Annotated in this window: 53 protein-coding genes and 1 other annotated feature (2 of these 54 cut by a window edge); of the genes, 4 read left to right on the forward strand and 49 right to left on the reverse strand. The window is 40.6% G+C overall.

The genetic code is table 11. From position 1 onward, the window contains the following. Positions 1-271, reverse strand: the 5' portion of a protein-coding gene (locus FWJ32_RS05855; RefSeq protein WP_203227592.1) for a rubredoxin-like domain-containing protein. Its footprint begins 59 nt before the window's first position; 271 of the gene's 330 nt are visible here — the first part of the coding sequence; it begins with the start codon at positions 269-271; its stop codon lies off the left edge, out of view. Between the two features lie 171 nt (positions 272-442). On the opposite strand from FWJ32_RS05855, the gene FWJ32_RS05860 reads away from it, so the two are divergent. Continuing rightward, positions 443-2,947, forward strand: a complete 2,505-nt coding sequence (locus FWJ32_RS05860; RefSeq protein WP_149545038.1) for a transglycosylase domain-containing protein — start codon at positions 443-445, stop codon at positions 2,945-2,947. Positions 2,948-2,974: 27 nt separating this feature from the next. Here FWJ32_RS05860 and FWJ32_RS05865 read toward each other — a convergent pair whose 3' ends face one another. The 30 genes from FWJ32_RS05865 to yqeC all read right to left on the reverse strand — a co-directional run bounded on the left by FWJ32_RS05865 (position 2,975) and on the right by yqeC (position 35,516). Next, a complete protein-coding gene (locus FWJ32_RS05865; protein WP_149545039.1) occupies positions 2,975-3,415 on the reverse strand; it encodes a 2-thiouracil desulfurase family protein in 441 nt (146 codons plus the stop codon). Next, on the reverse strand, positions 3,415-5,769 hold the full coding sequence (locus tag FWJ32_RS05870) for an endonuclease MutS2 (RefSeq protein WP_149545095.1): 2,355 nt from the start codon (positions 5,767-5,769) through the stop codon (positions 3,415-3,417). The genes FWJ32_RS05865 and FWJ32_RS05870 overlap by 1 nt, the downstream gene beginning before the upstream one ends. Positions 5,770-5,786: 17 nt before the next feature. Continuing rightward, entirely contained in the window at positions 5,787-6,137 is a 351-nt protein-coding gene (locus FWJ32_RS05875) for a cell division protein ZapA (protein ID WP_162523531.1), read from the reverse strand. Positions 6,138-6,335: 198 nt separating this feature from the next. Further along, a complete protein-coding gene (pheT, locus tag FWJ32_RS05880; protein ID WP_149545041.1) occupies positions 6,336-8,729 on the reverse strand; it encodes a phenylalanine--tRNA ligase subunit beta in 2,394 nt (797 codons plus the stop codon). Positions 8,730-8,741: 12 nt separating this feature from the next. After that, positions 8,742-9,755: a phenylalanine--tRNA ligase subunit alpha gene (pheS, locus tag FWJ32_RS05885; protein ID WP_149545042.1), complete on the reverse strand. Its 1,014-nt coding sequence runs from the start codon at positions 9,753-9,755 to the stop codon at positions 8,742-8,744. 193 nt (positions 9,756-9,948) lie between these two features. Then, positions 9,949-10,156: a binding site (T-box leader), on the reverse strand. 68 nt (positions 10,157-10,224) lie between these two features. Then, on the reverse strand, positions 10,225-10,467 hold the full coding sequence (locus FWJ32_RS05890; protein ID WP_149545043.1) for a thioredoxin family protein: 243 nt from the start codon (positions 10,465-10,467) through the stop codon (positions 10,225-10,227). 17 nt (positions 10,468-10,484) lie between these two features. After that, complete coding sequence (locus FWJ32_RS05895; RefSeq protein ID WP_238988807.1) at positions 10,485-11,651, reverse strand: permease; 1,167 nt, start codon at positions 11,649-11,651, stop codon at positions 10,485-10,487. Positions 11,652-11,656: 5 nt separating this feature from the next. Beyond that, a complete protein-coding gene (locus tag FWJ32_RS05900) occupies positions 11,657-11,971 on the reverse strand; it encodes an ArsR/SmtB family transcription factor (protein WP_149545044.1) in 315 nt (104 codons plus the stop codon). Between the two features lie 207 nt (positions 11,972-12,178). Further along, positions 12,179-12,868 (reverse strand): anaerobic ribonucleoside-triphosphate reductase activating protein, encoded by a 690-nt coding sequence (locus FWJ32_RS05905; RefSeq protein WP_149545045.1) that lies wholly within the window; start codon positions 12,866-12,868, stop codon positions 12,179-12,181. After that, positions 12,865-14,940, reverse strand: a complete 2,076-nt coding sequence (locus FWJ32_RS05910) for a ribonucleoside triphosphate reductase (RefSeq protein ID WP_149545046.1) — start codon at positions 14,938-14,940, stop codon at positions 12,865-12,867. The genes FWJ32_RS05905 and FWJ32_RS05910 overlap by 4 nt, the downstream gene beginning before the upstream one ends. A gap of 142 nt (positions 14,941-15,082) precedes the next feature. After that, positions 15,083-15,898, reverse strand: coding sequence for an undecaprenyl-diphosphatase UppP (gene uppP, locus FWJ32_RS05915; RefSeq protein ID WP_149545047.1), 816 nt, complete (start codon positions 15,896-15,898; stop codon positions 15,083-15,085). A gap of 60 nt (positions 15,899-15,958) precedes the next feature. Beyond that, positions 15,959-16,522, reverse strand: coding sequence for a 5-formyltetrahydrofolate cyclo-ligase (locus tag FWJ32_RS05920; RefSeq protein ID WP_162523532.1), 564 nt, complete (start codon positions 16,520-16,522; stop codon positions 15,959-15,961). Between the two features lie 29 nt (positions 16,523-16,551). Then, complete coding sequence (locus tag FWJ32_RS05925) at positions 16,552-17,379, reverse strand: RMD1 family protein (RefSeq protein WP_149545049.1); 828 nt, start codon at positions 17,377-17,379, stop codon at positions 16,552-16,554. 28 nt (positions 17,380-17,407) lie between these two features. Further along, entirely contained in the window at positions 17,408-18,646 is a 1,239-nt protein-coding gene (locus FWJ32_RS05930) for a Zn-dependent hydrolase (RefSeq protein WP_203227594.1), read from the reverse strand. Between the two features lie 124 nt (positions 18,647-18,770). Beyond that, positions 18,771-19,046, reverse strand: a complete 276-nt coding sequence (locus tag FWJ32_RS05935) for a DUF6092 family protein (protein WP_149545051.1) — start codon at positions 19,044-19,046, stop codon at positions 18,771-18,773. Further along, positions 19,033-19,542: a nitroreductase family protein gene (locus FWJ32_RS05940; protein WP_203227595.1), complete on the reverse strand. Its 510-nt coding sequence runs from the start codon at positions 19,540-19,542 to the stop codon at positions 19,033-19,035. The genes FWJ32_RS05935 and FWJ32_RS05940 overlap by 14 nt, the downstream gene beginning before the upstream one ends. Positions 19,543-19,554: 12 nt before the next feature. Continuing rightward, positions 19,555-20,217 carry an AroM family protein gene (locus tag FWJ32_RS05945; RefSeq protein ID WP_149545053.1) on the reverse strand — a complete coding sequence of 221 codons (663 nt, stop codon included), beginning with the start codon at positions 20,215-20,217 and terminating at the stop codon, positions 19,555-19,557. Further along, complete coding sequence (locus tag FWJ32_RS05950; RefSeq protein ID WP_149545054.1) at positions 20,210-21,151, reverse strand: DUF1177 domain-containing protein; 942 nt, start codon at positions 21,149-21,151, stop codon at positions 20,210-20,212. Before FWJ32_RS05950 ends, FWJ32_RS05945 begins: the two co-directional genes overlap by 8 nt. 14 nt (positions 21,152-21,165) lie before the next feature. Further along, positions 21,166-22,236: a DUF917 domain-containing protein gene (locus tag FWJ32_RS05955; RefSeq protein ID WP_149545055.1), complete on the reverse strand. Its 1,071-nt coding sequence runs from the start codon at positions 22,234-22,236 to the stop codon at positions 21,166-21,168. Then, complete coding sequence (locus FWJ32_RS05960) at positions 22,230-22,907, reverse strand: aspartate/glutamate racemase family protein (protein ID WP_149545056.1); 678 nt, start codon at positions 22,905-22,907, stop codon at positions 22,230-22,232. Before FWJ32_RS05960 ends, FWJ32_RS05955 begins: the two co-directional genes overlap by 7 nt. 73 nt (positions 22,908-22,980) lie before the next feature. Further along, positions 22,981-24,639 carry an OPT/YSL family transporter gene (locus tag FWJ32_RS05965; RefSeq protein WP_149545057.1) on the reverse strand — a complete coding sequence of 553 codons (1,659 nt, stop codon included), beginning with the start codon at positions 24,637-24,639 and terminating at the stop codon, positions 22,981-22,983. A gap of 21 nt (positions 24,640-24,660) precedes the next feature. After that, the gene (locus tag FWJ32_RS05970; RefSeq protein ID WP_149545058.1) at positions 24,661-25,725 is read right to left on the reverse strand and encodes a 2,5-dihydroxypyridine 5,6-dioxygenase NicX family protein; all 1,065 of its coding nucleotides are present in this window, start codon (positions 25,723-25,725) and stop codon (positions 24,661-24,663) included. Positions 25,726-25,745: 20 nt separating this feature from the next. Further along, positions 25,746-26,462, reverse strand: a complete 717-nt coding sequence (locus FWJ32_RS05975) for an aspartate/glutamate racemase family protein (protein WP_149545059.1) — start codon at positions 26,460-26,462, stop codon at positions 25,746-25,748. A gap of 220 nt (positions 26,463-26,682) precedes the next feature. Beyond that, positions 26,683-28,284: a PucR family transcriptional regulator gene (locus FWJ32_RS05980; protein ID WP_149545060.1), complete on the reverse strand. Its 1,602-nt coding sequence runs from the start codon at positions 28,282-28,284 to the stop codon at positions 26,683-26,685. Between the two features lie 391 nt (positions 28,285-28,675). Further along, positions 28,676-30,397 carry an adenine deaminase gene (gene ade, locus FWJ32_RS05985; protein ID WP_149545061.1) on the reverse strand — a complete coding sequence of 574 codons (1,722 nt, stop codon included), beginning with the start codon at positions 30,395-30,397 and terminating at the stop codon, positions 28,676-28,678. Between the two features lie 448 nt (positions 30,398-30,845). Further along, on the reverse strand, positions 30,846-32,222 hold the full coding sequence (locus tag FWJ32_RS05990) for an NCS2 family permease (RefSeq protein ID WP_203227596.1): 1,377 nt from the start codon (positions 32,220-32,222) through the stop codon (positions 30,846-30,848). A gap of 20 nt (positions 32,223-32,242) precedes the next feature. Next, positions 32,243-32,542 (reverse strand): hypothetical protein, encoded by a 300-nt coding sequence (locus FWJ32_RS05995; RefSeq protein ID WP_149545062.1) that lies wholly within the window; start codon positions 32,540-32,542, stop codon positions 32,243-32,245. Between the two features lie 547 nt (positions 32,543-33,089). Beyond that, positions 33,090-33,239: a hypothetical protein gene (locus FWJ32_RS06000; RefSeq protein ID WP_203227597.1), complete on the reverse strand. Its 150-nt coding sequence runs from the start codon at positions 33,237-33,239 to the stop codon at positions 33,090-33,092. A gap of 106 nt (positions 33,240-33,345) precedes the next feature. Continuing rightward, on the reverse strand, positions 33,346-34,584 hold the full coding sequence (glyA, locus tag FWJ32_RS06005) for a serine hydroxymethyltransferase (protein WP_149545064.1): 1,239 nt from the start codon (positions 34,582-34,584) through the stop codon (positions 33,346-33,348). A gap of 245 nt (positions 34,585-34,829) precedes the next feature. Beyond that, on the reverse strand, positions 34,830-35,516 hold the full coding sequence (yqeC, locus tag FWJ32_RS06010) for a selenium cofactor biosynthesis protein YqeC (RefSeq protein ID WP_149545065.1): 687 nt from the start codon (positions 35,514-35,516) through the stop codon (positions 34,830-34,832). A 75-nt stretch (positions 35,517-35,591) separates the two neighbouring features. Here yqeC and FWJ32_RS06015 point away from each other — a divergent pair, with 75 nt between their 5' ends. After that, positions 35,592-35,876 carry a hypothetical protein gene (locus FWJ32_RS06015; RefSeq protein ID WP_149545098.1) on the forward strand — a complete coding sequence of 95 codons (285 nt, stop codon included), beginning with the start codon at positions 35,592-35,594 and terminating at the stop codon, positions 35,874-35,876. A gap of 62 nt (positions 35,877-35,938) precedes the next feature. Here the strand turns inward: FWJ32_RS06015 and FWJ32_RS06020 are convergent, their stop codons facing one another. After that, entirely contained in the window at positions 35,939-37,945 is a 2,007-nt protein-coding gene (locus tag FWJ32_RS06020; protein WP_149545066.1) for an oxidoreductase, read from the reverse strand. 202 nt (positions 37,946-38,147) lie between these two features. On the opposite strand from FWJ32_RS06020, the gene FWJ32_RS06025 reads away from it, so the two are divergent. Further along, the gene (locus FWJ32_RS06025) at positions 38,148-38,756 is read left to right on the forward strand and encodes a TetR/AcrR family transcriptional regulator (RefSeq protein ID WP_162523533.1); all 609 of its coding nucleotides are present in this window, start codon (positions 38,148-38,150) and stop codon (positions 38,754-38,756) included. Positions 38,757-39,297: 541 nt separating this feature from the next. Here the strand turns inward: FWJ32_RS06025 and FWJ32_RS06030 are convergent. From FWJ32_RS06030 to FWJ32_RS06075, 11 genes are all read right to left on the reverse strand, one after another. Then, positions 39,298-40,134, reverse strand: coding sequence for a carbohydrate ABC transporter permease (locus FWJ32_RS06030; RefSeq protein ID WP_149545068.1), 837 nt, complete (start codon positions 40,132-40,134; stop codon positions 39,298-39,300). Between the two features lie 24 nt (positions 40,135-40,158). Next, complete coding sequence (locus tag FWJ32_RS06035) at positions 40,159-41,067, reverse strand: carbohydrate ABC transporter permease (RefSeq protein ID WP_238988809.1); 909 nt, start codon at positions 41,065-41,067, stop codon at positions 40,159-40,161. Between the two features lie 90 nt (positions 41,068-41,157). Then, the gene (locus tag FWJ32_RS06040; protein WP_149545070.1) at positions 41,158-42,462 is read right to left on the reverse strand and encodes an ABC transporter substrate-binding protein; all 1,305 of its coding nucleotides are present in this window, start codon (positions 42,460-42,462) and stop codon (positions 41,158-41,160) included. 87 nt (positions 42,463-42,549) lie between these two features. After that, positions 42,550-44,145: a response regulator gene (locus FWJ32_RS06045; protein WP_203227598.1), complete on the reverse strand. Its 1,596-nt coding sequence runs from the start codon at positions 44,143-44,145 to the stop codon at positions 42,550-42,552. Beyond that, positions 44,145-45,860 (reverse strand): sensor histidine kinase, encoded by a 1,716-nt coding sequence (locus tag FWJ32_RS06050; protein WP_162523534.1) that lies wholly within the window; start codon positions 45,858-45,860, stop codon positions 44,145-44,147. The genes FWJ32_RS06045 and FWJ32_RS06050 overlap by 1 nt, the downstream gene beginning before the upstream one ends. A gap of 39 nt (positions 45,861-45,899) precedes the next feature. After that, complete coding sequence (gene pgmB / locus FWJ32_RS06055) at positions 45,900-46,553, reverse strand: beta-phosphoglucomutase (RefSeq protein ID WP_149545073.1); 654 nt, start codon at positions 46,551-46,553, stop codon at positions 45,900-45,902. Then, positions 46,540-48,858, reverse strand: coding sequence for a glycoside hydrolase family 65 protein (locus FWJ32_RS06060; RefSeq protein WP_149545074.1), 2,319 nt, complete (start codon positions 48,856-48,858; stop codon positions 46,540-46,542). Before FWJ32_RS06060 ends, pgmB begins: the two co-directional genes overlap by 14 nt. Positions 48,859-49,550: 692 nt before the next feature. Next, a complete protein-coding gene (locus FWJ32_RS13750) occupies positions 49,551-49,805 on the reverse strand; it encodes a hypothetical protein (RefSeq protein WP_203227599.1) in 255 nt (84 codons plus the stop codon). Next, a complete protein-coding gene (locus tag FWJ32_RS13455) occupies positions 49,786-50,121 on the reverse strand; it encodes a hypothetical protein (RefSeq protein ID WP_203227600.1) in 336 nt (111 codons plus the stop codon). The genes FWJ32_RS13750 and FWJ32_RS13455 overlap by 20 nt, the downstream gene beginning before the upstream one ends. A gap of 266 nt (positions 50,122-50,387) precedes the next feature. Then, positions 50,388-51,080, reverse strand: a complete 693-nt coding sequence (locus FWJ32_RS06070) for a SurA N-terminal domain-containing protein (protein ID WP_149545075.1) — start codon at positions 51,078-51,080, stop codon at positions 50,388-50,390. A gap of 128 nt (positions 51,081-51,208) precedes the next feature. Continuing rightward, complete coding sequence (locus FWJ32_RS06075) at positions 51,209-51,400, reverse strand: hypothetical protein (protein WP_149545076.1); 192 nt, start codon at positions 51,398-51,400, stop codon at positions 51,209-51,211. A gap of 94 nt (positions 51,401-51,494) precedes the next feature. On the opposite strand from FWJ32_RS06075, the gene FWJ32_RS06080 reads away from it, so the two are divergent. Further along, entirely contained in the window at positions 51,495-51,803 is a 309-nt protein-coding gene (locus FWJ32_RS06080) for a hypothetical protein (protein WP_162523535.1), read from the forward strand. A gap of 110 nt (positions 51,804-51,913) precedes the next feature. Here the strand turns inward: FWJ32_RS06080 and FWJ32_RS06085 are convergent, their stop codons facing one another. From FWJ32_RS06085 to FWJ32_RS06105, 6 genes are all read right to left on the reverse strand, one after another. Next, the gene (locus tag FWJ32_RS06085) at positions 51,914-52,462 is read right to left on the reverse strand and encodes a hypothetical protein (RefSeq protein WP_149545078.1); all 549 of its coding nucleotides are present in this window, start codon (positions 52,460-52,462) and stop codon (positions 51,914-51,916) included. 382 nt (positions 52,463-52,844) lie between these two features. Next, positions 52,845-53,579, reverse strand: coding sequence for a copper amine oxidase N-terminal domain-containing protein (locus FWJ32_RS06090; protein WP_149545079.1), 735 nt, complete (start codon positions 53,577-53,579; stop codon positions 52,845-52,847). A 15-nt stretch (positions 53,580-53,594) separates the two neighbouring features. Then, entirely contained in the window at positions 53,595-54,275 is a 681-nt protein-coding gene (locus FWJ32_RS06095) for a hypothetical protein (RefSeq protein ID WP_162523536.1), read from the reverse strand. Positions 54,276-54,345: 70 nt separating this feature from the next. Continuing rightward, positions 54,346-54,606, reverse strand: a complete 261-nt coding sequence (locus tag FWJ32_RS13305) for a hypothetical protein (protein ID WP_162523537.1) — start codon at positions 54,604-54,606, stop codon at positions 54,346-54,348. 819 nt (positions 54,607-55,425) lie between these two features. Next, entirely contained in the window at positions 55,426-56,703 is a 1,278-nt protein-coding gene (locus FWJ32_RS06100; protein WP_149545081.1) for an NAD(P)/FAD-dependent oxidoreductase, read from the reverse strand. After that, positions 56,700-57,671 carry the 3' portion of an FAD-dependent oxidoreductase gene (locus tag FWJ32_RS06105; protein WP_149545082.1) on the reverse strand. It continues 837 nt past the right edge of the window, so the window shows 972 of its 1,809 coding nt (coding positions 838-1,809); its start codon lies off the right edge, out of view; the stop codon is at positions 56,700-56,702. The genes FWJ32_RS06100 and FWJ32_RS06105 overlap by 4 nt, the downstream gene beginning before the upstream one ends.

A 57,671-nucleotide genomic window follows, 5' to 3' on the forward strand; every position in this document is an offset into this window, starting at 1 on the left:
ACATCAGAGCTGCTTCTTTCTCTTCATTAAATATCTTCACACACGCTGGATCGAGATTATCATCAATCCCTTTCTGAGCCAACTCCACGATCTTTGTCATCATACCATAAAGCTCCATATGGAGGCCATTTGAAAACCTGGACCTGTTTATCAAAGTCTCCTTATCTTCAGCAACCTTTTCAAACTTGTCCTTACCGGCGCCGCATTTAGGGCATACATCTGGTGCTTCTTCACCCTCATAGATCAAACCGCATACTGAACATCTCCACATAGAAATACCTCCTTCATAATTATTATTTTATAAATATTATTTTCTACATAAATCTAAAAAATCCTCCTTGATTTTGTAGTTTATGTAAAAAAGCTTTGTTTATTATTATAGCCACATTATGTTATAATTAAAACAACAAGGTGCTTTCCAAACAAGGAGGGAATCAAATTAATGAATGACGGCAATGAAAAAAGCCACAGGCAGAGAGGGAAGAGTAAAAAACGCTTTAATATATTTCATATAGTCTTAATAAGTATCCTACTTATTATTGTAATAGCAGTAGGAGCCGTAGGGGGATATGTGCTGGCAGCAATACGCAGTGCTCCTCCATTAAATCCTGATGAATTCTTAACACAGAGTCAATCATCCATAGTTTACGCACCTGATCCAAAAAACAGTGGCTCGTACATTCAGGTAGCTAACCTGCACGGAGATCAGAACAGACTCTGGGTTAGCATAAATAAAATCCCTGATAACTTAAAAAACGCATTTATAGCCACAGAAGACGCCAGGTTTTATAAACATCATGGAATAGATTTTATCAGAATAATGGGCGCTTTTGTTGCAAATATTAAAGCCGGTGACATTACACAAGGCGGAAGCACCATTACACAGCAGTTAATTAAGACAGTCATGTTAAGCCCGGAAAAAACACTAAAGCGCAAAATCCAGGAGGCATATCTTGCATACCAGTTGGAGAACGTATATTCAAAAGACCAAATACTGGAGGCATATTTAAATACCATATTTCTGGGCTCACCAAATATTAACGTCAATGGTGTTGAAGCAGCTTCACTTATATATTTTGGAAAGCATGTAGACCAGCTTGACCTGGCAGAATGTGCAGTTATTGCCGGTATAACTAAAAATCCTTCAAGGTATTCTCCTTATGCCAATGAGAAAAACGCCAAAGAAAGGCAGGAACTGGTTTTGAAACTGATGCTTGAGCAGGGATACATTACACAAGATGAATATGAAAAGGCAATAAATGAAAAGCTGGAGTATAAAACTGCTCAATGGGTAACTGATTATGATCACGCATACTTTGTTGATCAGGTTATCAACGACGTTATAAACGACCTACAAAAAAAATACAACTATTCAAGAGATGATGCTGTAAAAAAAGTATATAACGGCGGCTTAAAAATATACAGCACCATGGATATATCAGTTCAAGAAAATATCGAAAAATCCTTTGAAAACAATGATCTTTTTCCACAGACCAAAAAAGATACAAATGGTGCACTTCAGCCACAGGGGGCAATGATTATTATCGATTATCATACCGGGGAGATTAAAGGTATAGTTGGCGGGAGAGGCCATGAAGGGAAAAGATTATTAAACAGAGCCACTCAGTCTAAAAGACAACCTGGTTCTTCAATTAAGCCCCTTACGGTATATACACCTGCCATAGATAATGGTTACACTACCCGTTCACCCATAGACGACACACCGTTTGTTGTACATCAGAAAGGCGGAGACTGGCAGGTACACAATTATGAAAATAACTACTGGGGGCGTATTAGCCTTAGAGAAGCAATACAATATTCCAGAAACATACCGGCCGCCAAGCTGGTTATGGCTCTGGGGGTGGATACATCCGTAAAGTATGCTGAAAGTTTTGGCCTCGATATAGACCCTGAGGATAGATATCCTGCCCCCATGGCATTAGGCGGTCTTACACATGGTGTATCTCCGCTGCAGATGGCCGCTGCTTATGGAGCCTTAGCTAATGGCGGAGTCTATATAACGCCTCATACCTATACAAAGGTGGTTGATAAAGACGGGTCTGTACTTCTGGAAAATAAACCCGACAAACATGTGGTGGTCAGCAAACAGGTGGCATACATCATGACAAGTCTTATGCGCAGTGTTGTATCTGGCGGTACAGGTACAGGTGCTCAAATACCCAATATGCCTGTAGCAGGCAAAACTGGTACAACCAGCAATTACAAAGACGCCTGGTTTGTAGGTTACACACCTTATTACTCTGCTGCGGTATGGATGGGATATGACCAAAACGAGGTATTAAAGGCACCCAACGGCAGATACGTAACAGGCGGCAGTTACCCGGCCAGGCTGTGGAAGGATGTAATGACAAAGGTGCATGAGGGGCTTACATCAAAAGAATTTGATGTGCCTGACGGACTCACGTGGGTTGATGTATGCAAAGATTCCGGAGAATTACCTACTGATCTGTGTGCCAGAGACCCGAGGGGCTCAAGGGTTGTAAGGGATATATTCATAAAAGGAACAGAGCCAAAGGGATACTGCACTGTCCATCAGGTTGCAACCGTTGATGTAACAACAGGCAAACTCGCAACAGAATACTGTCCGCCAGAAGATGTTCAAACGAAAGTGTTTATGAACATACCAGACAGGGATCCTTCATTGAACACAAGGGACAAGGCATATATACTGCCAGAGGAATACTGCGATATCCATGGGCCAGCAACACAGTCGCCATGGCCTGGCCAGTCTGAACCTCCGCAAAATGGTGTAGAAGCACCCGGTAGCGGGCAAACGAACGGTGACACGGAAAATAATACCCCAGGCAGTCCCCAAGAAGAAAATGTTAATGGCAATAATGCTGTCACTGGAGCATTAAACCAGATAAGAAAATTCATTGATAACAATATTGATAACAATAAGGAAAAGAGAGCAGATAAAAATTAAGACAGGGAAATTTCCCTGTCTTAATTTTTACAAGTCATCCTCTCTAATGACCTCAATCCCGTTATATTTCAACAGCCGGGCAGTTATCCCATCTCCATCTATAAGCTCTCCATCAAATTTGCCACTATAGATTTCCCCGCTGCCACAGGAAGGGCTTTTCGATTTCAATACAGCCTTTTTGACACCATATAACATAGCCAGTTTTAATGTCTCCCGTGCACCCTTATTAAACTCTTCAGTAACATCGTTCCCCGCAATGTCAAAAACTCTTGTCTTGCCATCATTTATACAGACTTCGGCAGGATTCCGTGGTGTTTTAAGACCGCCAAGCTGCTCAGGGCACACAGGTATTGCCATACCCTCCATAACCAGTTTCAATATCTTCTCATTTAAGCAGTTTTTACCATCATACCTGCAGTTAAATCCAGCAAGACATGCACTCACCAGTATCCTTTCATTTTTATTCATTACTTTAGTTCCACCACCGTAACGCCATCTCCACCTTCATTTAAGTTACCCAACCTGAATGATGAAACCCTTTTATCTCCCCTGAGAAAATCTCTTATGCCATTTCTGAGCACCCCTGTCCCTTTTCCATGAATAATGTTTACCTGTTTTAACCCTGAAAGATATGCATCATCAAGGTATTTATCAATCACGATAACAGCATCATCTAAATTCATCCCCCTGATATCTATCTGAGGAGAAATGGTGCTTACCTTGTTCAATTTAAGTGCAGCCTGCTTTTGCACTGTTACCTTCTTCTTTGACTCTACCTCCAGGAGGTCTGATTCATCCACAGTAATCTTCATTATCCCTGCCTGTACCTCAACCTTTTCCCCATCGATTCTCAATATTGTGCCCTTTTGACCGATAGACTTAATAAAAATATCCATGCCAGGGATAAGCTTCAAAGGTTTGCCCTTTATCTCCTTTAATACCTCTTCATCTGGGCTCAACCTTTCATTCATTTCTCTTCTTAACCTTTCAATCTCCCTATCTCTCCTGGAACGATCCTCTATCTTATTTAGCTCTCTTAATTCTTTTATTATACGGTTTGCCTCTTTTTTTGTCTCAGAAATCAGTCTGTTTGCTTTATCCTTAGCCTCCTTGATTACCTCTACCCTTTCAAGCTCCAACTTCCTCTTTTCTTCTTCAAGTTCTTCTTTCATTGACTCTATCTCTCTTGTGAGGAGCTCTGCTCTCCTTCTATCCTCCTCTGCCTGAATCCTGTTCCTCTCAAGGTCTACAATCAGGTCCTCCATACTTATCTCCTCAGTAGACAAATATTCCTTTGCCTTTTCAATTATCCCCTTATCAAGCCCCAATCTTTCAGATATTAAAAATGCATTGCTTTTGCCAGGAACTCCTATCATAAGCCTGTATGTAGGCCTAAGTGTGCTTACATCAAACTCAACACTGGCATTTTCCACCCTTTCCATTTTAAGCGCATAGGCTTTGACCTCACTGTAATGCGTTGTGGCTATAACCCTTATACCGTGTTCTCTGAAAAATTCCAGTATACCAATGCCCAGTGCTGCACCTTCTGTGGGGTCTGTCCCTGCTCCAAGCTCATCCAAGAGCACAAGGCTATTTTCTTGTACATTGTCAATTATCCTGACTATATTGGATATATGAGATGAGAATGTACTGAGGGATTGCTCAATACTCTGTTCGTCACCTATATCGGCAAAGATGTTATCAAAAACCGCTACCTCAGAACCGCTCTCTGCAGGAACAAAGAGACCAGAAAGCGCCATGAGTTCAAGAAGCCCTGCAGTCTTTAATGATACGGTCTTACCACCTGTATTTGGCCCTGTTATTACAAGTACATCAAAGTCTCTACCAACTTCAATATCAATTGGTACTACCTTTTCCACAGGTATAAGCGGATGCCTGGCCTTCTTGAGTTTTAATATACCTCTGTCATTAAGTTCAGGCTTTACCGCATTCATCTTCTGGGCGAGGTATGCCCTTGCAAATATGAAATCCAGTTCACCTAATATATAAATATCCTCTTCTATGTCCTCAAGTACCTGCCTCACCCTTTCACTCAAATCTTTTAATATTCTCTCTATTTCATGCCTCTCCTTTAACTCTAACTGCCTTATCTCGTTGTTCATCTCTACTATCGGCATGGGCTCAATATAGAGCGTTGCCCCACTGGCAGATTGGTCATGTATTATACCATTTACAGCCCCTTTAAATTCCTGCTTAACCGGTATGACATATCGTCCTTCCCTGATGGTTATTATAGGATCTTGAAGCATTTTCTGGTATTGGGGAGATGTTATAATCGAATTAAGTTTTTCGCGTATGGAAATATTGAGATTTTTTATTTTCCGCCTTATAGAAAAAAGCTCCTGGCTTGCATTATCATCAATCTCTTCTTCTGAGATAATCTTAGACTCAATATCATCTCTGAGCTCTCTGTGAGGTTTTATCTTGGCCCCGTAATCTGTAATTAACTCACAACCCAAATCATCATTTAATATATAATCCCTCATTATTTCACAGAAATTTAAAATCCTTGATATGTCCAGAAGTTCACCAGGATTGAGCTCAGAGCCTATCCTAAGACTGTTTAATATCCCTCTTATATCCTTCAACTTACCGGTTACCGGAAATCCTTTAAAACCGATAAACCTCAGGGCTTCCTGTGTTTCATTTAGTCTGAGCTTTATCACATTCATATCATGTTCAGGATATAAGGCTCCGGCACGTTCATATCCCATCGCAGTAAAGGTAAGGCCTTTTAACATCTCAATTATCCTGTCATACTCCAAAGCTTTTAGATCTCTTTTGGATATTTTGCATTCCAAATCTAAAGTCAACTCCTTCATAGCTTAAAATTCTTGCTCCTGTCAAAAGCAGTAATAAAATCATTTAATTCTTTTGTCAACTCCTCAATATTTCTCTTTAATCCCTCATTCTCCGACATAAGCCTGGACACAGTTTCGTTCAACCTTTCTATCTCATCTTCTTTTTTCTTGAGCCTGTCAGCAAGATTCAGGGCGGTAAGTACAGCCATGTCTTCCCTGTCCAGCTTCTTATTCATTTTACGTATTTCCGTTATCATATGGTCTACAGTGTTTGCAATTTCTCTCATATACTCTATATCACTGGGACTTTTCATCTTATATGGTTTCCCATTTATCATTACTTCCACGAGATTGGGGTTATCACCCATCATCATCATCTCCCGTACCAAACTGATTCCGCCTTAATTAAGTAAAAAATGCATTGTCTCAGGATGTTGTATAAGTGTTCTGCATCTTGCAATAGAATAGAAAGACAGCAAATAAATATATAACACAATTATATAATAGTTTCGCTATTGTTATCCATTTTCCTTCTTGTATAAAAAATAAAAGAGCAAGGCAAAGCCTCACCCCCTTAAAACACCATTGAAATCTGTCTTTATCCTTTCTATTATCTTAGTCATCACATCATCTATTTCGGTTACAGTAAGCGTCCTGTCAGCAGCCCTGAATGTAATGGAAAATGCCACGCTTTTCTTCCCTTCAGGTATCTGTTTACCTCTATATATATCGAAAAGCGAAATTTCTTCAATTAATTTTCCTCCGCTCTCCATTATTGCTTTTGTCATATCACCCACACTCACTTCCTCAGCAACTATAAATGCAGCATCCCTTTCCACAGATGGGAATTTGGGCAATGGCTTGTAGGTTTTTGTTACATCGGCCTTTTTAAATATAGCATCCATATCCAGTTCCGCCACATATGTTTCCCGGGAAATATCATATCTATCGGCAACCCTGGGGTGCAGCCTTCCTGCAGAGCCAACAACTTCACCATCTATTATGATATTTATGGAAACCCCGGGATGAAGGTAGGGTTCATCAGACCTTGTGTAATTGACACCCTTAACATTCAGGCCCTCAAACATATACTCTATGCACCCTTTGATATCGTAAAAATCTATATTTTCCCCGGATAGTCCGATACATAACTTCTTAACCTGATCAGGAAGCTCTTTTAATTCTTCATCATTCCTGAAATATACAGGGGCAATTTCAAACATAAGTACCCTCTTATATCCCCTTGATATATTTAACTTTAGGGTTTTTATCATGTCTGGAATCAGGGTGGTCCTCATCACACTCTGGTTTTTACCAAGAGAGTTTGATATGGTGACATATTTACGCCTCAGATCCTCCTGTGGCAGGTACAACCTGTCAAGGTCTTCAGGATCGGCAAATGAAAATGTAACAGCCTCATACAGTGAAAATGAAGAAAGAATGTTTTTAGCCCTGAGCTCCAGCGTCTGCTCCAATGTCCTCCTGCCCTGGACCATTCTTTTGCCATCCAGTATGGTTTCAGGTATTCTGTCATACCCGTAAAACCTGGCTATTTCCTCCGCTATATCTGCCTCTCCCTCTATATCGTTGCGAAAATACGGCAGTGCTATATTCAGCATGTCACCATGGATATCAACTTTAAATTCAAGCCTTTCTAAAATTTCCGTTATGGTTCTGACATCAATATTAAGACCGAGTAACCCATTTATCCTGTTTATGTTTACGGTAATTGAATGTCTTTCCGGTAACACGCTGTATACATCTATCATGTTAGAGTAGGGAATACCTGCCCCCTGCTCACTTATGAGAACAGCGCACCTGTTTGCAGCTAAAGGTGCTATCTCCAAGGCCAGGCCCTTTTCAAACCTGGAAGAGGCTTCAGAACGCATCCCTAATGCTTTAGAGGTACGTCTGATATTACTTCCCAAAAAGTTTGCAGATTCAATAAATACCCTCTTTGTATCTGCTGTTATCTCAGTATTCAATCCACCCATCACACCGGCTATCCCTATGGGCCCTTTTGAATCAGTTATAAGGAGCATGTCACTTCTTAATTCCCTCTCCTTATGGTCTATGGTCACTATCTTCTCACCCTCCAGTGCCCTTCGAACTATTATCTTTCCCTCAGAAACCTTATCCGCATCGAAGGCATGGAGCGGCTGCCCCAACTCCAGCATCACATAATTGGTTATGTCCACAATATTGTTTATAGGCCTTATGCCGCACTTGATGAGCTTCATCTGAATATCCCAAGGCGATTCTTTTATCTGAATATTATCTATCACACACCCTACATACCTTTTGCAGAGGTCATTGTCTTTTATCTCTACTGTGATTGGCAATTCTTCCGTTTTAAGCACTTCGGGCATGTCAAAGTTAGGCATTCTAAACTCTTTTCCAAGAGTTACGGCTACTTCTCTGGCTATTCCTACTATACTCAGTTCATCCGGTCTATTGGGTGTAATTTCAAATTCTATGATATAGTCATCCAATCCAATAGCCCTTACAGCATCTTCACCGATAGGTAACTCGGGAAGAATGAATATCCCTCCACGCTGATATTCTGGCAAAAGTGATTCATCCAAACCAAGCTCCTCGGCAGAGCACATCATACCCATAGACTCTATTCCTCTGAGCTTATTCTTCCTGATTTTTATACCACCGGGTAACCTGGCCCCAATCTTGGCAACAGGTATAAACGCTCCTTCATATATGTTTGTGGCACCTGTAACAATCCTAAGGATATCGTTACCTGTATCCACACTCCCAACAAGAAGGTTATCTGCATTTGGATGCTTTTCTATCTTTAATATCTTACCAATGACAACATTCTCTATGTTCTCCCCCATATATTTATATGTTTCCACTTTAGTACCTGTCATAGTAAGCCTGTTGCAGAGCTCTCCTACCGGTATATCTATATCCACAAATTCTTTAAGCCAGCTCAATGGTACAAGCATTGTCAGCCCCCCTTAAAACTGTCTGATAAATCTAATATCATTTTCAAAGAATAGCCTCAGGTCATCTATTCCATACTTTAGCATTGCTATCCTGTCAAGACCCATACCAAAAGCAAATCCTGAATACTCTTGAGGGTCAATGCCTGACATAGAGAGGACCTTAGGATGTACCATACCTGAACCTAGTATCTCTATCCATCCTGTACCCCCACAAACCCTGCATCCTCTACCCTTGCATGCCATACAGGTAACGTCCATCTCAGCACTGGGTTCTGTAAACGGAAAGTAATGTGGTCTGAATTTTGTTTTTGTATCCTCCCCAAAAAGCTGCTTGGCAAAGAGGCTTAACACGCCTTTGAGGTCGCCCATAGTAACATTGCGGTCTACCACCAGCCCCTCTATCTGATGAAATACTGGTGAATGGGTAGCATCTATATTATCAGACCTGTATACTCTTCCAGGCACAATAACCCTTATTGGAGGTTTCTGCCTCTCCATTGTCCTTACCTGAACAGGAGACGTGTGTGTACGCAAAACTATGTTGTCATTAATATAGAAAGTATCCTGGATATCCCTTGCCGGATGGTCTCTCGGGATGTTCAATGCCTCAAAATTATAGTAGTCATACTCTATTTCAGGTCCTTCGGCTATGCTAAAGCCCAATCCAAGGAATATCTCAGTTATCTCTTCTCTTACTATGGTGAGCGGGTGCAGGTGACCCAATTCTGGCTTTCTGCCCGGCACGGTTATATCAATATATTCTTTCTTTAATCTTTCTTCCAGTTCCTTCTCTTCAAGCTCTTTTAACCTATGATTAAGGCTTTCCTCAATGACAACCTTGACCGCATTGATCTTCACACCGGCAGCCGGTCTCTCTTCCTTTGGAAGTTCGCCTATGCTCTTGAGTGCAGAGGTTATTATTCCTTTTTTGCCGAGGTATTTAATCCTTGTCTCCTCCAACACTTGTATATCAGAGGCATTTTGTATTTCAGTTTCTGCTTCCATCCTGATTCTTTCAAGGTCCATCGCATCACATCCTTTCCTATTTTTCTTTTAAAGTGATTGTTTCAAATTCGATCATACTTTATTATCAGTTCCAACCCGAGATTGGTTAGTCAACATACATGCTGTCGTCTCACCTTTCTTCTGATGCCTTCCATAAAAGCATCTCTGTCTGCAAAGTAAATTATGTATAAATCTAGAAAAGCCTTTCATCCTTTTCAGGGACGAAAGGCTCCGCGGTACCACCCTTATTAGCATAAAGCTCACTTATAATATAACGGCCAGGCCGTAAGGACCTACTCCATATTTCAGCCCATCCACTCCAGGGCGAACTTCAGAAGGCATACTCATAGGACCGCTCTCAGTCAATGGTGGTCCCTCCCTGTATGGATTACCTGCTTACTCTTCCCCTTCACAGTGTTTGCAATATTTAAACTGTCAATTATTATACCACATTGAGAAAAAAGATGAAATACCTGATCCGTTTTTTTAATTACACATTTTCTTCCTCAATGAGCTTTTTAATCTCATCCTTGCTTAGAACCTTGCCAGCAGCTTTTACCTTCTCATTTATAACTATACCAGGGGTTGTCATTATGTCATACTGCATAATCTTCTTTATATCCTTAACCTCCGTCACTTCAGCCTCGATGCCCATCTCTTTCAATGCTTCCCTGGTGTTTCTCTCTAAGGCCTGACATTTAGGACATCCGGTGCCCAGTATCTTGATTTCCATTTTTTCACCTCCTTTCATTAGACCATTCCAAATATATACCCTGCAATGGTAGACATGATGACTACCAGCGTAATATATGCTGCAGTCTTTTTAACACCCAGTATGCTGTTTATAACAAGCATACTGGGCAGGCTCAAGGCCGGGCCACTAAGCAGCAACGCAAGGGCTGGTCCTTGACCCATACCCGAACCCAAAAGACCCTGTAGTATTGGTACCTCTGTCAATGTGGCAAAATACATAAATGCACCTATTATTGAGGCCACAAAGTTGGCAGTTATTGAATTTCCACCCACCAGATAAGCCACATATCTCGATGGTATAAGCCCGGCATCTGTTCCCGGCCTTCCCATCAAAAGTCCTGCAACCATGACGCCTGCGAATAACAGGGGCATAATCTGGAGTGTAAAGAGCCATGTAGAATCCAGCCAGCTATGTATCTCATCTTTCTTGAACCATTTTAACAAAATTGCAAAAAGGACCATGAGAAGCAAACCGGTTATATACCATTTTATTCTGTATATATCGCTGAAAAACCCAACCTCCTGTTCTGGCTTTCCCCACGCAGCGAATATCAAAATGAGTATCATTACTGTAAAGTATATTATGTTTTGGGTTGCACTTCTTTCCCCATCCTCCTGATAGACTGATGATACCTCCAAGTTGGCCCTGACTGCATCCTCATTTCTAAAAAGTGCAGACATAATAAGACCTATGATAATTGAAAAAGATATAGCACCTATGGCTCTGGCCAGGCCTATTTTAAAGCCCAGCACCCTGGTAGTAAGTATTATTGCCAATATATTTATTGCCGGACCAGAGTATAGAAAAGATGTTGCCGGCCCAATTCCTGCACCCTTTTTATATATACCAGCAAACAACGGCAAAACTGTGCATGAACAGACAGCAAGAACTGTACCTGATAAAGAAGCAACCAGATAACTGACCGTCTTATTGGCTCCGCCCCCAAGATACTTTATAACCGAACCTTGAGAAATAAAGCTGGATATCGCCCCTGCGATAAAAAAAGCCGGTATAAGACACGTAAGTACATGAAGCCTAACATAGTCCTGGAGCATATATAATGATTCCATTACAGCACCCTGTACACGTGGTCGTTCAAACGGTACAAAATATGCCAGCAAAAACACTGTAACAATTAGAGTAAACTTCTGCCAGTTTTTCAATTCTCCTATCCCCTCTCCAACTGATACATCCTTCTTTCGATGTCACGACTCAATATATTGTCTATGCATCCAAAAAATGACACCATACACGGAGCATTCAAATGGTATAATACCTTCAAGCCGTCCTTTCTGCTGTCTATAATACCAACACTTTTCAGGATTGACAGGTGCTTAGAAACCGTTGACTGTTCCAATCCAAGTTCTTCCATTATCTCACATACACATTTTTCGTTGCAACTCGATAAGATATCTATTATTTTCAGCCTTGCCGGGTGAGAAAGAGCTTTTATAACCTCTGCCCGCAATTCATATTTATCCATAGGTGGAAATCATCTCCTTCGTTATATTCAAATATTATCATATAGGAATATAGTAGTCAACTCTGGTTTAGATATCTCTATAGCTTTCGTGCTCACCTTTTCGTTTTATTTTTTAACTGCAATATTGATTTTTCTACCTTTATTACGGGCCGAATACGAGGTATGCAAATTTTCACTACTGCTTACCGACAAATAAAAAAGGGCAGATTATGCCCTAATCAATACCTCCCCAAAGCATCTTTCAACCTTCCTTTTAATGTCTTCCAGATAATCGATGCTACACGGACTCACGCCGCAAAAATCTTTATTGAGTATGTCATCAGAATATTTATACCCTTGAATAACGTATCTTTCTGCCCCCTTAAGCCATTCCCCAATTTCCTCAAAGTCATCGACATTCAGCAGTTTTTCATGAACTGTAGTCCTAAATTCGTAACCTAAACCCGAGCTCATTAGCAATTCCGCGCTTTTATTAACCCTCAAAATATCACTCTTATCCTTTACAAAGAAGTGATATTTATTGAGCGGAGCCTTTATATCCATGGCGACGTAATCTACAAGTCCCCCAGATATTAACCTTTTCAATACCTCTGGCCTGGCCCCATTGGTATCCAGTTTTACCTTAAACCCTATCTCTTTTATCCTCTTTATAAAACCCTCAAGCCCTCCCCAGAGGGTTGGTTCACCACCGGTTATACATACACCATCTAATAGATTGCTCCTCTTTATAAGATAACTCAAAGATATCTCTTCTGAAATACGCCCTTCATCAACCGCTTTTATAAGAGAGCTGTTATGGCAGTAAGGACAGCAAAAGTTGCAGCCCGATACAAAAATCGTAGCTGCAACATGGCCAGGATAGTCAGCCATAGAGACTGGCATCAGGTCATATATCATATTACAAATTCCTTCCTCTCTGAAAATTCCTTTTGCTTGCCTCTGTTCCAGCACTGTACAGGCCTGTAATATCCAACCACCCTGCTGTATACTTCTGTATTCTTACCACAGTACGGACAGTTAAAGTGTTCACCATCTATATATCCATGGTCGTCACAGATAGAAAACGTAGGTGTTATAGTGTAATATGGCAGATGATAGTTTTCAGCAATCTTTCTTACCAATGACTTGCAGGTTTGCACATCGTATATCCTTTCACCTACGAATCCGTGCAGTACTGTCCCGCCTGTGTATTTACACTGTAGTTCATCCTGAATATCCAGAGCCGTGAATATATCCTCAGTAAAATCCACAGGAAGTTGAGTGGAGTTGGTATAATACGGTTCATTATCTCCGCAGGTTATGATATCTTTAAAAAGTTCTCTGTCCTTTTTTGCCAGCCTATACGTTGCGCCTTCAGCAGGAGAAGCTTCGAGGTTGTATAGTATACCACTCTCTTCTTGATACCTTTCCATCTTTTCTCTCATAAAGTCCAGCACCCTAAGGGCAAAATTCCTGCCCTTCTCTGCAGCTATACCGCACCCCATAAAGTTTAATAGGGCCTCATTCATACCCACAAGACCTATAGTGTTGAAATGATTCTGCCAGTATGCCCCAAACCTGGCATATACGTCGCGCAGATAAAATTTAGCGTAGGGGTATAATCCCTCCTGTGTCATCCTTTCCAGTACCTCTCTCTTTATCTCAAGGCTGGTCCTGGCAATATCCATCAGTTTACCCACTCTATCAAAAAACTCATCCTCTGACTTTGAAAGATATCCTATCCTCGGCATATTTATAGTAACAACACCTATGGAACCTGTGAGTGGGTTTGCCCCAAAAAGTCCGCCACCTCTCTTCTTAAGTTCTCTGTTATCCAAGCGCAATCTACAGCACATAGACCTTACATCATCCGGACTCATGTCGCTGTTAATAAAGTTAGAGAAGTATGGAAGACCATACTTAGCGGTCATTTCCATTATCTTATCAACCACAGGATTGTCCCAGTCAAAATCTTTTGTAATATTATAAGTCGGAATGGGAAATGTGAATATTCTGCCGTTAGCATCACCCTCCATCATTACCTCAGCAAAGGCCATGTTGAGCATATCCATCTCCGGTTTAAACTCACCATATGTCCTGTCCATGAGCCTGCCACCTATCACCACCGGCTCGTTGGCCAGTATATTGGGAGGAGTCAAGTCCATAGTTATATTTACAAAAGGCGTCTGAAAGCCAACCCTTGTCGGGACATTGAGGTTGAATATAAATTCCTGCATAGCCTGTCTTACCTCAGGATATGTAAGGTTATCGTAATATATAAAAGGAGCTAAATAAGTGTCAAAATTGGAAAACGCCTGGGCACCTGCAGCCTCTCCCTGGAGAGTATAAAAGAAATTGACTATCTGGCCCAAAGCAGTCCTGAAGTGTTTGGGCGGCCTGCTGGCCACCTTTCCAGTAACACCGGTAAAACCGTTTATCAAGAGGTCTTTTAAATCCCACCCACAACAGTATACCGATAAGAGTCCCAGGTCGTGGATATGCAGATCTCCGTTTATATGGGCATCCCTCACCTCCTGAGGGTATATCTTGTTTAGCCAGTACCTGGCTGTAACAGAACTGGATATATGATTATTAAGTCCCTGAAGAGAATAATCCATATTGCTGTTTTCATTTATCCTCCAGTCCGCCCTACCTATGTATTGGTCTATGGTCTCCTCAATATCGAGAAATACATTTTTAAACTCCCTGATATCCTGATGCTGTTTCCTGTAGAGTATGTATGCCTTGGCTGTCTTGGCATGCCCGCTTTCTATGAGCACCTTTTCCACTATATCCTGCACGTCCTCAACCGATGGCATTGATTCTTTGAACTTATCTCTCAAGAGTTCAACCACTTTTTCTGTGAGAGATTTAGCTATACTCCTGTCATTGCCTCCCACAGCTTTAGCGGCTTTAAAAATTGCATTCTCAATCTTAAGACTGTCAAAATCTTGAAGGCTTCCGTCTCTCTTGACTATTTGTGTAAACATGCAAAAACCCCCATATCTTGTGTAGAATATATTTACTGCCTCTATATATTCTACCACCTCAACTCGCTTTTTTCAAGGCTATAGACAGAAGTTATTATATAAAAATTAGAGATAATCATCAAAACAAAAAGGGCGTTAGCCCTCAAAAGATAAAACCGTAGATTATAGCAAACAGACCAACAATAAGGCAGTATATAGAAAAATATGAAAGCTTACCTCTCTTCACTATGGCATTCAAAAGATATAGAAATAAGAGACCGCTGATGAAGGACGTGATCATTCCTACAGCAAAAGGCGCAACATTCATGTTGGTACCGATCGCATCCTTTGCCTCAAGGAGAAGCGCGCCCAATATGGCAGGCACCGAAAGTACAAATGAAAACCTAAATGCCCATTCCCGTTTCAAACCTCTAAAAAGCGAGCCTGAAAGTGTAAATCCTGACCTGGATATGCCGGGCATAACTGCCACCCCTTGAAATATACCTATGACAAGAGCATCTGCTACTGTCATATTATTTAAGGTCCTCTCACCGGTATTATACCGCTCACTAAAATAAAGTGCTGCCGCCGTTATAAGGAGCATAAAACCAACCAGGGTTATATTGCTAAATAGCGTATCTGCATATTTGTTCAGTATAAGGCCGAATATGCCTGTAGGGATTGAACCAGCTATTACAAGCAGTGCCAGTTTTTCATCCCGGTCCAGTTTTCTTCTCTTTCTTGACAATATCCTTATTATAAGTTTCATACATCCAGATATGAGTTCCATAACCTCATTTCTAAAATAAATCAGGACTGCAAGAAGTGTACCCAAATGCAAAGTCACATCAAATAAGAGGTTACCCTGAGTCAACCCAAATATAGTCTGAAAAATCACAAGGTGTCCAGAGCTGCTCACCGGTAAAAATTCCGTCGCCCCTTGCACTATACCTAAAATAAACGCTTGAATTAAGCTCATTATCCATCTCCCTTTCTGCTGTATATCCAGTACAAAGCTGTTTTTTCAAACTGTGCCAAACTAATTGCATTCAATAGTCCTTTTCTCTGTGACTACATAATCTACCCTCACGTCATGTACATCCTCCGGCACCGGATGAATTTGAAGTTCAAAGGCCAGGCCTATTTTAGTTGCGCAAGTCTTATTCAGAAACCTGTCATAATACCCACCACCATAGCCGATTCTATAACCCCTCTCATCAAATACTACACCAGGGACAAGGATAAGGTCAACATCACCAGGAGCCACTATTCTTTTATTTTCGTACACTGGCTCTTTAATCCCCTTAAATCCTGTAGCAATATCCCTGTTTAAATCCCTGACCTCCACCAGTATAAGCTCATGAGTGTCAGGTTTTGTTAAAGGCAAGACCACACGTTTACCGTCCTTCATTGCTCTCTCTATAACAGTTAAAGTCCTAACCTCTTTCTTATAATCCATATATGCCATTATCACAGCAGCTTTAAAATAAAAAGAAAGGCTCAAGAGTCTATCTGCTATGATTAGGCTTTTTGATTTTATCTCATCCTCCGTAAGACCCTCCCTAAGAGATAAAACATATGACCTAAGTTCTTTCTTATTCATGTGGTTCCCCTCCCCTGTGTTACGATTGGTCATACACCAAATCCAAATATGTATGAAAGTATCGTCAAGAGTATTTCAGCAGCAATGAGTATTATAACCATCCATTCTAGGCGTGTACTCCTCCTAGCATGGGCAAGGCCTGTAAATACATCTGTTATATCAAGCAGGGTTTCCGTCTTATGACGCACCCTTTCGTATCTTTCCCTAAGCTCAAAGAGTTTTTCAAGATCTATATAAAGCTCTTTACTCTCCTCGTTTACCCATGTAACATCCGGTTTATCTAAAAGCATAACATAAGATATGGTATTATATTTAAATCCCAATATCTTTCCAGATATTTTAGCTAATCTTTCATCGGATATATTAAGGTGGCCATTCTCTAGGTAATCAATTATATCTTCTATATCATCCATCAGCTTGTTTATTCCGACCTCTATCCTGTCTAAAGCAACAGACTTGGCAAGGATTGTTGATATTATTTGCAAATGGAAATCTTCCATGTGCTGGATTATCATAAGGTCATAGCTAATTGAAGGCTCTTTATCAGGGCTAACCTCTATGTTGAAATCATCAGTAAAGTCAAACTTTGTGTTTACAAGTCGGCTTTCTATTTTTTGGAGATACTCTATTATGTCCATAATTTCATGGTGTTCTAAATTTAAAAACACCATGGAGCCAAAGGAAAATATAAATACAGATTTCCCCTCAGGCATATTGATTATACCCTTCAGCTTTTCCTGTAACAACAATAGAGGTTCATCCCATTCAAACCTCTTATCAATTCCAAAATGCTTCGCAATGCCATTTAAATCAATCTCATTACATAGGCTTACCGCAGTAAATTTTATATTCCTCAAGGATCTATACCTCCATAAAATACCAGCATTATTTCTTATCTAACTCCAGCAAAGTTTCCAGCACTACCTCCGCCCCTTTTGCAAGGTCTTCATAGTCTGTCCACTCTTCGGGACAATGACTCCTACCATTTTTGCTAGGTACAAAAACCATTGCTGCAGGTGCAATGGAAGCCATAACCATTGCATCATGTCCCGCCCCACTTACCATCCCTCTATGCTTGTATCCCAGCTTTTCAGCCACCGACTTTATTATGTCCCTTATATTTTCGTCCAGGCTAACAGGTGGCACATAGAGTTTATTGGAATAGTTAACTTCAAACCCCTTTTCTTTAAGTACATCGGCGCCGCTTTTTAATTTTCCCCATATCTCATCCATAATCATCCTGTCCATTGACCTTATGTCCACACTCATTATAACCTTACCTGGTACAACATTGGCAGCACCCGGTTCTATCCTTATTTTGCCAACTGTGCCTACAGTACCTTCCCCTACTGTTTTAGCCAGTTCATTCACATATATAATAAGGTCTGATGCCTCTACAAGCGCATCATGCCTTAGAGTCATAGGTGTTGTACCTGCATGGTCAGGACTCCCTATAATCTCAACTTCATATTCGCTTATACCAACTATACCTTCAACTATACCTATATCGACACCTTCATTCTCCAGTACAGGACCCTGCTCTATATGCAATTCAATAAATGCAGCAATGCTTCCCTTTCCCCTCTTAGCCTTTCTAATCCCATCAGGATCTAATCCAAAGTCCATCATTGCCTTGTACATGGATACACCATCAGCATCTATTGCATTTTTTAAGTCATCTACGGTCACATCACCCTTAATGGCCCTGCTCCCAAAAAGTCCAGAGCCAAACCTGCCTCCCTCCTCTTCAATAAACGCTACAAACTCTACAGGATGCTCGGTAACAGTTCCCTTCTCATTCATTACCCTTGCTATTTCAATTGCAGCGACAACACCGGCGGTTCCATCAAAAGCTCCACCATGAGGTACCGAGTCAAAGTGTGAACCTATCATAATAGATGCAGCTTTTTTGCCCTTCTTTTTACTTCCCTCCCTCCTGCCAAATATTGTACCTGCGGCATCTTCATATACCACAAGACCCGCCCTCTCCATCTCCCCTTTCATGTAATCTCGCGCTCTTCTATCTTCTTCAGAAAAAGAAAGCCTTGTTACCCCATCTCCTGGAGTAGATGTAAAACCTGCCATCGTTTCAATATCTCTTTTTATTCTTTCAACGTTCACCATCAAAGCTCCCCCGTTTCTCAATTCATATATTCATATTATATCCTATACTACCAACAAAAAACAGATGAAATTAAAATTCTGGCAGGAAAATCTCCTGCCAGAACAAAAGATGCCTTTTGAAGGATTAGAGAGCTTCAATGATAAGTTTTAAAATCTCATTAACGCCTTCCTCAAATTTTTCTTCGTTTGTCATCACAAGTTTTGTGCATTTTTTAATCCTGCTATTGATTTCATCTAGGGTTTCATCCTGTATATCGTTGCCCTTGGCATATTCGATTAACATTGAAGCACTTTCTAAAAGTCTCAATGGACCATATAGCTTGGGCTCATGAAAGAGGCCTACGGCACTGGTAACCATAAACGCCAGTACATCTCTGTAATCCACCCTATCTGACAACATCAGACACCTCTCTTGTATCCCTTCTCGACGGAGGCTCGGGAGACTCATCAGGATAACCTATTGTTATCAAAAACCTTGGTTCTATGTCATCTTCTAAATTGAGCAGTTTCTTTACGGCCTCTCTGCTGAATGATAATTTTATACAGCTTCCCAGTCCGAGGTTATATGCCATCAACATCATGTTCTGCGCTGCCATAGCCAAATCAGATATGTGGCCCTCACCCATATCCTCGCCGTGGTCTTTAACAATGGAAGAGTTTAAAGATATGACGATAATACACGGTGGATTTTCATTAAACATGCCAGGTGAGAATGATTTAATTCTATTTATCATATTTTTATTCAATATTATAGTAAAATGCCATGGTTGAAGATTACTGGCTGACGGCGCCCATGTACCGGCTTCAACAATTTTAAATATAGCATCCTCATAAACAGATTCATCTCGGTATCTTCTGATACTTCTTCTTCCCTTAATAGCCTCGTACAAATCCATGGTTGTCATCTCCTAATTTAAAATCTCGGCAGCCACCCTTGCCACCGTAGTTCTTGAAAGAATAACTGGCCTGCCGCTCTGCTTTTTTACAGCCTCTTTCATTTGAAGATTATACCCCATGCAGTCCATAACTATGATATCACATAAATTAAGTTTGCCTGCTGCTTTCACTATACCATCAAAAACTCCGTATGGAGAGGCTGCAGCTATAACAATATTATCAAAGCCGCTCCATTTGTTGAGTGTCATCTCTATCTGACCCTTATCTGGTACCATAACACCGAGACAGACGCTCCGGTCCAACGAATCCACTATTCCCTTAATTACGTCACCAGGTTTTATCAAAAGTGCATGTGAATCAAAGTGGGGAAACTCACCTGTACACAGCAGCAATATTGCATCTACCCCTAAACCATTTAGCTCATCGATTTTTTGCTGCATCAGCCCTAGAATTTTATCCTCAGACAATTTCACCTCTGTCCCATCCCTGAGCCTTGAAACTAACATTTTTCCCACACCCTTCACTGGTGTAAGCTTTTCAATTTCTCCTCGACTCAGGTCATCTAATGCACCTCTTTCAATTATCTCAATATCACCTAATATACATTTGATTTCGGATATAATGTCTGTACGCGGAGACTGTCCAATGGTTACAGCCCCTATTCTTTTATTCATTTATACCACCTTTTTTCTGAAACATATGCATATCACCATACAGTTCAGTAATTTTCTGGAATTCCATTCGGTCATAAAACTGGCATCTGCCATAGCCGAAGTTCTTGGCTGTCTCTATTACAAATCTTACAACCTCCTCTATATCTGTAACATGACTTGCACCAGATGCACATCCAGGTACAGGCATCTCAGTAGTTATGGCAATACCCACAACCGGGACAGATGTGGCTACAGAAGGCTGCATAATACTGTTTATATGAAAAAGGCCATTCCCGTACGGTGTTATATCCTGCTGTGTTATAGCAAATACCTTCGGAGGTCTACCAGTTGTTATCTGCATTATATCCAGCAAATCCTCACTTACCCTCAGGATATACCCCTCTTTTACTGTTGGCGAAATAGCAAAACCATTATAGTTTATTATTCTGTTTCCCTTGGTTGTATCGATGCTGAAGATAGCATCCATCATATCGTCAACCTCATATCTGTTCATGACATCCATTTCTACAGGCGATCCCATGAAAGGTACGGGTTCATGGGGAAGCGTAGGTGCAAATGGACAAATATGTGTACTTATTATGACATCACCAGCAAGGATGTCTCCTTTTTTCTTCATTTCACTGAGTTTGGCAGCAACTGCTATGGCTGCCACTGCACCGTCACCATCGGACACCAGACCTATCACCTCAGGCCTGGCCCCTATTCCTCCCAGCCTACCTACAACACCCAGTGTGGGAGCATTGCCGTTTTCTATCTTCCCATTGCTTCCCGGGACAACAATTTTAATAAAGTCTGTATACCCTTCACTACCCTCTACCCTGGTAACCTTTACATGCTCCGCCCCGCTTTTCAGTAAATAATCCTTAACTCTATTTCCATTAATCTCGGGATCATCCAGCAGGTCATAGACCTCAAGGACATGCTTTAGGGACATAAAAGAATCCTCCTCTAGTCTAAATATTTAAGCACTTCTTTACCTGTGACCTCCTCAATTGGTTTTAATAGTTCTCTATCTTTTACCCCAGAACCTAACAACAGGTTCTCCTGTGGTATATAAACAATATAAACCTCCTGACCATCTACAATGTCAGCACTGTTTATTACCTCACCATCTTTAGAGTCAAAGGTTACAATCAGGTCAGGAAAGGTTGCTATTCTTTCATTCTCCGATTCCAATAGCATGTACTCATTCCAGAAATATAGTTGATACTTCTTAGTTTCAGATTTAAGTTCTACATAGCCAGAGTCAAAACCGCCCTCAGTCTTTAGACTCTTTCTGCACACGGTAGCTTTATCAATAGCTTTTCCGCCAAGAACAGTGCACACATTATTTATTCGCATAACAACCTCTTTATCCCTTGCGTATTGTCTACCAACCCTCAAGGCCTGTTTCATGGCTCCAACAGCACAATTTTCCCTTGCATAGTCTGCTTTTACAGGATTCCTCAATACAAATACCATACCCCCCGCCATAACCGAGGCATACCTAACCATTGAAGAACATTTATCTATGCTACCCTTTGACAATAATTCAATATAATTATTCTTTTCATGGCTGCCGCCCACGGCCACCTGTATGCTTTCATAGTTGTTGACCCTGTTTAACCCCATAGACCCCATAACACCCGTAGGATGGGCCCTGCCATTACATGGAGCATCTACAATTGGTATACCTGTAGCAGCCGATAAAATCCAGCCGTTTGCAATAGATAACCCACCCATTTCATTGACTATAATCCCATCTATCTTTTTTTGATAAATATCTTCCAACAGTTCAAAAGCCTTAAGCTGATAGGAGGGCTCAATATATGCATCCCCGGCAGCAGGTGCTCCCACAGCAGATGCAGTAATAAGCACAGCATCTGATGGTAAGTCATCTATATCAATAAGTTTAATAGTCCCCAATTCGACGGCAAGACGTGCTATCCTAAGACCAAGTTCCTTTGAACCCCCACCGCCCCCGCCCAGTACACTTCCTCCATTGACCATAGACTCCGCTGAATTATAATCTATTACCATAAGCCATCGTTTCCTTTCCTTGTTAATATACCATACGTTATTACCCCTGAAGCTATAACGGCATCAATCACGGGAAACTTTATATTATTTTTTAAATACTCCAGAGCCCCTATAGTAGAGAGACCCGTACATGCAAAAGCTATAACATCAGCTCCCTTTTCAATAAGCTCATTAGCAGCCCTTAAAAGATGTATTTTATTATCATCGTTCATTAGATCTACTGTATTTCTTATCCCAGTGGGCTTAGCCTCACCTGTCAGTCTATGGCCAAGAATTTCTTTCATGGCCTCTGGTGTATCCTCTGTTATGCCAAGAGTACCTATCCTCTCTCCAGCTGCAATGGCCAGAGCGGCGCAGGCACTCCCTGCGCCGATAACCTGCATATTTAGTTTCATCCTTAATTCTTTCACAGCGGGGTCAGCAGCACAACTTACTATAATAGCATCTACTCCTTCGCTTGCCAGTTTTTCCCCAAGCCTTATAATTTTGGGCACAGCTATCTTTTCCGATATGCTGTCATATATCCCATAGGGCTGGTCTTCAATACACCGGCTTATTACTCTAAAATCAGGAATGAGTTTTTCTAAGATTTTACCATGGGCATTCAGTATTTTATCATTGTAAGTTGTAAGAACGCGGATTAATCCTATTTTGTACATAGAAAGCTTCATTCCTTTCTCCTTTCTCTCCGCTCGAAGTAAGAAATCTCATAGATCATTTTTGTGAGATATCTCAAGATATAGCTCACTTACTTGAACGCTTTGTAAACAGGTTAAGGGTACTTGTAAAGAATGAATATAATGTTGAACCAGCTATAAAACCTGCAGCAAGTATATACATTGGTGACTGTACCTTATTTCCATATTTCCTTTGCAGTATTACCCTAACAACTATTGCCACAAGGACACCAAAACCTGCATTAGGGTTTAAAATTAAAAGGCCGGTAGCAAACAATATGCCTATCTGTCTCTCTGCCCCACCAATAAACTGTATGACAGCACCTACCACTGCCCATATAAGGAGGTTTTGAAGGACTCCCGGCTGTGCTCCAGCCTGAATGGTTGCTGCAAACACCCTGTCCACAGGAGGAAAGAGATCCTGGCTGAAATAACTTGTATAACTGAATATAACCACAACTATAGCGACTAGCCCACCCATGAGTTCAGCAAAATATTGCTGCCTTCTGCCAAAGAGTTCAATGTTGACATCCCTCGCCTCGCCTCTTAAAAGCCATCCAGTTTTCAGATCATAACCCATATCAGCAAATGCTGGACCTGTACAAGCGGTATAACCAACCAGGAGTCCAAGTGCCAGTGGCGGAAACCCCATTAACATGCCAAGTACAAGAAATATTAGAGCTGTTGCAAACCCAGGAAACCAACCAGCATGCATGGCTGAAATACCTACCATAAGTTCAGATACAAGTGCTGAAATTGCAGCAAACACAATCCACCATATCAGCATTGGCAAACTCATATCTGACAGGATTCCACCAACAAAGGCTAAAATCAGTCCACCTATCAGATATAAAATAAATCCATTTTTTAATGATTTTAACATGTGCGCCGGTGTTCTTGTCGTTACATACCCGGCCTTTTCTTTTACTTTTTGTGTTAGTCTTTTCCCACGAATGATCAACATTATTTGTGCCAAAGCTACTATACCAGCGCCAATCATAATACCGTGAGGTATATAAAGCGCATTTATATCAATCCCAAATAATAGCTTGGAATAACCTCTAATAAGCAGACCGATACCAAACATGGTTAGTGTCCATTCGTTTCCTATCCAGGCAACGCCAACAACATCCATGGGAATTTTAAAGGCCTGGCCTACTGCACCCACGATTCCACCTATTATTAGAAGCAGGGCACGCTTGCCGCCTTCTGCAGCCGCTAGAATAGTTTCACTGGTAGCTATACCCGGAGGCCATGCTTCATCGGCTGGAAAGGCTGGGGTATCAAACATCCAGTACATCATCGTAATATCCACCAGCATACCAAACGCTGCTCCAAACAGCATAGGCATAAGAGATTCCTTATACCCCATAAGCCATATGGTCCCCATTGCTAAGAGCAGAGCATTGCCAGCGCCAAAGGTTGCTGCTGAAATACTGGTCTGTATTAAATTCTGCCTATAAATATTTTTAAACCCCGAAAATGTCCTCGCAGGAATAATACTTACAAGCACGGCTATAAGTGCCCCAATAATTGAAGTATTGGCTGTTATTCCCAGCCTTACAATAAGTTCAAGTCCAATTATAGAACCTAAACCCGAAACAATAAGAGTAACAATTACAGTTAAAGGTTCAAAAAGCCTTGGCTGAGGCTCCTGTAAATATTTTTCTATCACCGGGTCTAATGAACTGGCATCAAATTCCCTCCTGCCATCCGGCAAATCCATAGACATCCCCCTTTTTAAATTTTAATAGCCATATACACCAAGTCTTTTACAGTATTCCCTGATCTCCTTATTTACATATACCCCCTCCTCCTCTATCACCTTACCATCAAGGACGATGGTAGGATTCAATACTATTCCGTCGGTATGAGACGCAGAAGACCATGTTTTCCCCATAATCTGAGCCCCCTGGCTTCCCAGCCCAAACTCTATGCACCCAAATATTCTTTCGTCTTCTACTATTCTCCCCGTCGGTTTTGTTATTCTTGGGCTAAAGCCCAAGGAATAGTGTGCTACTCTATACATTGTTGGATCGTTAAAGCTTGCCATCCATCTTTCAAATACCCTGGCTTCAGCGCCACCCTCTATCTTTGTAACCACACCCTCCTGCACCGTAAGTTTTATTGATGATGAAAGCTTTCCAAGTTCAGCAGGCGGCCACACGGCACCATCAAAGACAATGGTCCCATTTATCGTTTCTTCAATGGGACACCACGACACCTGCCCTCCCAGCATCACCGGTTCTCCTTTTTTATCAGCAAGTTTCCCAGATACCCTGGCTCTCCTGCCGTGATTATAAGCCATAAGATCTGTACCATTGGGGCTCTTTATTTCAACTTTATCTGCTCTTTGAACAATTTCCCTAAGCAGATTGCCCATTTCTATTAACAGGTTATAGTCTACCCTGCCAATGGTGTTTACCATCATTGTCACATCCATGCCCGGCAAACAAAGGTATCTTGTACCATTGTCAAGAGCACCCCTCCATGCTTTAGTGTGTTGGATGTACGAGACTGCGTACTCTATCCAGACATCACTTTCTCTAATTGCACCTGCTACGGGTTTTGGAGGCTCCATTACAGCTGTCGGATTAGTATGATAAAGTATCACTGTCGGAACAGCTCCTGCTGCATATGCCGCCTTAGCTGTTTCAACAACTACACGCAAGTCTGAAGATGTATCTGCTGTAATAACGACGACCTCATCCTTCTTTACAAGTGCAATCTCTTCAATTAATTTCCTGGCACCTTTAGCCAGTTCAAACCCCAGATATTCGTCTCTTGTCTCAGTTCCTAGAGCAATATCCAATTCTAGCACCTCCCTGTTTTTTAAACCTCAAACTGGTACCCAGTCCTCTTTTTAAGTGGAGGATAAGGATACGCTTTTTTTGAATGTGATATATTCATACAAACCAGAGCCTCTGCCAACTTTACAGCAGCCTCTCCGGGTATTATCACCGGTATTCTGTATTTTTCCATCATCTTTTCTTTCATGTGCATTATGGACCCACAGCCGAATATCACGGTATCTACACCGTCATCCAAAAGTTTAATCATTATAGAGTGCAATTTCTTTTCGACCAGTTCATTATTTGAAAGCTCCATTACCGGAATATCTAACGGCACTACGGAGCACACCTTATCTGCAGTTCCTATAATCTTGGACTTTTTAATATTTCTTATTACGGAATTTTTGATTGTTGTTATAATACCTATCCTCTCTCCAAGACAATATGCCATTATCTGTGCTGCCTCTCCTATACCAATCACAGGTATGCTCACTTTTTCTCTTGCTGCATAGAGGCCAGGGTTACTAAAGCAATATATAATTACAGCATCAAAACCCTCTTTTTCCGCCTGTATTGTTTCTTTTAACACATAAGGTGCTGAAAGCACCTCATCATATTCAGACTCTATTGAAATTGGCCCTCCTTCAATATTCTTTATAACAATATTGCTATCTTTAGAGGCCACAGCCTGCATTAAAGAAAGGGCATCTCTATTCCACATCTCAGTTATCACAGGCATTATAACCTTAAGCCTCATAAAACCTCCCCCTATGAATAAATATATCAACCATTAATTCAAATGTCTGTATCATGTCAAATCTATAATCTCGCTAAAAAAGCGCTATATAGCAAGCAATATTGGCCTCTACACGTTAGGTATATTTTATATTAATATTTGTGAAATTGATATATGCAAAATATATAAAATCAGGGAAGAATATTTGGTTATGATAGCCAAATGTCCTTCCCTGAAGGATTTATAATATACCAAGGTCCATAAGTTTTAAAGCCATGTGATATCCAAAAACCTCTTCCTCATCATTGAGTTCTGTGCCAAGCAACTCTTTTATCTTATCTATACGATATATCAAGGTATTCCTGTGTATATATAACTTATCAGCAGTCTTTTTTATGTTCATCCTGTTATCAAGAAATTCCTTGAATGTACGTATCAACTGAGACCTGTATTTTTTATCATATTCAATAAGCGGCCCTAATTTTGAAAGAATATATTCTTTTGCATCATCATCACCCGTAAGTTTTGCCAGTATTTTATATACCCCTACATCGTCAAAAAGATAGGTCCTTCCCTTACCCCACAATTTTTCGCCTATTTTTAATGATTCCATTGCCTCCCTATATGAGCCGGATACCTTAAGCAGATTTTCTTCAGGTCTGCCTACACCTATAGAAAATTCTACCTGAGGAAATTTATTTGCAAAAATCTTCTCTATTCGCCCACACATCACAGACGCTTTCTCGTATAACTCTCCGGGACAGAATATTATAATATAATCACTAAATAACGCTGTTTTAACACCATCCAATGAACCTAAAACCTCATTGATTTCTTTAAATATTCTTTCATTCACGTTATAGTTCTTTTTATCCAACAGAAGATTATAACTTCTTTGATATATAACAACGACTATATTGAAATATTTCCTGTAAACCACCCATCCTAACTTCTTTGCTCTTTCTATAACAAGATATTCATCTACAAAATTTCCGCTCAGCAAATCATATAGAAAATTACCCTCTATCCTCTTATTATTTTCCTCAATGAGGTCCTGTTTTAAATATTGGATAGCAATTACTGTAGCTGCCATTTCTGCTGTCATGGCATTCATAACCTGCATATTTTTATCTGATATCATAACTATATATCCCCTGACATCTCCTTTAACTGAAAGTGGAGTTATAATAAATGCTCTGGCCTGGCCGTATTGGTCTTCATATATCCCTGTCTTGTCTTTATCAGGACCGGTAAGGTGTTTTAATACAACCCTATTCAAATCCTTTGAGATGTCTTTACCGGATTTACTAAATATGACATTCATATTGTTGTCAAGAAGAATAATAGGTATGTCTACCATATTTGACAGCTTTTCAAGAAATGTCGAGGTGCTGTCGTCAGTCAAAACGGCCTCTGTAAGCTTCTCATGTATCAGCAAAATATTATTTAAAAATTCGGACTGATCGTGTACTATTTTTGTAAGCACAGAATTAATAATGTCAGCATAGGGTGACTTCGTTTTAAGATTTATTATGGTAAAATCTGCGTTATTCGCCATCTCAATAATATCTACAGGTAGTCTGTCAATATATCTACCCAGTTTAATTCCAAGACTTGAGGCTTTAGATTCAATAAGATACCTTACCAGGTATTCTAATTTGTCCTCACTGTCTCTATATGCATAGCCGGCAGTAATGTAAAAACCGCCCTCTTTTATCCATCCGGTCACATCGGGAACTTCTATGACATCTATGCACGAAACATTTTTGTTAAGTCCATTTTTACCTGCTATAACCTTAGAGCCCTTTACCTCTCTTAATAAAAAGATATCCTTAATCTTCATTTCTACCACTTCTCCATTAATAAAATTAATGCGGGATGAATTTAATTACTAATACGACATAAATTTAAATTATCCTCTTTTAATAAAAGTCCCTGTCTTTCGTCAGGTTTGCCATTAGTGCAGATAATTCAGTCCTCATTAAACAAAATAGCATAATGAACTAAATATGTTCACTATGCTATTTTGTAAAACCATATGTTTTTATTTACTTTTCACACCCTCTGCCGTCCATGTAACTCACAGACCAACACCAGGGCAGAATTTCAGTTAGAATGGAACAATCTATAAAACCGGTTTGACAATCATTGCAGTCTGTGTCAAATTTTTGTTGGCAACCTTCTATTTACACAATCATCCGTTTTTGCACATTCATGTTTATATATCTGCCTAATTACTTAAAAAGATCTACCAGCTTAAATTTATTCACGTCCACAAGGCCATTCACTGTGAGCTTAAGAGCTGGACAGACGGCTAAAGAAATAAAAGACAGGGTCATAAATGGGTCTGATATGGTGACACCATTATTATTTTTTACAATTTCATGGAGCCTCATAAGGATATCTGATATCTCTACTACTGACCTGTCTGTCATCAATCCCCCATAAGGCAGAGCAAGTGAGGCAAGTATTTTACCATCCATGGCTACCACAATCCCCCCACCTATCCGTTTTAATTCATCTACTGCCAGTATCATGTCTTCATCATTTTCGCCCGCCACTATAATGTTATGGGAATCATGGGATATGGTAGTTGCAAATGCTCCTTTTTTCATTCCAAGCCCATTTATAAATCCTATACCTATCTTGCCTGTGGCTTCGTGTCTTTCTACAACTGCTATCTTGATTATGTCTCTTTCTACATCAGATTCTGCATATCCATTCACAACATTTGGCCTGGCCAATATCTCATCGGTGATTATCGAGTCTGCATGCAGCCCAATCACCCTCATAAGGTTTCCCCTTGCCATCACCTTAAAGCTATCCCTATTTAATGGTGCAACGTGTATGGTATCCTTTAGACTGTCATCAATGTCTGGAGTGTCAAAAATTGCTTTCCCATCCTCCGCTACAAGCACGCCCTCTTTATAAACCCTTTCTATTTTTAAAACATCTTTAAACACCAGTATATCTGCCACATAACCTGGGGCAATCCCTCCCTTATGTTTGAACCCGAAAAACATTGAGGGGTTTATTGTAGCCAGCCTGATAGCAGTGGGCAGCGAAAAACCATTCTTGATCAGCAAATGAACAGCATAATTTATGTGCCCCTCATGAACAAGATCTTCAGGATGCTTATCATCCGTACACAGGAGTATCCTGTGTACGGTGTTGTGATTTATTATAGGAAGAAGCCTTAAGAGATCCCTGGTGAGTGAACCTTCCCTTATCATTATCCACATACCTTTTTTCAGTTTTTCCATAGCTTCTTCCGGTGTGATACATTCATGGTCTGCCATTATACCAGTCGCAAGATAGGCATTAAGTTCATTACCGCTGAGATCAGGAGAATGGCCATCCATTACCCTGTCATGAAACAGCGATACCTTTGCGAGTACATCTCTATCTCCCTCAAGAAGTCCTGGGTAGTTCATCATTTCGGCCAGGCCAATAACCGATGGGTCACCCATAAAGATTTTCAAATCTTCCGCTTTTAAATTACCACCTGACATTTCAAAAGGGCCGGCAGGTACGCATGAAGGGAGCATAAAAAATATATCCATGGGTAATCCTTTAGAAGACTCGATCATAAACCTTATTCCATTGCCACCTGCTATGTTTGCTATCTCATGAGGATCCACAACTGCAGTGAGTGTGCCAAGTGGCACTAAAGCTTTTGTGAACTCAGTCGGAACACACATAGTGCTCTCTATATGCAGATGAGAATCTATAAAGGCCGGCGATATGTACGCGCCTTTAACGTCAACTACATTCTTTGCCTTATCATACCTTCCCACACCAGCTATCATACCATTATGTACTAATACATCCCCATCCTCTATAGACTCGTCAAATACATTTACAATGCGCCCGTTCTTTAAAAGCAGATCGCCTTCTGCCTTACCCAGTGCCACATCTATTAACTCTCTCAATTTATTCACATTATAGTCAAACATTTTTCACCCTCTCCCACAAAGTTTTAGTAGCTACCTCTAACAGCTTTGCCATGACCTCTTTTCATCTCTGCTGTAAGGACATGGTGCTCTTTAAAAATTTTTCTGCTGTTCTTAAGCAACATTTTTTGCTCTCTTCAACTCAAGCCAGAGCCTTCCCAGCATTTATTTAAAGCCTTTTTCATGTTAACTCTTTAAAATCATATTTCCGGAAAAACATTGTAAGATACATACAACTATTCAAGAAGCCGGGCATGACAAAAAGGTGCCCGGCATCCACATATTCTGCATCAATATTGTTGCTTTTAAATTCCTGAGTATAGCCTTATCCCTCTTACAAGTTCTCCATATATATTCAGGAATATACTCCCATCAATCAGGCGGTTATTCTCACCTAATGTAAAGGACTACAGCACTATTAATAATCAACATTTTTTATTCTATGTTGGTTTTATCTAAATATAAGATAAATAATAAATATACCAGCTAACACATACATTGTCAAGCTTATCTGTTTTGCCTTCCCTGTGAAAAGTTTTAAAAGAACATATGAAACTATCCCCAAGACTATTCCTTCAGAGATTGATGATGTAAAAGGCATAGTGGTAATAGCAAGGAATGCCGGTATCGCCTCGGTCCAATCTTCTGAGATATCAATATCCTTTATAACAGATATCATCAGTAGCCCTACTATCACAAGGGCAGGTGCTGTAGCTGCAGAAGGTATAGATGTAAATATATTGCTCATGAATAACGCCATAACAAAGAAAAGCCCTGTCACTACAGACGTCAGCCCTGTTCTCCCACCTTCGGCAATACCTGCACTGCTCTCTATATAGGTTGTAACTGTGGATGTGCCCATAAATGCGCCAAATATGGTACCTATAGCATCGGTCAGGAGACCCCTTGTAGTATCCTTGGGGTCCATATTGCCATTCTCATCGGTCAGCTTTGCCTTTTGTGCACACCCTATAAATGTACCTATCGTATCAAACATATCTACAAAAAAGAACGCAAATATCACAGGTACCATTGAAACCCTTAGCGTACGGGCAAAGTCAAACTTAAAAGCAATTGGGGCCACACTGGGTGGAACTGAGAGTAGGTTTCTCCATGCTGGCTCAAAAATACCATAGGTTGCTGCAACATCAACACCTATAACCCCAGCATATATCCACCCAACGATTGACGTAACAAGAATACCCAATAGCAGAGCACCTTTTATCTTTTTATACATCATTATCCCCGTAACTACTAACCCAAATACAAAGAGTAGAGTCTGAGGATTTGTAAAGTCACCTGCTGTTAAACTGTTATCTACTATTTTTACTACTCCGGCATTTATAAAGCCTATGGACGCTATAAAAAGACCAATACCAACACTGATTGCCCTTTTAATATTTACAGGTATAGCATTTACAATTGCTGTCCTTATTTTTAAAGATGAGATAATCAAGAAAATAATCCCATCAAAGAGCACACAGGTAAGGGCAATCTGCCAGCCATTGGGTACATCCTTCAAAGGCCCGGACAAAACTAAACTGGCAAAGTAAGCATTTAAGCCCATCCCGCTTGCCAGTGCAAAAGGAAGATTGGCAAATACACCCATAAGTATTGTAGTTAAGCCTGCACTTAGAGCTGTTGCTGTAAAAAGTGCATCCTTTGGCATACCTGTCTCAGAGAGAATTATTGGGTTCACTGCTAATATGTAGGCCATCGTGAGAAACGTCGTAAGGCCTGCCGTAAACTCTGTTCTTATATCAGTCCCCCTTTCCTTTAGTTTGAAATATCTTTCCAGCGTAGATTGATTACCCTGTCTTGATTCCATATTTTACCTCCTCTAATACTCTATCCTTTATCGTCACCAAGATCCTTCCAATAATTAATGGATAGCCCCTTATCCTTATATTCATGGCATTTGTTATAACTGGAATCTCTCCATTTATATTTATCTCCGCAGCCGACTTTGCTCCACAAGGCCTTGTGGGTTATTGTAATCAAAGACATACTCTTCTGCAAGTGCATATCCCAGTCTTCCAGATACAACCCCATAAATTTCTCTCTTAAATTAATTTCGGATTTATTGAACAGCCGCAGCCCATAGCCGCCACATATTTTATCGGGCTCATACCCCTTATCTCTTAACAAATCTATATCTCTACATTTTCCCTACCCTCCTTCGTCATTTCACCTGTCTATTCAAATTTAAATGCTCACTCAATCCCACTTATACACGCTGCCAATAAAGTACATCTGGTATAGCATAACATTATTAACGAAGTATTTCATGGGAATGTATCAAACTCATGTTTTCTGCAAATTACATAATGTAGTATTCCCCATTTCCACACACGAAGCTTAAAAATAACCCCATGGTAAATACCTTGTCCAGTTCCTTTTTATACCATCTGCACTAAGACAAAAATCCTCCAACATCTCCATATAATTTTGCATAGCTATAAAAGGTATTAACTCCATTTTTAGCACGTTTCTGCCTCTACAACACATAGTATTTTCTTAAAATCTAATATTAAACCCTAAAAAAAGCCAGAGGTAATGGATATGCACTTTATATAATTATCATTTAATTTTAATAAAATTGCAAGGTTCAAAAATGGTGCATCAATAGCTGTCTCTTCAAATATCATCCTGTGAACCATATTTTTTAAAGAATACCTCTTTAAATAATCATGTTCTATCTCCTAATGTTTAAAAACTCTTCCAACGTTATGCCTTTATACTGCGGTCCCTGTATGGACCGTTTCATTCCCATAACAGCTATCAGAACCTGCACATCCAATATTGTAAAATAACCGTTCGCTCTCACAACATTACTATTTATCATTAATGAGCCTGCTGCTTTAGTATTGCAAAATACCAGTGAGATAACATAGCCTGAAAGATTAAAATTCACTTAAAATAATCAAATCCCCCATAACTATCCCCTGCCCCTATTCCCCTTCATACAGTGGAAAACCTTCAAGAATTTTAGAAACCCTATACTTAGCGTCATCTACACTATAATTATTCTTAATAACCGATGAAATAATGTCTGCTATCTCATCCATCTCTTTAACCCCAAGTCCCCTCGTGGTAACAGCAGGCGTACCTATGCGTATACCGCTTGTAACGTTTGGCCCTTTGGGGTCGTTTGGTACAGTATTTTTATTTACTGTTATGTTTATCTCTTCTAATTTCTTTTCAACGTCCTTACCGTTCACATCATATTTCCTCAAGTCTGCCAGCATCATATGATTATCAGTCCCGCCTGACACCAGGTCAATGCCCCTATTTAAAAGACCACCTGCTAAAGCCTTTGCATTTTGCACTATCCTTTTCTGATAGTCTTTAAAATCATCAGACATTGCCTCTTTGAAGCACACAGCCTTAGCTGCAATTATATGCATCAGTGGGCCACCCTGTGTGCCAGGAAATACGGCCTTATCTATGGCCTTTCCTATCCTCTCTTTGCAAAGTATTGCACCACCTCGTGGCCCCCTGAGTGTCTTGTGAGTGGTTGTGGTAACAACATCAGCATATGGCACGGGATTCATATGGTATCCAGCAGCCACAAGGCCTGCTATATGGGCCATATCCACCATAAGGTAGGCATTTACACTATCTGCAATCTCTCTGAGTCTCTTAAAATCTATCTCTCTTGGATAGGCACTGGCCCCTGCTACAATCATCTTTGGCATAGTCTCTTTTGCAATCTTCTCTACCTCGTCATAGTTAATCCTACCTGTGGTTGGGTCCACCCCGTATGGTATAAAATTAAAGTATTTTCCCGATATGTTTACAGGACTCCCATGGGTAAGGTGACCTCCATGAGAAAGGTTCATCCCCAGCACTGTATCTCCGGGACTTAAAAGAGCAAAATATACAGCAATATTGGCCTGAGCACCGGAATGCGGCTGGACGTTGGCATACTCGGCATTAAAAAGCTTTTTAAGCCTCTCTCTTGCTATTTCCTCTACCTCGTCCACAAACTGACACCCACCATAATATCTTTCCCCCGGGTAACCCTCAGCATATTTATTGGTCAGCACAGTACCCATAGCTGCCATGACAGCAGGACTTACAAAATTTTCAGAGGCAATTAACTCAATAGTATTCCTCTGCCTGCCCAGCTCTCTTCTTATACTAACAGCAATCTCAGGGTCTACCATCTCAATGGTCTTCAGGTCCATATCTTATGCATCTCCTTTTTTAGTTGATATAAAAACATATACCTCTATATTCTCTAAAAATCCTTTATTTCCTTCAAAAGTCTATCAATTCTTCAAACTTTCTGTTTCCAATTATAGACATCATAAATTCCCGGGCATTTTGTGTGGGTAGACTGCTGCATTGACCTGATCTTTAACACATGTGCTCTACCTCTGTCCAAACTTAAACCACTATTTACTATTACCAAACGTATATTTAACTACATTCATGTACATTTCTCATACAACCATCTTGTCCTTTTATACCTTATTATAACGTCTTTTCCCGTTCTCACCTTAATTATCCTACCCATTCCATAGGCTTCTTCCTTGCCTACAATATCTGCCTTATTTAATATTATGAAGATTTTCCCTTTTGCACCCTTCAGAAGGCCATCTGGATTTAATAACCTCAAAATGAGTTCTGCATCAACGGTCATTCCAAGTCTGTAACCTGTTAACCTGCATACCCTCTCAGCCCTGTACACATACTCTCCATCAAGCGGCTTACCTATAACATCAAGGCCAATGACTATGCAGGTGATGGTAGTACAGTCCGGCACTACCGGTTCCCATTCGGCAGGGGCTTTAAGAGACCTCCCCTTTGAACCATCAGCCTCTACCAGAATTACATCCCTTTTTATGCTTTTTATATCCCCCGGTAGAAGTCCAACAAGCTTACCATTGCTGTCCATGTCCCTTGCAAAAAATAGAGGATTCTCATCAGGTAAATCCTCTCTTAAAAAAACTGTTTTAACACCATGATACGGGTATATATGGGTTGTGGTTGTTATTGCCACAGTGTAGAACGGAATCATCTCATAAGTCAGATCTTTTATGATTGTTGTCTTGCCTCCGCCCCCAATAAAGCTTATTATATCACCTTTTGATATGCCTATAATATCTTTTAACATAACTCACAACACTCTCTCATAATGTTACACACTTAGTATTTAATCTTATCATATCATAAAAAGGGGATCATGATGATATCACTCACAGAATTATTTAATAAAATTAAGTCATATATCAGTGCCAGCAAATGCTGCTCTGATAAAATAACTCTTTCAGTTTACGGTCTGACTATAACTATGGAAAGAAGGACTGGAGAAACCATACCCCATGAGGTAACTGTGGTAGTGCCCCGGGTTGAATGCAGAAAAAAAATAAAGGATGGAGAAGAAGAAATTGAGGTTATATTAAATAGCATAACTGTTGTCCATGCACCACGTCATTCACTGGCCAGGCAATTTCAGGAAAAGCATAAAAAATAAACTGTCCAAAATTAACAGGCTACCTTCATGGGGTAGCCTATTGCAACACGATTATTAAATAATTAAATAGTCATAGCCACTTCATAGGCATCCCATATCGCACCCATGAGATTGGAAACTTGTTTTGCATCTCCGATAAGGTGTACAGGGACGCCACAATCTTTTATCTGCTCGTAAAGCCTGTTGTCGCTATTGTAACCTACTGCAGTTATAACAGTATCTGCTTCTATATTTTTAAGTCCATCTGCAGTTTTTACAGTAACACTGCCCTCTGTAACCGCTGAAAGGCTTGTATTAACTAACACCTCGACATTATAGTATGCAAGTAGTTCACGCAGCATATTGGCATTTGCGGCACACAGTCCCTTTACCTTGAGTATGTCATCCAAGACTTCAATAATGGTAACCTGCTTCCCGTCTTTTGCAAGGTCGTAGGCGATTTCACACCCTGTAAGACCTCCGCCCACAACTACAACCTTATTGCCGATAGGTTTTTTCTTTAAAAGAGCATCTATAGCTGTTACGACATTTTTACCATCGATACCTGGAACTGGAAGCTTCTTAGCCTTTGAACCAGTAGCTACGAATATTTCATCAGGATGCAAGCTGGTAACCAAGTCGGGGGTTACTTCTGTATTCAAATGTATCTTGACACCTAATTTGTTGAGTTGGAGTTTGTACCATTTTATCAGTTCCTTGTCACTCTCTTTGAAGTCTGGTGCTGCCGCCGCTATAAATACTCCACCAAGCTCCTCGCTTTTTTCATATAAGCTAACATTATGCCCACGCAACGCACTTACACGAGCTGCCTCCATACCTCCTATACCGCCCCCGATTACAACTACATTTTTCTTTTCTTTTGTAGGCTTTAGCTCATAAGCCTTTTCGCGGCACACAGCAGGATTTACTGCGCAGCACATATCTTTACCCTCAAAAATACGTGCCAGGCAGCCGTTATGACAGGCAATGCACGGGCGTATGTCTTCAATGTCACCTCTTTGAACTTTTGCCGGCCATTCTGGATCTGCCAATAATGGCCTGGCAAGTCCAACTGCATCTATCTCTCCGCTTGCCACCGCATCTGCGGCTGTATACGGGTCATCCATACGTCCTGCGCAAATAACAGGTATATTGACAAATTTCTTGATGTATTTCACATCTTTTAGATTGCACGCTTTGGGCATATATACAGGTGGGTGAGACCAATACCATGAATCATATGTCCCATTGTCTGCATCAAGTGCATCGTATCCTGCTTCCTCAAGTATTTTAGCTACTTTTGTACTCTCTTCAAGGTCCCGCCCAAATTCCTCAAATTCCTCACCTGGAAGAGCACCTTTATTGAAGCCTTTCATATAACTGCGCACGCTATAGCGCACCATAACGGGAAAATCATTGCCGCATTTTGCTTTAATGGCCTGAACTATTTCGCAGGGAAAACGCAGACGGTTTTCAAGGCTGCCTCCATATTTGTCTGTACGTTTATTCGTACAGCTCATTGTGAACTGGTCAAGCAGATAACCTTCGTGTACAGCATGTATCTCAACGCCGTCAAATCCAGCTTCCTTAGCAATTGCTGCACCATTAGCAAAACATTCTATATAGTGTTGTATTTCAGGTATAGTAAGCGCACGATGGCGTATGGCAGGATTCCAAACATTTGGTAAGTCGTCTGAAGGTGCAATCGCATCGCCTTCACACAGCCATTGAGGCGCAGTACGGCCCGAGCCAGCAGTTAGCTGCACAACTATTTTGGTCCCATATGAATGGATATTGTCAACAAGGTATTTTGAGTTTTTGATGTAAGTATCGGCTACCTTGTTGATGTTGTGTGCACTGCCGGGGACACGTTCAAACCAGTCCTGCACCTGCATTGCACCTGTAACAATAAGCCCAACGCCTCCCTTTGCTCGTTCTATAAAATAGTTTGCACCATCTAAGCTGTAGCTTCCGTCTTCATTTACCAGTCTGTGTGAATGTATCCCCATAGCAGTCATAACAATTCGGTTTTTAACTTCCATTTTGCCGATTTTCATCGGCTTAAAAAGACTTTCAAACTCGGTGTTCATCCTATTTTCCACCTTTCATAATTTGTTTATTATACTCAAGGTATAAATTATTTATACCTTAGTATAATATAAATATAGCACACACCATCTTCTATGTAAATATACCCAACTAGAAAATATAAGGGTAGTAAAACCTAAATAGCGTTGAAAATTGCACTAATTATGTTATATTAGTTACAGAACAGCAATGGAGGCATTTAAGATGAGTATGAATGAAATTACAACATCTGAAAGAATTATCGATTGTGCCCTTGAACTATTCAAACAGAGGGGTTTTGATAATGTAACCATAAATGATATTTGTAATGCAGTTAATATAACAAAGAGGACATTTTATTATCATTTTAAATCAAAAGATGATTTGTTGGGAAAATTCTACACAAAGGTGTATGATTTAAACAAGCAGAGCATTTCACGCTTGCTTTCTGCATCCAATTTCTGGGAGCAAATATGGATTATAGTTGGTGACTATGTGGATTATACTATTCAATACGGTCATGAAATCTTAAAGCAGGTGTTCAAGGCAAATTTAAATGAAAACAAAGGAACTTTTTCTTTAGAAGATGCCTTAGTACAGCAATTGTTGCTTCCAATAATTAAAAAAGCTCAAGAGGCTGGCCATGTCCGCAACCAATCCTCGCCTGAAAGCCTATATGAAGCCACTTGCCATATTGTAATTGGAATCGCAGTAATGTGGTGCATACATAATGGCGGTTTTGATGAGAAGTCTATTATACTAAGTAATTTAGAAGCACTCTTCGATGTGCCGCCTGAATTCAGTCTGATTAATACAACACATGGAAAAAAGTAAAAACACAGGACCTTCAAATCAAATCGAATAATTCAAACCAAAAAGCTCTTATATATTTGACATTGTGTTTATTTTTACATCTATGTATTCAGTGAAAATTACGATATATTTCATCATGCGGGCGTAAAATCCTAATAATCAGATGTTGTCAACAATCGAGTAGGCGGGGCTTCGCAGCCCCAACCTTTTACACTCTTACAAAGCCACCTGATAAACGTGACGTAATTCTTCACATCTTGCCGCACAAATGGGAAACAGTTTTGGCATCAGATGCAGTCTACCTCTCACCTAAAATACACACCAATAATAAAACAAGACTACTTTTGATCTTGTTTTATGTGCCCACAAATAACTATTTTCTGCGGTTTTTTAACCAACAAGACTTAAGACCACTTTTTTGGTATAGGAGACATATATTTTTTATCCAGTCACTCAGAAAAGCAGGCAATATCCTATATCTAACATAACCTATTTTCAACTCGCAATCAACTGGCAATCAAAAAGGATTGAGGCATATTGGCCTCAACCTGAAATTGAATTATCATCCCTTTATTGCTCCTGCTGTAAGTCCGGATATTATTCTTCTCTGGAATATAAGCACCATTATTATCAAGGGTATTGTCACCACTACAGATGCTGCCGCCATGTCACCCCATGGTAGCTCATGTTCACCGGGAAACATGGCAATGGCTACAGGTACGGTCCTCATTGCATCTTTGGTGTTAAAGACCAGCGCAAATAGAAATTCATTCCATGCCGATATAAAAGAGAGGATTGCAGTGGTAAATACCCCTGGTGCAGCTAAAGGAAATATTATCCTTATAAAGGTCTGCATGTATGTGGCACCATCTACCCTTGCTGATTCCTCCAGTTCAAAGGGTATCTCCTTGAAAAATGTGGTAAGGTTCCATATTGCCAAGGGCAATGTAAATGTGGTATAGGGTATTATAAGCCCTATATAGGTATTTAAAAGATGTATGTTCATCATGAATATATAAAGGGGGCTGACTATGGCTATACCGGGAAACATGGACACGGCAAGCACCAATGAGAGTATAATATTTTTACCCTTAAAGCGGAGCCTGGCCAGGGCATAGGCTGCAAAAGATGCTACAAAGACACTGAATACTGTGGTGCTTAAGGCTACAATAAAACTGTTTTTTATATACGTCAGAAACGGCCTCTTAATAAATACGGAATAGTAGTGATCCAGGTTTATTTTCTTTGGAATCCATACGGGCGGAATGCTCCACAGTTCGCTCTCACTTTTAATAGATGTCAATATCTGCCAGATAAACGGAAAAAGTATGAGAACCATTACCGTTATCACCATGATATAAAACATAATGCCTGATATACTAACCCTTTTATTTCTCATGCCGAACTCATTCCTCTTTTCAATTTAATCCTCCTTGCCGCCTGAGCTTAATATCCTGATGTATATCAGGCTTATAATAAAAATAAAGATAAATATTAAAACCGCCAGGGTAGAGCCCATGCCAAAGTCCATATTCCTGAAGAGGGTCTTATATGCATATACACTGAGGGTCTCTGTAGAGTTACCCGGTCCTCCGCCTGTAAGAACATATATCAGATCAAACACTCTAAAAGCATCCAGCGTTCTGAAAATAAGCGCCACCAAAATGGTAGGCCTTAAAAGAGGCAATGTGATCGTTGTGAATTGCCTCCAGGGTGATGCTCCGTCTACCGTGGCAGCTTCATAGAGTTCCTTCGGAATTACCTGGAGACCTGCCAGAAGCAGCAGAGCCATAAAAGGTGTGGTCTTCCACACGTCTGCTGCAATAGCTGCGCCCATGGCTGTAGCCTCACTTCCCAGCCATGCTTTATATTCGGGTATTATATGCAGTTTGACCAGTATATCATTCAGCACACCCAACTGGTCATTGTATATGAACTTCCACATCATTGCCGACACGGTTGTTGGTATGGCCCACGGCACAAGAGCAGCAGCTCTCATAAGGCCCCTGCCTTTGTATTCCTTATTCATCAACATAGCTATGCCCAGGCCAAAGACCAGTTCCAGTGCCACAGAAATTACCGTAAATTCTACGGTATTTATAGTGGCATTGATGAACCTGTCGTCATTAAAAATGGTGATATAATTCTGAAGCCCTATAAATTTCGTCATGTCCGGAAACTGGAGCCTAAGCCTATGAAGGCTCAGCCAGAATGTCTGTACCACAGGATATAATGCAATAAGACCGATGCAGAGAAGTGCAGGCATCACCATAAGATAGCCGAACTGTGATTCAGTCATGCTCCGTTTATGGGCTTTATTTGTTGTATTCATAAAATCAATCATTCCCTTCAAAAAGCAGAAAGTAACTATATCATTTAAGCAGGGACTCCGGTACAAAGCCGGAGCCCTCTTTACTTAATTTTATTTACCCATAATTGACTTAATATCTTTCTCTACATTGGATATGGCTTCTTCAGCAGTAATATTTCCGGTGAGTGTCTTATGGAAGTTTATCTGCATTGAGTCGGAAATCTGGGGATAGAAAGGTGATACGGGACGCGGCCTGGCCGATATAAATGCGCTATAAAGGTCTTTATAGAACGGGTTTTTGGCCAATACTTCTTCATCCTCATATACAGCCTTTCTGGTCGGCAGGTTCCCGCCCACGAGGGCAGTTGTCTTCTGTCCCCCTTCACTGCACATGAACTCTATGAACTTATATGCCTCATCAGGATGTTTGGAATACTTGCTCACTGCCAGATTCCATCCGCCCAATGTCGGTGCACCGGCCTGGCCTTGCGGACCATGCGGCAAAGGTGCAATGCCTACCTTACCCTTTACCGGTGAATCATCTCCATTGAGTACAGCCCATGCATAGGGCCAGTTCCTCATAAACAGTGCGTCACCCTGCTGGAATACGTTCCTTGCGTCCTCTTCCATATATGTGGTAACACCCTCAGGAGCTATCTTCTCATCAACCAATCTAATCATTTCTTTAAGCCCTTCCACCGCCCGGGGAGAGTTTATAACAACATTACCGCTGCTGTCCAGGACATCCCCGCCATTTCCGTGTATAAACTCAAGCGCATCGCATACAAGCCCTTCATACTGATTGCCTTGGAAGACTATACCATACTTTATGCCGTTTTTACCGATGTTCTCTTTGGACATCTCTATGAGTTCCTCCCAGGTCTCCGGAGGAGTCGTTATTATGTCCTTTCTGTAGTACAGCACACCGGCATCGGTATATTCCGGAAGTGCATAGATCTCACCGTTATATGTAACAGCCTCGATGGGCCCTGACAGGAATTTCTCCCTTTCGCTTGCAGGAAATTTATCGCCCAGAGGCAAAAGCCATCCAGCACTGGCAAACTCAGCAGTCCATATGACATCCATTGCAATAACATCTATACTTGAATCCTGTGCCTGCAGTGCTGTCACATATGCATTGTGCTGGTCATCGGTGGACCAGGGCATCTCCTGGAAATCCACTTTAATATTTGGGTTTTGCTCTTCAAACTCCTTTATAAGCATCTGAGTCCTCTCTGATGTGTCTTTTCCTGCCCTGTATACGATTGTTACAGGCTCTTGTGTCTGCTCGGGCTGAGTACTTTCTCCCGGCTGATTGGTATCACTGCTGCTCTGCTGCCCTCCGCCGCAGCCGGCAGTAAGTCCTGCTATAAGCAGTGCGACAAGCAAAATCGAAAGAAATCTAAACCCTCTCATGGTTATCCCCCTTTCTATTATTCATCTTAAGTGTAACATCCGCTATAAAATAAAAAAACGGCAAGATACCACAATAAGGTGTAAAATTTATCTCTGTGCAGCCTCTCTAAATTCAGCCGGGGTATAACCTGTTATCTTCTTAAATACCTTGCTGAAATACTTAGGGTCAGAGTACCCGACCTCCAGGGAAACAGTATATATTTTTATCCTTTTGTCCATAAGGAGCCTTTTGGCCTTCTCCACCCTGTACCTGGTCAAAAAGTCTGTAAAGTTCTCTCCGGTAACCTGCTTGAAGACAAAGCTCAGGTAATTGGGTGTGTAGTGCAGAATGTCGGCAATAGAGTTCAGGTTCAGGTTTTGGTCGCCAAACCTCTCTTCAGTAATCCTGTATATCTCATCTACTATATCCCTGTTCCTCGAATTCTTCCTGATTTCAATATACTCCATGGTTGTAATAAGCATGTCATTTAACCATACCTTCAGTTCTTCCAGGGTATGCATGCCGTTTACTTCACGCCATGGATCGGAGTCTTTAAAAAGTATGTCGGGGTTCTCGTTAATCTCATAGATTACCCGCGAAAGGGTCACAATTATCTCAAATATCCATCTCTTGGCTATAGAAATAGGAACCATAGACTCGGTTATGCGTTTAAACACCATATCAATACCCTGTATAACATTTTCCTTTTTCCCCATTTTAATAAAGGGCAATAGGGACTCCGTAAACTCATATATATCCTGATATATGCTGTCTCCCGAAGGTTCCATGTCTCTTAAATAAATGGTTGAACCCTTTCCCAGATAAAACCTGTAGCCCACTGCATTTACAGCCTGCTCGCAGGACTTGTGTATTCTTGCTATGGTATTTACTATATTTCCCACACCCATAGTTACATTAAATCCTCTTGAAGCGAGAAATTCATGGAGATGATTTCCTATCCGCTCCCATATCTCCTCTGTGGGTTTAAGCTCTTTATACCCATTTATTATAACCATTTGAATGTTATCCTGCTGCTCTGCAACAAAACCATTGAGCTTCAAGTCGTTTAAGAAGTCATCTATCTCACGCCTCAGTTTAAACATCCTTATTTGCTTATCCTCTTCACCTATGTCATCAATATCCTCCGGCAGCACGGCTATACAGAAGCTATAAGCATCATCAATATGAATATTAAGATATTCGGCCCTCTCCTTCATTTGCCGGTTCCAGCCTCCCTTAAGGAGTACATTTAAAAACCTTTCACGCAGTTCAGGCATGGAATCCCTTAAAAGCTCTCTTATCCTTTGATTTTCCTCTTTTTTGATAAGTTCATTCTCCCTGTCTTTCTTTGCCCTTAAAACAGTATCTATAAGCAGATTTGGGTCAGCCGGTTTTAAAAGGTAGTCAAAAGCCCCAAGGCTTACAGCCTTTCTGGCGTAGTCAAAGTTATCATAAGCTGTGAGTATCACTACCTTTATACCATTATCCAACTCCTTAACCCTTTTGATTAAATCCAACCCGTCCATACCGGGCATCCTGATATCGGCAATCAACACATCTATATTAAGCTCCTTAGTCATTTCATAGGCACTGAGCCCATCCTCCGCTGTGTATACCTCCGTAAATCCCTTTGTTTTCCATGGTATACTGTTAGCTATCCCATTCCTTACTAAAGGCTCGTCGTCTGCTATTAAGAGTCTCATCATATCACCTCGCCTGGTAAAAGTACAGTCACATTTGTACCTTCTCCGGGCTTACTTTCAAACAGCAGCCCATATGCTTCTCCGTATTTTAACCTTATCCTTTCTCTTACATTGCGTATACCTATACCCTCTTCTTTTTCAGTGGTACTCATGCCTACGCCGTCATCCTTTATCACAATCTTTATAAATTTCCCTTCGAACATACCTTTAATGCTGATACGGCCAGGCCCCTTTTTGGGTTCAATACCATGTATTATGGCATTTTCGACCAAAGGCTGCAGTATAAACTTAGGCACCTTTTCCTCCATTATCTCGTCCTGAAAATCCAAAGTATAATCAAACTTATCTCCATACCTTATCCTCTGGATATTGAGGTAGCTCTCAATGCATTTTAATTCATCTTTCAGCAGAACATCCTCACTTCCGCTTAAGGAATACCTCATAACCTTGGCAAGAGATGTAACCATGAGGCTTATGTCCTTTGCATTATAGCTCATGGCCATCCAGTTTATAGAATCCAATACATTGTATAGAAAGTGAGGATTTATCTGGGCCTGCAGTGCGGCCAGCTCAGCCTCTTTACGTCTGTAATTGGTTTCATATACCTCTCTTATAAGAGAATTTATCCTTTCGATCATGGAGTTAAAACCGTGCCCCAATGTACTTATCTCATCATTGGATTTAAGGTCAACTCTTACATCCAAATCACCGCTCTCCACATTTTTCATGGCTGCTATAAGGACATTCATGGGTCGTGTAACCCCTACTGAAATCAGATACGCAAATATAGCGGCAAGAAGAATACACAGAAGGCCTACAAACATAGTGTAGTTTTTTATCACCTGTGCCCTCCCGCCTATTTCATTATAAGGTACTATTCCGATTAATTTCCATCCAGTTGATTCAACGGTATTGAACAGAACTATCTTTCGAACGCCGTTCTCTGTCATGAGAAAGTTCCCGCTATCTCTGTCAAAAACCCTCTTTACATATTCAACTCCATCCAAATTTTTGCCCAGCATATCAGGATCATTGTGAAACAGGATATTGTTATTTCTGTCCACCAGAAACACATGACCTGTCTTGCCCAAAACTATGTCCCCAAGTATGTTCCTTAAGGTTGATATACCTATATCCACAGACGCAACGGCCAGCGGTTTATTATGGTTTTTAACCGATTTTATCAGCTTTACCGCTGAAATAACAGGTTCATATACAAAGTAGTCCCTGTGGGGCCCCCTCCAGTAGATGTTGCCTCCCAACTTTACTGCCTCTTTATACCATTCGCTGTCTTTTACCAGACTGTTGTTGAATATATAACCCCCTCCGCTGATGTCAGGATAAAACTCCTTATTTATGGCAAATACCTCAAAACTCCTATACCTCATATTAAACCCACCCGGATAGCTTATCGACCTGTTTATATTTACAGCCTCCTGCGCCTGTTCCAATGGCCCAGATGTCAAATCGTTATCAAGGCTCTGCTGCAACTCTCTGTTCATAGATATGGAAAAAAGTATATCGTTGGTCTCGTTTATAATACTGGTTACGTTCTTATTTGCCTGAGACAGGGTCTGGGTTATAGAGGTTATAGAACCCTCATCAATAATCCTTGATACCCACCATGCAGACAAGAAGCCGACTGCCGTTAAGGACGGAACAATCAATATAATAAAATAAATAAACACCTTACGGGCAAGCTTTGAACTCCTCACCTTATCCTTCCCTTCTAAAGGCAGCTTCAAAACTACTGCCTATGGCAGCAAAATGGAAATTATCCTGTCTGTATCCCTCAGGTCCCTCAAAACCAAATCGGCTTTGTAAAGTGTATCAGGTTTACCTATGCCTATGGCGTACATGCCAGCTTTTTTAATGGCCTCTATACCTGCCTGCGAATCTTCCACACCTATGCACTTTTTAGGAGGTATGCCAAGGCCCTTTGAAGCATTTAAAAATATCTCAGGGTCCGGTTTGCCGTTCTTTATCCGATCGGTATCTACTATATATTGGAAATAATCAATGATTCCCAATCTCTCCAATACCGTACAGGCATTCCTACTGGCCGAAGCCACAGCTTTTTTTACCCCCAGCTCATTCAGCCTTTGAAAGAGTTCAGATACACCGGGTAAAAGGTCCATAGGTGTAATCTTTGATATCATCTCCTTATAATACAGGTTCTTCCTATCTGCCAAAAACTGTTTTCCCTCATCGGAAATCTCTATATCATTCTCATTCAATATGATATTCAAAGACTCCATCCTGCCTATACCCTTAAGCTTTTCATTTATTATCTCATCAAAGTAACAGCCGATCTCTTCACATAATCTCTTCCATGCTGCGTAGTGAAATCTCGCTGTATCGGTCAGCACACCGTCCAGGTCGAAAATCATGCCTTCATACCTTAACATCTTTATACTCCTTTACTATATCCTCAGCTGGTTTAAGCAAAAGTTTCTCATCATAATGATAAACTGTCAGAGGATTGCCGTCTATAAGGGTATACTTTACAATGTTCCTGTTTATGTCTACCATTATAGATCTTTCCCGATACCTTACCTTGAAGCACAGTCTGGACCAGTCCTTATACAATACAGGCTTGAAGTGAACCCCGTCCTCATAAACCCTGAAACCCCCCGCTCCCATCGTCAAAGCCATCCATGCCCCACCCATATTAGCGGCATGAATCCCGTCCTTTGTGTTGCCATTGACATCATCCAGGTCCATCCTGACCGAATTTTTCAGAAAATCATAAGCCTCATCAAAATACCCCGACTCTCTTGCCATAATGCTGAATATAGATGGTGAGAGTGATGAATCATGTGTTGTTATGGGTGCATAAAAGTCATAGTTTTTCTTTATATCCTCTCCCTTAAAGTATTCACTAAGGAGAAACATCATTAAAAGCACGTCCGGTTGTTTACAGAGCTGATACCTGTATATATCCAGATAATGCCTGTGAAGAAGCAGAGGAAGTTCATCCTTTATCTTATTAACCTCCACCCTCTTTTTATATAAAAAGCCGTCATCCTGGGGTATGATCCCTGACTCATCATTCGGTAGGTACATATCACAGGCGGCTTTTTCCCAAAGTATAATCTCATCTTCACTTATCCTTATCTTCTCTTTTAAAGTCCTATACTCCTCAGGTTTTTCTTCCATCAACCACTTTGCCACAGACACGGCATATTCAAAATTCATTTTTGCCATATAATTGGTATAGGCATTGTTGTCCACCAGTGCAGTATATTCATCGGGTCCTGTAACACAGTTTATACAAAATTTTCCGCCTTTTGCCGGTATGAAATCACCTATGCTCATCCAGAACCTGGCTGTCTCAAAAATAATTTCAGCACCCATATCAATGAGAAACTGTCTATCGCCTGTAGCCATTACATAGGATTTAATTGCATAGGTTATATCGGCGTCTATGTGGTATTGAGCGGTACCTGCAGGGAAATAGGCAGAGCATTCAGGTCCTGTAATGGTTCGCCATGGATATAGGGCACCTTTATGGCCCAGCTCTGTAGCTCTTTCCCTTGCTGCATCAAGTAGATTATACCTGAACTTCAAGATGAGCTTTGCATAATCAGGATTGGTGTAAAGAAAAAACGGAAATATATAAATATCCGAATCCCAGAAATAATGACCTCCGTAGCCTTCACCTGTCAGCCCTTTTGCAGCAATATTTGTTTTACCGTCTCTACCCAGCGACTGCAAAAGAGAAAACATACAGAATCTTATCCCCTGCTGAATAGCATCATCGCCCTCAATCATAATATCTGATCTTTTCCAGAACTCATCGAGAAACTGTCTTTGCTCCTTCTCTATAACGGCCAGGCCATCCTCCATAGACTGTTTTAACTCTTTTTCGGCCAGGCCCTTTAGATTTTCCTCAGTTGCGTCCATGCTTGTATAACATGTTATATATTTAACAATAGTGAACTCCTCACCTTTCTTAATTTTAGCAGTAAACCTGTGTTCCAACACATCCAGGTAAAAGCAGCCCTCCATATCTGCCTCAAAGTTTGTCTCATGTTTTGCACCACACAAAAGATAAAGGCCGCTGTTTGTTGTTTTCTGCTCTATCCAGCCTCCGTCTTTCCAGATGCCATGCCCCACAGTACTCATAGTCCTCCCCTTAAGCCCGGACCCAACCCTCATGTCGTCAGATACTTCTGTATTCCCCATGGCGCCATCTATTTTAGATATAAATTCAATTTCCATATCACCATTTAAAGGTTTAACAGTACATGATACCACAGCCACATGGTGTCTCTTAAATGATATCAGCCTCTTTATATCTATCTCTACCATGTCGCCATTAGGTGACTCCCACAAAACCTTTCTTTCAAGAAATCCGTTCCTCATATCCAGAATCCTTTGGTATGAATGGACTCTTCCCGAAAACATATTAAACTCACAGCCGTTTATGACGGGTTCTATTATCTTTGCATCAGGTACATTAAGCATGGCCTGGCCTCTCCTGGCAAACCCATATCCATCCTCCGGATAGGATATCTTGTACTCGTCATAAAACCCATTTATGTACGTGGCATTAAAAGAATTGTCCGGAGGCCCAAAATATCCCTCTTCAAAACTTCCTCTCATGCCCATGTATCCGTTTCCTAGTGAAAATATGGTTTCTGCTTGGAGGTTCCTCCATACCTCATAGTTTGTTTCTCTTATTTTCCAACTGTCATATGTAATATCCATTTCTCTCACCCCTAACCTTGGTTGTATATACTCTTTGAGTTAAATATGATTCAAGTATATAAAAACCTATAGCAGGGATGATAGTGAGCATCGCATGCAACCTTAAAGTGAGTCCATGATACTCTTAATGAGTGACAAATGGAGCCGGGGCATTTGGCATGGACGCCGAATAAAGGTACACCCGGCGGAATGTAGCACAAATTATTAGAGTATCAAGACGAATGATCAAGTTCATGGATGCCACTATCATCCGAAAATAACTTTACTACGCAAGAATAAAATGTGTTGTAACATGGAGGCTATATCCCCTTGTAATTTATTGTATCTCCAAAATAAGGTCAACACAATCAGACAAAACCAATATAAGGTGTCATTTTTATCAAAAAGCTGCTGAAAATAAATATCAGCAGCTTTCAGATTGAAGGTAAATCCCACTTTCTGTTCGTAAAAGATAGCGTAAAATTTTATTAACTCATTTAGCAGGAAAAATCAGTCCTGATGTAGAAATAAGACCTCACCATCCTACAATCCGGATGAGTATAAAACTCAAGGAAGGTGAGGTCTTATGAAATTAATTCTACTTGTCCTTAAGAAATTCCTTCTTGTATCACAAAAAATATTTGATCTATTAAATTGATCTATTAAATGGAAAGTACACATACCCGGAATTTGAAGCAGAGCTTAAAGAACTTTTAAATGAACTCGGACGTGAAAGTTGTGCCCACTCCCTGCGTCCTCATCACGATCCTGTCAAATGGAGAAAGGTCGTTTATTCTTCTGGCTGTTATCTTCTTTACATCCATGCAGACACAACTCAATGCTATAATGAGCGTATCCAGAACAAAACCAGGGTTTATCCCAGTACCCAGCGCAGTTACCTTATGTGTCTTAGCAAGCTCATCGATCTTTGCAGATATCTCAGGCTCGCTATACTGCGGATATGCCATCCCCTCGGCAATAGTTATAACATTTTTGCCGCTTTTTCACTATCTTTTCTATCTGCGGATATACCTCTTTTACAAACGAAGATGTGGCAAGGAGGACTATGTCAGCACCCCTCTTGAGTATTTCATCAGCATCATTGGATACAAGTACCCCAGTAAGCCTGCCCATGTTTAGAACCTCTCCCAGGTCCTTGCCATTCTTTTCCGACCTTGAAGCAATAGCCCCAACAATCTGAAAACCTTTTTTCTCCAGTATCATCTTAGTCATACCGCCGCTCATGGCACCCGGGCCCCATATAATTACCTTAATATCTTCCATATCTATCTCTCCTTTTAATTTAGATTTGTACATAATTCTATAAGCAAACTTCGTGCCATGCCGCCATACAGCTAATTCGCAGCTTCACAGGGTACAGCATGTGCAAAATATTTTGCATATACTTATCTGTTTTGATCCTATCTTTCTATTTTCATAATAATTGTCAAATTTTGTGCAAGTTTTTTCGCGTCATTGTTACATATAAAATTCCAGGCTTGTGTGTGCCTGAATTTTTATATCTGATACTTACAGAAGTTATGGTATATTTAATTTATTATCTCCACTTTATACTTGCTCTTTAGTTTGTCTATATAACTCTTCATATAAGAATCGATATACTCAGTGTCAATCCTTTTTTCCGCCGGAATACTCGATAATATCTCCTTCCTTAATTTGCCTATGGCAAGTGCCTTCTGATATTCCGGCACAAGTGGCTGCCAGTATTCATCCTCGGTCATACCCATACCTTTTATAAATTCCTTCAGGTTGTCGTAAGCCGCTATCATCTCATCCCTATTTGGTGTGTCTATTTCACCGTCCACGATTTTTTGTATCGTCTCTCTTGTCTGGTCTGCATATTTTTGTGCTTCTTCCATGCTCACTTCATAACCCTTACTCTTTGCCTCCTGATATAGTAACTCATCGTCAATCATTTTCTGCAGGGCACTGTCAGCATCCCATGACGGTTTTGGTGGCACTGGTACACCTTTATTTTTAGTTTCATCTGCCGTCTTCTGATATTGCACTTCCTGCAGGTCGTATAACACCATCATTTGATCCACATCATTTTTTGTTATTTCCACATTCCCTACCCTTGCAACAACTTCTGTGCTTTTATTTTGTGAGATTTCCTTTACCTTCTGTCCTGTGTACAACCATTCATTAATACCCCAAACAGCAACCGCTGTTATAAGCACCACTGCAATTACTATCATAAATACGATTGTTTTTCTCTTCACAGTAAACACCTCCTTAATAATTTGTTACATCAAAAAAGTGAAAAATGTTTGATGTATCTGGAGCATATACTTCTATATTACCTAAAGGCATATTTGCCCCTTCCTCAGCAGTCCCACCCAACGTTGATTTACTTACCATCATGGTTCTCCCTGTTCCCAAAGAGGTCTATTATACCAACTTGAATGGCTTTGATTACGCACATGAAGATGGTATCATCTGGTAACTTCTTTTTTATGGTGCTGCTTGATATAAAAAGTTCATCGCATATTTTTGTTCTCTCACAGCCACGTGCTTTCATGCTCAGTATCTCTTTGGTCATGAGGATCACTCCCTTTATAAAACAAATGATGGAGGAAAGACCTGGTCAGCTTTGGTCAGATGTAAAAGGAAATATCAATCAGGTTTACAGCAGAGTGCTCACCGGAATAGGATTTGCCAATGATAAGATAGGATTTTTGTGCTTCCGCTATGAGTCTGCTGATTTTACACCAGCTATATGCCGGACACAAGACGGCTGGATAACCTGGAAAAAGGTATCTATCACATTACCATCAAAATTTGACGGCTACGGAATCACACCGCTGTCTCCTGCCTTTGATGGTTTACATGATACATTGCCATTGTTGTTATATAGAGAGGATGGTACAAATTTTATTATTTATTTGACCAGCAATGATTATGGTAAAACATGGACCTATGATGAAACATCACAATCATCCTGACCATAATTTAAGGACGGCTATGTATAAACATATAGCCGTCCTTAAACCAATATATAACTAGTCACCCTGCTCAATCTTAATAATATGCATGGTTATACTATCTGTAGCATTTAATAATTTGTAATCTCACCATGATAATTAATTCTGTAATTAAATGTCCCGGCTGATAGACCGTTAAAATAAAGTTTTAGAGTGCCGGTGTTTCCGCTTTTACTTGTAGTATAGGTAAAGTCGTGAGCGAGCTCTCCTGTAATCTCAGCAGTAATGCTGCTGATTTCACTCCATTTATCCACTTCAGAATACCAGCCAGTCACTGTCGAATATACTGTAGCTATTAGAACCCCATCCCTATCATAAACCTTATGGCTAAATGTCACCGACGCCTGCTTCTCAGGTACTGAACCAGGACCATCCACACCTTCAAGCCCCACTTCTACAGGCTCGCTTTCTATAACATAATCATTTTCCTGTTCAACAGGGGTTGTTACAATTATTAAACCCAAATCTGTATTTACATCTATCGTCGCATTAACTGGTTTGTTCACTATTTTCGAAAAATCATCTGCATTGGAGTTAACATCTTGAGCAAACACATTCATTGGCAATGCCACAAACAACAGCATGCTGCACAGGCACAAGCTCAGCAATTTTCTGTTCATCGTTATTTCCTTCTTTTAAATAAATTTTTATTAACGTCATTTACCAATTCTCTAATCAAAGTATGAATTACTTTTGCATTTCATTGTCTATAGCCCATTGGAATCATCTCCCAAATTTCATCTTTATTTAAGCATATCACTATTAGTCTATATTGTAAAGAGCCGCAAAGGCCCAACTTTTTAGCCATATTTAGTTCAATATTATAAGTATAACTATAATATGGTGGCCCTGTAGGGTCCAAACTATGCATTTACCTTATTATGGTATGCAAGAGTACGGACCTACCTGAGTATGTTCCCAAAGGGATCTATTATACCAACTTGAATGGCTTTGATTGTGCACATGAAGTCATATATTGTTTAGGTACTATATATCAAATTTTTAATGTGATAGTGCCCACGGGTCGTATTTTATTTGATGACCGTAGACAATATTCTTCAGATATTTACTGTCTATATTACGTTGTCCAGTCACATAGTATCCTTGGTTGTGATTTGCCTCATTATTTACAAACCCTACAATGTAGGATATTACAAAAACATCATAAACTCCTTCAGGGTCTCCTTGTGAATGCCTCCACATCCTGACTGCAAATTCGAATATGGGCTCATCTTTTGAGCCTCCTATTACTCTCGCATCAAGTATCTCGTATTTGGGTATATAGTCCCCCGGTGCACCAGTCCCCTCTACATGCTCCCCCGGTGCACCAGTTGACTCATCAGTAATAGGGTATACATAACTACTATATGGTGGGAGACCAACAGTAATATAACTCCCTGTATATGTTGCAAGATATAGGTTTAATATGCCCAATGCTTTGGTAAAACCTGTATCTCTATCACTATAGTTGCCTTCGAATGGGAATGGGTCATCCCATATATTTTCAGGAGTAATTATGCCTACTGTAGATGTTTTTGGATCCCAGTCTACTGCGCTTCCCGTAGCTTCTGCTGCAGCCCTCACAGGTACAAGTAGGCGGTTGTTTACCATACGCGGCTGCACATCAGTCTTTATCTCTTTGCCGTTTAAGGTAAGCTTGATAGAAGCTGATGCAAATGCTGCCCCTGCCATGAATGTAAGAACCAGTGTCAGTACAATAGCAATTTTCTTCTTCACGCTAATTACCCCCCCTTATATGGTTGAGCACAGTATGCCTATCCCGAGGCTTGAACCACCTGCATGCATTATTTGCAGCGGCACGTTTATACTCGAGTTTGCTGGCACGTTTTTGTCTGTTACATTGGCTACCTGATACGGGTCTGTATCAGAACCACCTGTATTTATTTTGGGGATACCGTATGTGGTCCCGTCTACCTTAATCGCACCTCCATAAATTCCGCCTCTTGGACATATCCTTATGCGAACAGTCTTCTGTGCGCTTGTATTGTTTGTAAGCTTCAATGTTATTTTATATGTTGCTCCAAAGTGACCAGTGTTTGCCAATGCATTAGATGAGTCATAACTTGCGGATTTTGTGAAGACTATATCATTTGCACCGTTTGATATGAGCCACATCTTATCTCCAGTTCCGACAGTGTAGCTTATATCTTCTCCCTGCACTTCCGACCATGACCAGCTTCCTCGGGTATCACCAGACGCAGGAACTGGCGCACTTTGATTTACTCTTAAATTGGCCGATGGATCAGTGCTGGCTACAACCCTTACTCTATATACCATATTCTGTCCCGAAGTACTGCTTATGTCAAAGTCCATTATGCATCCGCGTACATAATTATTGGTAAGAGTATATTCCTTTATCTCCCCTACACTGTTCGGATTGATTGTAGAATCGAGTGGGCTTGTGCTGTCCATTGTACCACCAAGACAAGCCTTCGCTAAACATATACCGTCATTTGTTATATAATCACCGTTTACAATAACCTCATTTCCCAGCTGCCATTTCAGGTTTTTTACCTGTATTGTTCTGCGTCCATATGAATACCCTATACGACACACTTGTGCCTGATGCTGAGTCATGCCATAATGTAATTATTTTATTTGAGCCAAAGGTGGTTGAATCTAATTTTTCAGGACTGTCAGAAACTAACAGCCTCCGCACACCGCTCCCGGTGCCACTTATTTGGGGAGGATTTGTTGGTACAGTCATAGTGCCGATACTCAAATTTCCTTGAGTACATGACATACAAAACATCTCCTTAGAAAATTAATATTTGCTTCATTCGTATTGATGCCAATTCAACTTTCAAATTGACCATCTCCCTATATAATCTATACTTGTATTATAGTACTTAATGGACAAAAGAAATATTAAAATTATGTTACAAAAAAAGTTAAATTTAATTAAGAAATATGGAAGAGTATGTAATGGAATTTGGAATAATTTTATAGACCGGGTGAAATTACCCCGGTCTATTAATATATGGATGCTTTTTTCCATGCTGAGATTTGGTAAAAATATTAAGTGGTTTATAACATCACCCATGCCTATAATATAATTTAATATTCACGATACTGAGGGTGCAAAAATACTGTGACGCAAAACCTTAGAAATGTAATTAAAAATAGGCTGCCTTATAGCGATTATAAAATCACCTATAAAGACAGCCTATCTACGGAAGTCCCTTACTTCATAAGTAAATTATAGCATGAATTGCGCAAAACACATCAAAAAGTTTACGAACGCAAAAATTTTGATAAAAATTATGAAACGGAAATTCTAAATTCCACACTTATCAAAGCAACTTTTAAGTCAAATGCTACCAATTCCGTGATGAGAGGAATTCTTGATGTCCGAACAAAGGCCAGCAGTATACCTACAATCTGAGGCTTATCAGTTCACCTGCCGTGAATCAATGTCTCCCCTCCGTAAGGAAAAACCTATGCTCATTAATAAATAAGGATTTCCTGGCATTGTAACTTCCGGCAATACAGCCATGAGAAAAGTCCAATGCTCGGAAATCCTTTATATATCTAAATTTTAATTCTTATTATTTTTCTAAAGTTACTGTGACAAACGTGCACCAGCTGCAGGCGGTGTCGGCATTTCCTTGCCTAAGACCTGAGTAACAAACTTATACATTACTTCAGTGTAAGAGGGTATACCTGGGAAAGTCTTTGCAAATTCATTCATTTTGTTGACGTTATCGATATTGAAATGGACAAGTTCTCGGAATGTACTGTAGAATTTGTATTGTGGGTTCAACCTGTCGGACACGATCTTGTGGAAGCGTGCAAAGGATTCCTCCGAATCGTCGCCAGTAGTAAAGATATCATCCAATACTGCAGCAGCAATTTTACCTGAAATCATGCCGGCCGGTATTCCGTAGAAATGTGCACATTCAGGCTGCGAGCACGCGTCACCAATCACTAATGCACCGTGAGCATAGTTTTTCTGAACTTCAGTGCAGCCCACCAGGCGCCAGCCTTTAAGTTCATCAACAAGCTTTGCGCCTTTGAAGAAGCGCTGACCATTTTTTGAGTAATTGACATACCAGTTAAATATTTCCTCAAGCGACATATCAAGTGCTTCAATAGTTTCGATCGGTATAACCATGCCAAGTGTACCGCAACCCGGCTTATCATGCGCAGAAATCCAGCCGAAGGACATTGTCTTGCGGGCTTTTTCGTAGTTCGGGATACTTTCTGGCAAATAGAACTGTAAAACTGTACCTGGTTTTAGTTCAGGAGGAAGATTCGTGAAGTAACCGCGAGCAGCGAACATAGACAGAGAAGGATCTTCGTTGAAGATACCCAATTGTCGCGCTAGCATGGAGTGAGAACCATTGGCAATTACCACTGCATCTGCTTCATATTCCACAAAATGGTTGCGCAAATAACCTCTTATGCCACAGACTCTGCCACGTTTAATGATTAACTCCGTTACGTTAAAATTTTCTATAAACTCGGCTCCAGCTCTTACAGCAGCACGTCGTACAATATCATCACCGATTCTACGGGGAACGATCAACATTTCACCTTTCGATTCATCTTTTTCACCATTTTCATGAGTACCTAACCTATAAGTGACGACTTCCTCGTTAGGGCTTGCAAGTATAAAATATTCTCCACCGCTTACAGTATTTTGAGCTTTCATTTCCTCATAAATGCCCATATCATCGAATATAGGTTTTAAAGAAGGAAGCCATCCATCTCCACATACTTTGTCGCGCGGCCATGTTTCTTTGTCTACCAGTAAAACATCAAGACCTCTCTTGGCACAATAGAAAGCAGCCGATGAACCAGCAGGGCCTGCGCCCACGACTATGACCTGTCTTTTCATGCTTTTTCAACTCCTTCCGATTTGGCAACTAGAGTAATCACATCGCCCTTCGGGCAAAGTTTAGCACAGATACCACACCCTATGCATTTTTCAGGATCAACGGCCTCAAAGCCGCAGCCTAGACAGCTGTCAGTCTCAGTGTATGCTTCTTGATCGTTAAATGTTTGTTCCACTTCTTTAAATGTGTTTAGACGTTCTTCTAATGGCAATTTGGGAGTAGTGGGGCGAACTATCTTGCGGAAATTATATGGGAACAGCTTTTCATAAACATCTGCGCATACCAAACGTGAGGCGCTGTCGTCAACCGGATCTTTTAGCCTACGGCCGCGAAGCCTGGCATCAACCTCTAATGCGGTCTTTCGACCGGAAGCCATGGCGTCAATTACAGAGCATTTGTTAGAATGAATATCGCCAGCATAAAATACACCATCTTCAGCAATATCATCCCACAAAGTATCGTATCCTTGCCCAATAGCAACTACTACCCAGTCAGCTTTGATCCAAATCTTATCGTTCAGATCAGTTTCTACGATAAACTGGCCTTGTTCATCTTTTTTTAATGATAATACTTTGTTGAACTCAACGCCTGTAAGCGTAGGATACAAATCCGAGGTAAATCGTGTAGGACTATATCCTTCTATAATTTCGATACCCTCTTCTCGCGCTTCTTCCAGTTCCCAAGGATGCGCTGGGATTTCATTACCACACTCCAGGCAGACGACGGTGACTTTGGAAGCTCCTACACGAAGCGCCGTACGAGCAACATCTATCGCAACGCTTCCGCCACCTATGATAACAGCCTCACCACCATCGAATTTGAATAGCTGCCCCAGATGGCGACGAAGTCTTTGCCTGCTGTTTACTTGCTCCATAAAGTTTATCGCAGTCATGATGCCTGCAAGACGCCAACCCTCGATAAACAACTCTTTGGATTTAGGTCTCCCTGTAGCAACAATAATTGCGTCATA

The organism is Calorimonas adulescens, assembly GCF_008274215.1.
Lineage (GTDB): Bacteria > Bacillota > Thermoanaerobacteria > Thermoanaerobacterales > UBA4877 > Calorimonas > Calorimonas adulescens.

Bases quoted from the DNA above. Each gene is read 5' to 3' on its own strand.
- FWJ32_RS06085 (WP_149545078.1), bottom strand. From the start codon at position 52,462: ATGAACAGAAAATTGCTGAGCTTGTGCCTGTGCAGCATGCTGTTGTTT.
- FWJ32_RS06040 (WP_149545070.1), bottom strand. From the start codon at position 42,462: ATGAGAGGGTTTAGATTTCTTTCGATTTTGCTTGTCGCACTGCTTATA.
- FWJ32_RS06020 (WP_149545066.1), bottom strand. From the start codon at position 37,945: ATGAACACCGAGTTTGAAAGTCTTTTTAAGCCGATGAAAATCGGCAAA.
- FWJ32_RS06060 (WP_149545074.1), bottom strand. From the start codon at position 48,858: ATGGATATTACATATGACAGTTGGAAAATAAGAGAAACAAACTATGAG.
- FWJ32_RS05890 (WP_149545043.1), bottom strand. From the start codon at position 10,467: ATGGAAATCAAGATACTGGGCACCGGATGTCCTAAATGTCAGGCCTTA.
- FWJ32_RS05950 (WP_149545054.1), bottom strand. From the start codon at position 21,151: ATGTCCCTAAAGCATGTCCTTGAGGTCTATGACCTGCTGGATGATCCC.
- FWJ32_RS05910 (WP_149545046.1), bottom strand. From the start codon at position 14,940: ATGTTTACACAAATAGTCAAGAGAGACGGAAGCCTTCAAGATTTTGAC.
- FWJ32_RS05955 (WP_149545055.1), bottom strand. From the start codon at position 22,236: ATGGTAATAGATTATAATTCAGCGGAGTCTATGGTCAATGGAGGAAGT.
- FWJ32_RS06045 (WP_203227598.1), bottom strand. From the start codon at position 44,145: ATGAGACTCTTAATAGCAGACGACGAGCCTTTAGTAAGGAATGGGATA.
- glyA (WP_149545064.1), bottom strand. From the start codon at position 34,584: ATGGACCTGAAGACCATTGAGATGGTAGACCCTGAGATTGCTGTTAGT.
- FWJ32_RS13305 (WP_162523537.1), bottom strand. From the start codon at position 54,606: ATGTCATGTACTCAAGGAAATTTGAGTATCGGCACTATGACTGTACCA.
- FWJ32_RS05960 (WP_149545056.1), bottom strand. From the start codon at position 22,907: ATGAAGCTTTCTATGTACAAAATAGGATTAATCCGCGTTCTTACAACT.
- FWJ32_RS06025 (WP_162523533.1), top strand. From the start codon at position 38,148: ATGAGTATGAATGAAATTACAACATCTGAAAGAATTATCGATTGTGCC.
- FWJ32_RS06095 (WP_162523536.1), bottom strand. From the start codon at position 54,275: ATGGACAGCACAAGCCCACTCGATTCTACAATCAATCCGAACAGTGTA.
- FWJ32_RS05865 (WP_149545039.1), bottom strand. From the start codon at position 3,415: ATGAATAAAAATGAAAGGATACTGGTGAGTGCATGTCTTGCTGGATTT.
- FWJ32_RS05940 (WP_203227595.1), bottom strand. From the start codon at position 19,542: ATGGATTTGTACGAGGCTATTAAGGGAAGAAGAAGTATCAGAAGATAC.
- FWJ32_RS05860 (WP_149545038.1), top strand. From the start codon at position 443: ATGAATGACGGCAATGAAAAAAGCCACAGGCAGAGAGGGAAGAGTAAA.
- FWJ32_RS06030 (WP_149545068.1), bottom strand. From the start codon at position 40,134: ATGAGAAATAAAAGGGTTAGTATATCAGGCATTATGTTTTATATCATG.
- FWJ32_RS05905 (WP_149545045.1), bottom strand. From the start codon at position 12,868: ATGATATATGACCTGATGCCAGTCTCTATGGCTGACTATCCTGGCCAT.
- pheS (WP_149545042.1), bottom strand. From the start codon at position 9,755: ATGGACCTTGAAAGAATCAGGATGGAAGCAGAAACTGAAATACAAAAT.
- FWJ32_RS05920 (WP_162523532.1), bottom strand. From the start codon at position 16,522: ATGAATAAGAAAGAACTTAGGTCATATGTTTTATCTCTTAGGGAGGGT.
- FWJ32_RS05965 (WP_149545057.1), bottom strand. From the start codon at position 24,639: ATGGATTTGCCGGATGGCAGGAGGGAATTTGATGCCAGTTCATTAGAC.
- FWJ32_RS05935 (WP_149545051.1), bottom strand. From the start codon at position 19,046: ATGTTGTCAGATAGGGTGGATTACAGAGATGTACTGGCGTTTATGGTT.
- FWJ32_RS05980 (WP_149545060.1), bottom strand. From the start codon at position 28,284: ATGAAGATTAAGGATATCTTTTTATTAAGAGAGGTAAAGGGCTCTAAG.
- FWJ32_RS06075 (WP_149545076.1), bottom strand. From the start codon at position 51,400: ATGACCAAAGAGATACTGAGCATGAAAGCACGTGGCTGTGAGAGAACA.
- FWJ32_RS05930 (WP_203227594.1), bottom strand. From the start codon at position 18,646: ATGGTGAACGTTGAAAGAATAAAAAGAGATATTGAAACGATGGCAGGT.
- pgmB (WP_149545073.1), bottom strand. From the start codon at position 46,553: ATGTTAAGGTATGAAGGCATGATTTTCGACCTGGACGGTGTGCTGACC.
- uppP (WP_149545047.1), bottom strand. From the start codon at position 15,898: ATGAGCTTAATTCAAGCGTTTATTTTAGGTATAGTGCAAGGGGCGACG.
- FWJ32_RS05990 (WP_203227596.1), bottom strand. From the start codon at position 32,222: ATGGAATCAAGACAGGGTAATCAATCTACGCTGGAAAGATATTTCAAA.
- FWJ32_RS06000 (WP_203227597.1), bottom strand. From the start codon at position 33,239: ATGATAAATAGTAATGTTGTGAGAGCGAACGGTTATTTTACAATATTG.
- FWJ32_RS13750 (WP_203227599.1), bottom strand. From the start codon at position 49,805: ATGGCATATCCGCAGTATAGCGAGCCTGAGATATCTGCAAAGATCGAT.
- ade (WP_149545061.1), bottom strand. From the start codon at position 30,397: ATGTTTGACTATAATGTGAATAAATTGAGAGAGTTAATAGATGTGGCA.
- FWJ32_RS05975 (WP_149545059.1), bottom strand. From the start codon at position 26,462: ATGAGGCTTAAGGTTATAATGCCTGTGATAACTGAGATGTGGAATAGA.
- FWJ32_RS05945 (WP_149545053.1), bottom strand. From the start codon at position 20,217: ATGAATAAAAGAATAGGGGCTGTAACCATTGGACAGTCTCCGCGTACA.
- FWJ32_RS05900 (WP_149545044.1), bottom strand. From the start codon at position 11,971: ATGGATAAATATGAATTGCGGGCAGAGGTTATAAAAGCTCTTTCTCAC.
- FWJ32_RS06100 (WP_149545081.1), bottom strand. From the start codon at position 56,703: ATGAAAAGACAGGTCATAGTCGTGGGCGCAGGCCCTGCTGGTTCATCG.
- FWJ32_RS05875 (WP_162523531.1), bottom strand. From the start codon at position 6,137: ATGGGTGATAACCCCAATCTCGTGGAAGTAATGATAAATGGGAAACCA.
- FWJ32_RS06035 (WP_238988809.1), bottom strand. From the start codon at position 41,067: ATGAATACAACAAATAAAGCCCATAAACGGAGCATGACTGAATCACAG.
- FWJ32_RS13455 (WP_203227600.1), bottom strand. From the start codon at position 50,121: ATGGAAGATATTAAGGTAATTATATGGGGCCCGGGTGCCATGAGCGGC.
- pheT (WP_149545041.1), bottom strand. From the start codon at position 8,729: ATGCTTGTACCATTGAGCTGGCTTAAAGAATTTGTGGATATAGATATA.
- yqeC (WP_149545065.1), bottom strand. From the start codon at position 35,516: ATGTTAAAAGATATTATAGGCATATCAAAAGGTGATATAATAAGCTTT.